This window comes from Pseudomonas syringae CC1557, from assembly GCF_000452705.1.
Taxonomy (GTDB): Bacteria; Pseudomonadota; Gammaproteobacteria; order Pseudomonadales; family Pseudomonadaceae; genus Aquipseudomonas; species Aquipseudomonas syringae_F.
The window spans coordinates 4,635,019-4,692,689 of the sequence record NZ_CP007014.1; the positions used below are offsets into that span (position 1 = coordinate 4,635,019).

The 57,671-nt window shown below is 56.0% G+C and carries 50 protein-coding genes, 1 tRNA gene and 3 pseudogenes (2 of these 54 only partly in view); 37 read left to right on the forward strand and 17 right to left on the reverse strand.

All coding sequences use genetic code 11. From position 1 onward, the window contains the following. The 13 genes from rfbD to N018_RS20575 form a co-directional block, all read left to right on the forward strand. Positions 1-205: the final stretch of a dTDP-4-dehydrorhamnose reductase gene (gene rfbD, locus N018_RS20515; protein WP_024645461.1), read on the forward strand. It extends 701 nt beyond the left edge of the window; only the last 205 of its 906 coding nucleotides appear in the window; its start codon lies beyond the left edge, outside the window; its stop codon occupies positions 203-205. Further along, complete coding sequence (rfbA, locus tag N018_RS20520; RefSeq protein ID WP_024645462.1) at positions 202-1,092, forward strand: glucose-1-phosphate thymidylyltransferase RfbA; 891 nt, start codon at positions 202-204, stop codon at positions 1,090-1,092. The genes rfbD and rfbA overlap by 4 nt, the downstream gene beginning before the upstream one ends. Before the next feature lie 42 nt (positions 1,093-1,134). Further along, a complete protein-coding gene (locus N018_RS20525; protein WP_025390601.1) occupies positions 1,135-2,064 on the forward strand; it encodes a glycosyltransferase family 2 protein in 930 nt (309 codons plus the stop codon). Positions 2,065-2,721: 657 nt separating this feature from the next. Beyond that, positions 2,722-3,267 (forward strand): dTDP-4-dehydrorhamnose 3,5-epimerase, encoded by a 546-nt coding sequence (gene rfbC / locus N018_RS20530; protein ID WP_025390602.1) that lies wholly within the window; start codon positions 2,722-2,724, stop codon positions 3,265-3,267. Beyond that, positions 3,267-4,094, forward strand: coding sequence for an ABC transporter permease (locus N018_RS20535; protein WP_025390603.1), 828 nt, complete (start codon positions 3,267-3,269; stop codon positions 4,092-4,094). Before rfbC ends, N018_RS20535 begins: the two co-directional genes overlap by 1 nt. Further along, positions 4,084-5,448 (forward strand): ABC transporter ATP-binding protein, encoded by a 1,365-nt coding sequence (locus tag N018_RS20540; RefSeq protein WP_025390604.1) that lies wholly within the window; start codon positions 4,084-4,086, stop codon positions 5,446-5,448. The genes N018_RS20535 and N018_RS20540 overlap by 11 nt, the downstream gene beginning before the upstream one ends. Continuing rightward, positions 5,441-10,018, forward strand: coding sequence for a glycosyltransferase (locus N018_RS20545; RefSeq protein ID WP_024645467.1), 4,578 nt, complete (start codon positions 5,441-5,443; stop codon positions 10,016-10,018). Before N018_RS20540 ends, N018_RS20545 begins: the two co-directional genes overlap by 8 nt. A 63-nt stretch (positions 10,019-10,081) precedes the next feature. Further along, a complete protein-coding gene (locus N018_RS20550) occupies positions 10,082-11,959 on the forward strand; it encodes a glycosyltransferase family 39 protein (protein WP_025390605.1) in 1,878 nt (625 codons plus the stop codon). A gap of 14 nt (positions 11,960-11,973) precedes the next feature. After that, positions 11,974-13,077 carry a DegT/DnrJ/EryC1/StrS family aminotransferase gene (locus N018_RS20555; protein ID WP_025390606.1) on the forward strand — a complete coding sequence of 368 codons (1,104 nt, stop codon included), beginning with the start codon at positions 11,974-11,976 and terminating at the stop codon, positions 13,075-13,077. Then, positions 13,074-14,024: a glycosyltransferase family 2 protein gene (locus tag N018_RS20560; RefSeq protein ID WP_025390607.1), complete on the forward strand. Its 951-nt coding sequence runs from the start codon at positions 13,074-13,076 to the stop codon at positions 14,022-14,024. Before N018_RS20555 ends, N018_RS20560 begins: the two co-directional genes overlap by 4 nt. Beyond that, positions 14,011-14,961, forward strand: a complete 951-nt coding sequence (locus tag N018_RS20565; protein WP_025390608.1) for a WxcM-like domain-containing protein — start codon at positions 14,011-14,013, stop codon at positions 14,959-14,961. The genes N018_RS20560 and N018_RS20565 overlap by 14 nt, the downstream gene beginning before the upstream one ends. Before the next feature lie 7 nt (positions 14,962-14,968). Continuing rightward, positions 14,969-15,370, forward strand: a complete 402-nt coding sequence (locus tag N018_RS20570; RefSeq protein WP_024645472.1) for a GtrA family protein — start codon at positions 14,969-14,971, stop codon at positions 15,368-15,370. Between the two features lie 410 nt (positions 15,371-15,780). Further along, on the forward strand, positions 15,781-16,056 hold the full coding sequence (locus N018_RS20575; RefSeq protein WP_024645473.1) for a hypothetical protein: 276 nt from the start codon (positions 15,781-15,783) through the stop codon (positions 16,054-16,056). A gap of 456 nt (positions 16,057-16,512) precedes the next feature. Here N018_RS20575 and tnpC read toward each other — a convergent pair whose 3' ends face one another. The 3 genes from tnpC to tnpA are packed head-to-tail and all read right to left on the reverse strand — an operon-like array spanning position 16,513 to position 18,739. Then, positions 16,513-18,039, reverse strand: coding sequence for an IS66 family transposase (tnpC, locus tag N018_RS20585; RefSeq protein ID WP_025390609.1), 1,527 nt, complete (start codon positions 18,037-18,039; stop codon positions 16,513-16,515). Positions 18,040-18,089: 50 nt separating this feature from the next. Beyond that, positions 18,090-18,425 carry an IS66 family insertion sequence element accessory protein TnpB gene (gene tnpB, locus N018_RS20590; protein ID WP_025390610.1) on the reverse strand — a complete coding sequence of 112 codons (336 nt, stop codon included), beginning with the start codon at positions 18,423-18,425 and terminating at the stop codon, positions 18,090-18,092. Next, positions 18,422-18,739, reverse strand: coding sequence for an IS66-like element accessory protein TnpA (gene tnpA / locus N018_RS20595; protein ID WP_025390611.1), 318 nt, complete (start codon positions 18,737-18,739; stop codon positions 18,422-18,424). The genes tnpB (N018_RS20590) and tnpA overlap by 4 nt, the downstream gene beginning before the upstream one ends. A gap of 421 nt (positions 18,740-19,160) precedes the next feature. Between tnpA and N018_RS20600 the strand changes: the two genes are divergently transcribed. The 4 genes and pseudogenes from N018_RS20600 to N018_RS20620 form a co-directional block, all read left to right on the forward strand. Next, complete coding sequence (locus N018_RS20600; RefSeq protein WP_025390612.1) at positions 19,161-20,600, forward strand: hypothetical protein; 1,440 nt, start codon at positions 19,161-19,163, stop codon at positions 20,598-20,600. Between the two features lie 152 nt (positions 20,601-20,752). Next, positions 20,753-20,977, forward strand: a pseudogene (locus tag N018_RS26830) (IS5/IS1182 family transposase); the annotation flags it as partial. 69 nt (positions 20,978-21,046) lie between these two features. Continuing rightward, entirely contained in the window at positions 21,047-21,430 is a 384-nt protein-coding gene (gene tnpB, locus N018_RS20610; protein WP_229631161.1) for an IS66 family insertion sequence element accessory protein TnpB, read from the forward strand. A 218-nt stretch (positions 21,431-21,648) separates the two neighbouring features. Next, positions 21,649-22,111: pseudogene (locus tag N018_RS20620) on the forward strand (IS66 family transposase); the annotation flags it as partial. Positions 22,112-22,248: 137 nt separating this feature from the next. Here the strand turns inward: N018_RS20620 and N018_RS20625 are convergent. Then, the gene (locus tag N018_RS20625) at positions 22,249-23,262 is read right to left on the reverse strand and encodes a glycosyltransferase family 2 protein (RefSeq protein ID WP_080274952.1); all 1,014 of its coding nucleotides are present in this window, start codon (positions 23,260-23,262) and stop codon (positions 22,249-22,251) included. 176 nt (positions 23,263-23,438) lie between these two features. Further along, entirely contained in the window at positions 23,439-25,583 is a 2,145-nt protein-coding gene (locus N018_RS20630) for a methyl-accepting chemotaxis protein (RefSeq protein WP_438826895.1), read from the reverse strand. Between the two features lie 252 nt (positions 25,584-25,835). Here N018_RS20630 and N018_RS20635 point away from each other — a divergent pair, with 252 nt between their 5' ends. After that, positions 25,836-26,957 carry a J domain-containing protein gene (locus N018_RS20635; protein WP_025390617.1) on the forward strand — a complete coding sequence of 374 codons (1,122 nt, stop codon included), beginning with the start codon at positions 25,836-25,838 and terminating at the stop codon, positions 26,955-26,957. 117 nt (positions 26,958-27,074) lie between these two features. After that, positions 27,075-27,151: transfer RNA gene (locus N018_RS20640), tRNA-Met, on the forward strand. A 373-nt stretch (positions 27,152-27,524) separates the two neighbouring features. Here N018_RS20640 and N018_RS27580 read toward each other — a convergent pair. Beyond that, the gene (locus tag N018_RS27580) at positions 27,525-27,668 is read right to left on the reverse strand and encodes a hypothetical protein (protein WP_154219965.1); all 144 of its coding nucleotides are present in this window, start codon (positions 27,666-27,668) and stop codon (positions 27,525-27,527) included. Between the two features lie 204 nt (positions 27,669-27,872). Between N018_RS27580 and N018_RS20645 the strand changes: the two genes are divergently transcribed. The 4 genes from N018_RS20645 to N018_RS20660 all read left to right on the forward strand — a co-directional run bounded on the left by N018_RS20645 (position 27,873) and on the right by N018_RS20660 (position 31,304). Then, positions 27,873-29,429, forward strand: coding sequence for a T6SS phospholipase effector Tle1-like catalytic domain-containing protein (locus N018_RS20645; RefSeq protein WP_025390618.1), 1,557 nt, complete (start codon positions 27,873-27,875; stop codon positions 29,427-29,429). A gap of 2 nt (positions 29,430-29,431) precedes the next feature. Next, positions 29,432-30,085 (forward strand): DUF2931 family protein, encoded by a 654-nt coding sequence (locus N018_RS20650; RefSeq protein WP_024645485.1) that lies wholly within the window; start codon positions 29,432-29,434, stop codon positions 30,083-30,085. Positions 30,086-30,377: 292 nt separating this feature from the next. After that, positions 30,378-30,758, forward strand: a complete 381-nt coding sequence (locus N018_RS20655; protein ID WP_154219966.1) for a hypothetical protein — start codon at positions 30,378-30,380, stop codon at positions 30,756-30,758. Positions 30,759-31,040: 282 nt separating this feature from the next. Continuing rightward, on the forward strand, positions 31,041-31,304 hold the full coding sequence (locus tag N018_RS20660; RefSeq protein WP_024645487.1) for a hypothetical protein: 264 nt from the start codon (positions 31,041-31,043) through the stop codon (positions 31,302-31,304). A gap of 121 nt (positions 31,305-31,425) precedes the next feature. Here N018_RS20660 and N018_RS28700 read toward each other — a convergent pair whose 3' ends face one another. Both N018_RS28700 and N018_RS28705 read right to left on the reverse strand, forming a co-directional pair. Next, the gene (locus N018_RS28700) at positions 31,426-32,277 is read right to left on the reverse strand and encodes a methyl-accepting chemotaxis protein (RefSeq protein ID WP_418903488.1); all 852 of its coding nucleotides are present in this window, start codon (positions 32,275-32,277) and stop codon (positions 31,426-31,428) included. A gap of 54 nt (positions 32,278-32,331) precedes the next feature. Beyond that, positions 32,332-33,306: pseudogene (locus N018_RS28705) on the reverse strand (cache domain-containing protein); the annotation flags it as partial. 367 nt (positions 33,307-33,673) lie between these two features. Between N018_RS28705 and N018_RS20670 the strand changes: the two are divergent. Further along, positions 33,674-35,287, forward strand: a complete 1,614-nt coding sequence (locus N018_RS20670) for a methyl-accepting chemotaxis protein (RefSeq protein WP_418903455.1) — start codon at positions 33,674-33,676, stop codon at positions 35,285-35,287. Beyond that, the gene (locus tag N018_RS28710) at positions 35,179-35,559 is read left to right on the forward strand and encodes a methyl-accepting chemotaxis protein (protein WP_418903489.1); all 381 of its coding nucleotides are present in this window, start codon (positions 35,179-35,181) and stop codon (positions 35,557-35,559) included. Before N018_RS20670 ends, N018_RS28710 begins: the two co-directional genes overlap by 109 nt. A gap of 258 nt (positions 35,560-35,817) precedes the next feature. Here N018_RS28710 and N018_RS20680 read toward each other — a convergent pair whose 3' ends face one another. Next, positions 35,818-36,582 carry an SDR family NAD(P)-dependent oxidoreductase gene (locus N018_RS20680; RefSeq protein WP_024645489.1) on the reverse strand — a complete coding sequence of 255 codons (765 nt, stop codon included), beginning with the start codon at positions 36,580-36,582 and terminating at the stop codon, positions 35,818-35,820. Between the two features lie 470 nt (positions 36,583-37,052). Between N018_RS20680 and N018_RS20685 the strand changes: the two genes are divergently transcribed. The 10 genes from N018_RS20685 (at position 37,053) to N018_RS20730 (ending at position 46,511) form a co-directional block, all read left to right on the forward strand. After that, complete coding sequence (locus N018_RS20685; RefSeq protein WP_025390621.1) at positions 37,053-38,321, forward strand: OprD family porin; 1,269 nt, start codon at positions 37,053-37,055, stop codon at positions 38,319-38,321. Positions 38,322-38,499: 178 nt separating this feature from the next. Then, positions 38,500-39,327, forward strand: a complete 828-nt coding sequence (locus N018_RS20690; RefSeq protein WP_025390622.1) for an NAD-dependent epimerase/dehydratase family protein — start codon at positions 38,500-38,502, stop codon at positions 39,325-39,327. Between the two features lie 42 nt (positions 39,328-39,369). Continuing rightward, on the forward strand, positions 39,370-40,254 hold the full coding sequence (locus N018_RS20695; RefSeq protein WP_025390623.1) for a glucurono-1,5-lactonase: 885 nt from the start codon (positions 39,370-39,372) through the stop codon (positions 40,252-40,254). Positions 40,255-40,310: 56 nt separating this feature from the next. Beyond that, entirely contained in the window at positions 40,311-41,336 is a 1,026-nt protein-coding gene (locus N018_RS20700; RefSeq protein ID WP_025390624.1) for a TRAP transporter substrate-binding protein, read from the forward strand. 63 nt (positions 41,337-41,399) lie between these two features. After that, positions 41,400-41,927, forward strand: coding sequence for a TRAP transporter small permease (locus tag N018_RS20705; RefSeq protein ID WP_025390625.1), 528 nt, complete (start codon positions 41,400-41,402; stop codon positions 41,925-41,927). Then, positions 41,928-43,208, forward strand: a complete 1,281-nt coding sequence (locus N018_RS20710; protein WP_025390626.1) for a TRAP transporter large permease — start codon at positions 41,928-41,930, stop codon at positions 43,206-43,208. 84 nt (positions 43,209-43,292) lie between these two features. Continuing rightward, positions 43,293-44,261: an EamA family transporter gene (locus N018_RS20715; RefSeq protein WP_025390627.1), complete on the forward strand. Its 969-nt coding sequence runs from the start codon at positions 43,293-43,295 to the stop codon at positions 44,259-44,261. Then, positions 44,236-45,144, forward strand: coding sequence for an aldose 1-epimerase (locus N018_RS20720; RefSeq protein WP_025390628.1), 909 nt, complete (start codon positions 44,236-44,238; stop codon positions 45,142-45,144). Before N018_RS20715 ends, N018_RS20720 begins: the two co-directional genes overlap by 26 nt. Positions 45,145-45,336: 192 nt before the next feature. After that, positions 45,337-45,849, forward strand: a complete 513-nt coding sequence (locus N018_RS20725; RefSeq protein WP_024644876.1) for a sigma-70 family RNA polymerase sigma factor — start codon at positions 45,337-45,339, stop codon at positions 45,847-45,849. Continuing rightward, on the forward strand, positions 45,849-46,511 hold the full coding sequence (locus tag N018_RS20730) for a ChrR family anti-sigma-E factor (RefSeq protein WP_025390629.1): 663 nt from the start codon (positions 45,849-45,851) through the stop codon (positions 46,509-46,511). The genes N018_RS20725 and N018_RS20730 overlap by 1 nt, the downstream gene beginning before the upstream one ends. A gap of 22 nt (positions 46,512-46,533) precedes the next feature. Here the strand turns inward: N018_RS20730 and aroA are convergent, their stop codons facing one another. The 3 genes from aroA to N018_RS20745 all read right to left on the reverse strand — a co-directional run bounded on the left by aroA (position 46,534) and on the right by N018_RS20745 (position 49,377). After that, positions 46,534-47,790 (reverse strand): 3-phosphoshikimate 1-carboxyvinyltransferase, encoded by a 1,257-nt coding sequence (gene aroA, locus N018_RS20735; protein WP_024644874.1) that lies wholly within the window; start codon positions 47,788-47,790, stop codon positions 46,534-46,536. A gap of 96 nt (positions 47,791-47,886) precedes the next feature. Next, positions 47,887-48,369, reverse strand: coding sequence for a PAS domain-containing protein (locus N018_RS20740; RefSeq protein WP_025390630.1), 483 nt, complete (start codon positions 48,367-48,369; stop codon positions 47,887-47,889). Positions 48,370-48,372: 3 nt separating this feature from the next. Next, positions 48,373-49,377, reverse strand: coding sequence for a response regulator (locus N018_RS20745; protein WP_025390631.1), 1,005 nt, complete (start codon positions 49,375-49,377; stop codon positions 48,373-48,375). A 274-nt stretch (positions 49,378-49,651) separates the two neighbouring features. Here N018_RS20745 and N018_RS20750 point away from each other — a divergent pair, with 274 nt between their 5' ends. Together N018_RS20750 and N018_RS20755 are read left to right on the forward strand one after the other, a co-directional pair. Further along, the gene (locus N018_RS20750) at positions 49,652-50,101 is read left to right on the forward strand and encodes a DUF2384 domain-containing protein (protein WP_024644871.1); all 450 of its coding nucleotides are present in this window, start codon (positions 49,652-49,654) and stop codon (positions 50,099-50,101) included. Beyond that, positions 50,098-50,559: an RES family NAD+ phosphorylase gene (locus tag N018_RS20755; RefSeq protein ID WP_025390632.1), complete on the forward strand. Its 462-nt coding sequence runs from the start codon at positions 50,098-50,100 to the stop codon at positions 50,557-50,559. The genes N018_RS20750 and N018_RS20755 overlap by 4 nt, the downstream gene beginning before the upstream one ends. An 8-nt stretch (positions 50,560-50,567) precedes the next feature. Here the strand turns inward: N018_RS20755 and N018_RS20760 are convergent, their stop codons facing one another. The 5 genes in view from N018_RS20760 to N018_RS20780 are tightly spaced (at most 18 nt apart) and all read right to left on the reverse strand, a layout consistent with a single transcriptional unit that may run on beyond the window. After that, positions 50,568-51,713, reverse strand: a complete 1,146-nt coding sequence (locus N018_RS20760; protein WP_025390633.1) for an alginate O-acetyltransferase AlgX-related protein — start codon at positions 51,711-51,713, stop codon at positions 50,568-50,570. 11 nt (positions 51,714-51,724) lie between these two features. Continuing rightward, positions 51,725-53,140, reverse strand: a complete 1,416-nt coding sequence (locus tag N018_RS20765; protein WP_025390634.1) for an MBOAT family O-acyltransferase — start codon at positions 53,138-53,140, stop codon at positions 51,725-51,727. An 18-nt stretch (positions 53,141-53,158) separates the two neighbouring features. After that, positions 53,159-53,833, reverse strand: a complete 675-nt coding sequence (locus N018_RS20770; RefSeq protein WP_024644867.1) for an alginate O-acetyltransferase AlgF — start codon at positions 53,831-53,833, stop codon at positions 53,159-53,161. Further along, positions 53,830-54,495, reverse strand: a complete 666-nt coding sequence (locus N018_RS20775; RefSeq protein ID WP_024644866.1) for an SGNH/GDSL hydrolase family protein — start codon at positions 54,493-54,495, stop codon at positions 53,830-53,832. Before N018_RS20775 ends, N018_RS20770 begins: the two co-directional genes overlap by 4 nt. A 15-nt stretch (positions 54,496-54,510) precedes the next feature. Continuing rightward, positions 54,511-57,671, reverse strand: the 3' portion of a protein-coding gene (locus N018_RS20780; RefSeq protein ID WP_025390635.1) for a cellulose biosynthesis protein BcsC. 715 nt of this gene lie beyond the right edge of the window; only the last 3,161 of its 3,876 coding nucleotides appear in the window; its start codon lies beyond the right edge, outside the window; the stop codon is at positions 54,511-54,513.

Consider the following 57,671-nt stretch of genomic DNA (forward strand, 5'->3'; position numbering starts at 1 on the left):
TGTAATTGATTTCGCGCGCGACCACGGGGAACCCTTGGCGGTAGAAACGATCAACCCCATCGGCACGATCGAATACCCGACGCCAGCGCAACGCCCTCTGAATTCGCGTTTGAACACAGAAAAGCTGCGCCACAATTTTTCTCTGCACCTGCCTGACTGGCAAAGTGGTGTAGCCCGAATGCTCATGGAAACTCTGAATAAATGACCACCATTAATCGTAAAGGCATCATCCTGGCCGGCGGCTCGGGCACTCGCTTGCATCCGCTCACCCTTGGCGTATCCAAGCAGATGCTGCCGATCTACGACAAGCCGATGATTTTCTACCCTCTGTCAGTGCTGATGCTGGCAGGCATGCGTGAAGTGCTGATCATTTCAACACCAGAAGACTTGCCAAGCTTCCGCAAACTGCTGGGCGACGGCAGCCAATACGGCATTCAGCTCACCTATGCCGAGCAACCTACTCCTGATGGCCTGGCACAAGCCTTCATCATCGGAGAAGAATTCATCGGCAAGGACCCTTGCTGCCTGATCCTGGGCGACAACATTTTTTACGGCCAACACTTCTCCGACAACCTGCGCTCTGCCAGCCAGCAGACTAACGGTGCAACTGTTTTCGGCTATCACGTTTCCGACCCGGAGCGCTTTGGTGTTGTCGAGTTCGACGATACAGGTCGTGCCTTGAGCATCGAAGAGAAGCCTGCGGCTCCGAAGTCCAGCTATGCAGTCACTGGCCTGTACTTCTACGACAATCAGGTTGTTGAAATCGCGAAGAACATCAAGCCGTCCGAGCGCGGCGAGCTGGAAATCACCGATGTAAACCGTGCCTACCTTGAGCAGAAGAGTCTGACCGTAGAAATTCTCGGTCGTGGCTTTGCCTGGCTTGACACGGGGACTCACGAATCGCTGCTGGAAGCGAGCCATTTTGTGCACACCATCGAGCAGCGCCAAGGCTGGAAAGTAGCGTGCCTGGAAGAGATTGCCTACACCAACGGCTGGATCACTGCAGCTCAGTTGGGTGAGCAGGCTCAGAAACTGAAGAAGACTGGTTATGGCCAGTATTTGCAGAAGCTGCTTGATCTGGGCTCGTTTTAAGACTGTAAACTTCATCCCCCATACCGCAAGGCTGTGAACAGCATGGCATCTGTTTTCCCCAGGGTAGCCGTGCTACTGGCAGCCTATAACGGTATGGCGTGGATAGAGGCGCAACTTGAGTCCCTACTGAAGCAGACAAATGTCTGCGTCAGCGTATTCATCAGTGTCGATACTTCCTCGGACGGCACTGAAGCGTGGTGTGCTGACTATGCGCAACGCCATGCGAATATCTACCTGCTACCGCCCGCCGGACGATTCGGTGGAGCGTCACGCAACTTTTTTCGCCTGATCAGGGATGTCGACTTCTCGTCGTTTGATTACGTAGCGTTCTCCGATCAGGACGATATTTGGTACCAGGACAAGCTTGAGCGTGCTGTATCGACCCTGACGTCGGGTAAGCATGACGCCTACTCAAGCAATGTCATCGCATTCTGGCCCCATGGACAGCGAGTATTACTGGACAAGGCCCAGCCTCAGGTTCGATGGGACCATATGTTCGAAGCGGCCGGCCCCGGTTGTACCTATGTATTGAAACGCCCGCTTGCGGACGCTTTCAAGGCATCGCTCACTTCACATTGGGAATCAGCGCAGGCTGTCAGCCTGCATGACTGGTACTGCTACGCATTTGCTCGCAGTCACGGCTACCGATGGTTTATCGATCCGGCTCCCGGCATGGACTACCGTCAACATGCCAATAATCAGGTCGGCGCCAATACCGGACTTGCATCACTCATCACGCGCCTGAAAATGATTACCGACGGCTGGTGGGCGGGACAGGTGCTGCTGATTAGCCAGTTGACCGGAAGCGATGAGGTTCTGTTTACGAGAAAGACGACCGGTACACGATGGTTATTTCTCCGACTCGCTTTCAAGGCCGGACAATGTCGCAGAAGGCCCCGCGACAAGATTTTCTTCATCATCGCCTGCCTGGCAGCGCTGCTGAACAAACCTGAACGGCGAAATAATCACTAGCTCCACACGGTGCTCATTCAGAGCGATCCACCTTCGTCGCCCCACGACGACCTATCGCAACCCCTTGAAAATAAAAGATTTAAATGGATAAACGTGACTGCAATCATCCGCAGCATAGATATCGGCGCCGCACAGCAATCGCCTAATTTCACGGGGCACTGAATGTTCTACGGCAGCGGCATATGTTAATGTGCAAGCCTTTGTTTTCGGTATTCAGACGCTCAACCAGGCAGGTAGCAGGGCAAACGGAACCAGAGCTGAAAGGGTGGGTCACTTGTACCGCCCAGCAAGGATGACAGGACTAGCGTTGCCCTTGAGGCGATGAGTGCGAATGGCCGATACGCTTTATTTTGTGAACCGTCCTGCAATGAAAATTTCGCGTGACTCCTCGTTGCAACCTACATCGGAAAAATTACAAATAGACGATGCATGCCCCGCGCCTCGCAGCAACAAAGGCTTACCTCCTTATCCAGCGCAGCTACTCTCCGCCCAGGTGGGCAGCCCATGGCTCACCTCGATGCCAGTGAGCTCAGATATCGCAGAACGCTTTTCACCAGCGTTACCCAATTCCATGGCGCAAGCGTCTTCCAATAGACGCCTGTCCCAGCCAGGGCCGCATCAGCAGGCCCCGATGAGCATTTCGGAGATACGTTACCTATGAATGCAACACGCCTCGCCATTCCAGACGTCATCGTATTTGAGCCTAAAATCTTTGGCGACGATCGCGGTTTTTTCTTTGAAAGCTTTAATCAGAAGGCATTCGAAGAGGCTGTTGGCCGGCCAGTCAAATTCGTTCAGGACAACCACTCCCGTTCGGCCAAAGGCGTGCTTCGCGGTTTGCATTATCAAATTCAACAGCCGCAGGGCAAGCTTGTCAGGGTAACTGCGGGTGAAGTGTTCGATGTGGCAGTTGACCTGCGCAAAAGCTCACCGACCTTCGGCAAATGGGTGGGCCTGCATCTCACCGCCGAAAACAAAAAACAGCTCTGGATACCTGAAGGCTTTGCCCATGGTTTCGTCGTTTTGTCCGAAAGCGCGGAATTCCTCTACAAGACTACAGATTACTGGGCACCGGAACACGAGCGCAGCCTCGCGTGGAATGACACGACAGTTGGCGTTGAATGGCCGTTTAGCGATGCGCCATCACTTTCCGCCAAAGATCAGAAAGCCGTCGCGTTCGAAGACGCTGAGGTGTTCGCTTAATGAACCCTCATAAAACCCCTTCAGCGGGGCCTATACGCCTGGTTGCCAGCCTTTGGACGAACCGGTCATTGATCTCACAAATGACCAAGCGAGAAGTTATTGGCCGTTATCGCGGCTCAGTGATGGGCCTGGCCTGGTCATTCTTCAATCCGGTCTTGATGCTGGCTGTTTACACCTTCGTCTTTTCCGAAATTTTCAGCGCGCGCTGGGTTGGCGTGGACACTGGCAAAGGCGGCTTTGCGATTCTGCTTTTCGTCGGGATGATTGTGCATGGTTTGTTTGCAGAGTGCGCCAACAGAGCCCCCTCGCTGGTGATGAGCAACAGTAATTACGTCAAGAAAGTAGTGTTTCCGCTGGAGATTCTGCCGGTGATCACACTGGGCTCAGCGCTTTTTCACAGCTGCATAAGCTTGATAGTGCTCGTGATCGCACAACTGCTGATCTCGCACACACTTTTCTGGACAGCCCTGCTGTTCCCGCTGATTCTCGTGCCACTCATTCTAGGCACCTTGGGTATCAGCTGGTTTCTCGCGTCGCTGGGGGTGTACTTGCGCGATGTCGGCCACGTGATTACGGTTCTGACAACTGTCCTGCTGTTCCTCTCGCCGGTTCTTTACCCTGTGGCGGCACTCCCCGAAGTGTATCGTCCTTGGCTGCAGATGAACCCGCTCACCTACATTATCGAAGAGAGCCGCAGCGTGCTGCTGTTCGGCAACCTCCCTCATTGGGGCAGTCTGGGTATCGCCATTGCTATCGGCGCAGTGATCGCCGCCATGGGGTTCTGGTTCTTCCAAAAGACACGTAAAGGATTCGCTGATGTCATCTGATCAACCGGTTATCAGCGTACAAAACGTCTCGAAGTGTTTTTACACCTACGACAAGCCCCATGACCGCCTGAAGCAGGCACTGGTGCCGAGACTCCAGCGCTGGTCGGGTCAACCTGCGACGACTTACGGCAAGGAATTCTGGGCGCTGCGCGATATCAGCTTTGATGTCGGCAAAGGCGAAACGGTCGGTGTTGTCGGTCGAAACGGCTCTGGCAAGTCCACCTTGCTGCAGATCATTTGCGGTACGTTAAGCCCCACCATCGGCGAGATTCATACCCGTGGCCGGGTCGCGGCATTGCTGGAGCTGGGTTCGGGCTTCAATCCGGAGTTCACCGGTCGTGAAAACGTTTACCTGAACGCAGCAGTTCTTGGCTTGACTCGCGACGAAGTGGACGAGCGCTTTGATGCAATCGCCGGCTTCGCTGACATTGGTGAATTCCTTGACCAGCCGGTCAAATCATACTCAAGCGGCATGGCAGTACGCCTGGCATTTGCGGTTCAGGCGCAGGTCGAACCGGAAATCCTTGTTGTGGACGAGGCACTCTCCGTCGGTGATGCACGGTTTCAAGCGAAATGCTTCGAGCGTCTGAGGCAGCTCAAGGAAAACGGCACCAGCATCCTGCTCGTCACGCATTCCAGCGAACAGGTCGTTACTCACTGCAATCGCGCGATTTTGCTTGAAAAGAGCAGGATCGAAATGATTGGCGAATCGCGCCCGGTCATCAATCGTTATACCGACCTTCTGTTCGGGCGTGACAAGAGCCCTATCACCGACAAGAGCCTTGACTTGGCCGAAGCGGAGCGAGTTGAAGCAGCGCCAGTTGAAACCGACAAGATAGCGCTAAGGTTCGATGAGGACGTGTACGCCAGCAGACCTGGCTACAACCCTCATGAATACCGATGGGGAGATGGGGCGGCAACGCTTCTCGACTTCCATATGAATGCATCGGGACGAGAATTTCCCAACAGTGTCGAGTCAGGTGAAGACATCGTTCTTGACCTGGCGCTGCAATTCAACCGTACGGTGGTCAATCCGATTATCGGTTTTACGATCAAGACCAAAGAGGGTGTGACCGTATACGGCACTAACTCTTATATGCAGGATTGCGACGGCACGGCCTTGATAGGCAGCGCTGGCAGACAGGCAAAAGCACGTGTGAAATTCAGAAACGCACTGGCGACCGGTGATTACTTCATTTCCATAGGTATTGCCTCCCGGCAAAGCGAAGAAATCGTGCCCCACGACAGACGCTATGACTCGATACATTTTATTGTAGAACCTACTCCGAAGCTCTTAGGCCTGATAGACCTTTGCGCCTCCATGGAAATTGAACCGGTAATTGTCGATGTTTGAACTTGATAGATATGGCTACCTCCTGGATTCAGACACCGCGGTATGGGTGCGCACTGATTATCAAGGTATTGCCTACAGCGACGGCGACAGCTCGGAAAACGAGCTGGCGAAGATAGTTTGTGAAGCGAGCGATGTGTCGGTGTTGTCGAGCGAGCTTCCGCACTACTGCACGGACTGGCCAAAGCTTTATCACCTGAGTTCTACTCGCGGAAACATCTTTCGGCCGTTCGACCATCTTCTGAAAGATAAATCAGTTCTAGAAATCGGTGCGGGTTGCGGTGCGATCAGCCGCTACCTCGGCGAGGTCGGTGCCAACGTACTCGCGCTGGAAGGCAGCCCCCGCCGCGCTGCAATTGCAGCGAGCAGAACACGTGACTTGGATAACGTCACAGTGCTTGCTGAACGGTTCGACGACTTCAAGGTTGATCAGACATTCGACGTAGTGACACTCATCGGTGTACTAGAATACGCCAGCATGTTCAGCAATGACGAAAATCCTGCGCTAGGGATGCTGGAGCGGGTTCGAAAGCTGCTCAAGCCTGACGGACATCTGTTTATTGCCATCGAGAACCAACTCGGCCTCAAATATTTTGCTGGCGCGCCGGAAGATCACGTTGGTGTAGCGATGTATGGCATTGAAGGGCGGTACGCCGACCGCCAGCCGAAAACATTTGGCCGTAAAGGACTAGACGAATTGATAGCCCGTGCAGGGTTTGCATCATCAAGCTTTTTATCACCTTATCCCGACTACAAGATTCCAAATTCTCTAATAACTGAGAACGGTTTCAAAACCGATAAATTCGACGCAGCGGCATTGGCCTGCCAGAACACCAGGAAAGATCCACAGTTACCATCGACTACTACGTTTAACCTTGAAAGAGCCTGGCCTGTAGTCATCGAGAATCACTTGGGCATGGACCTCGCCAACTCTTTTCTGGTTGTTGCATCGTGCCAGCAGTATGAGGCAGTTCCTGCCGACGTCCTGGCCTACCACTACAGTACAGGTCGCAATGCCGAATACTGCAAGGCATCGGTTTTCATCGATAAGCCGGAAGGAATCGAGGTTCAATATCAGCGCTTGGCCGGTATCGAATCAGAGGAGAGCCCGGGAGATCCCTTCAGGTTCATACTTCCTGCGGCTCACGGCTACGCAAAAGGCGATTTGCTCAGCTTGCAATTCCTTGATGCCTCAACCACGCAAAACTGGACGGTTGAGACCTTCACTCCATTCTTAAAGACATATCTGGATAGCCTCAGCTATCTCTTGGCTGCCGAAGGGCATGCAAGCGCGCTTGATAATATCGACGTCTGCCTGCCAGGTCATTACATCGACGCAGTTTCCCAGAACATCATTATCGATGGCGAAGGTAAACCGCACCTTATAGATATCGAATGGGAGATGAAGGAAGGCGTCGAGCTGGGGCACCTGCTGATGCGCGGCCTCCTGCTGCTGATCGCCTCTACAATTCCTTTCTACCCAAGCACCACCATGATCAGCCGACGCGATTTTATTCTCCAGTTGATAGGCCATGCAGGCCTTGACATTACTGAAGAAGAGCTGAATCGCTATGCCGTTCTGGAAGCCATGTTTCAAGAACGGGTGACCGGTCGTGAGGCTGCGAGCTTTCTAAACTGGTCACCAGAAGCAACCATTCAGAAAATGGGTTCCCTGAAAGACAAAACGCCTAAATTAGCGACACTCTACATGGGCGATGCGGATGGAAATTTCAAAGAAGAGCGGACGATAAGTCAGTTTGTACATGATGGACGCCAGACGCTAGTGTTCACAGTCCCTGCGACGTACCGATGCGCCACGTTGCGATTTGACCCCACGAACATCCGTCAGTCATTTTCGATTGACGCAATTACCATCTTTGAAGCGAATGTGAAGGTGTGGTCCTGGAGCGATAGCGCACAGGCACCTCTTAACGCTGCTGGCACTACCGCCTTTGTTAATGATGTCAATGACAGCACGATGTTCATGGCGTTGGATGATGATCCCCACATTGTACTTCCGGTTGATCTCAATTCGCTATTAGCAGGGAAGTCGTTCAAAATACAGATCGCGTTTACTTTATTCACGGAAGGCCAGGTCGCTGAACGACTCCTTCAACAGGAAGAGGAGCTCAAGCTAGCGCTTGAGTCTATATCGGATTTGAATCTTAAAGATCGCTCAGCTCTAGAGGCTGTTGAAGTAGCTAACCTCGCAGCGGAGGAAAGTCATCGCCTGGCGTTGGAAGATATTGAAGCTGAAAATCTGGCCGTGCAGGAAAAGCATCGACTTGCCCTGGAAAAGCTGGAAGCCGAACACTTGGCGTCTCAGGAAAGCTATTTGCTCGCCCTGAAAGAACGTGAAGCTGCAAATCTGGCCGCCCAAGAGAGTCACCGCATAGCGACTGAAAACCTTGAGGCCGCCAACCTCCAGGTTCAGGCCGATCACCTTCGGGTATTAGCAGATATCGATGCCGCTACAGTCGACGCTCTAGAAAAACACCGTGCTAAATTGGCAGAGTATGAGATTGCTATCCTGGCTGCACAGGAAAATCACCGCCAAGCATTGATCGACAAAGATACGCATGTTCACAACCTTAATCTGCACATTATGGCAATGCAGTCATCGCAAAGCTGGAAATTAACGGCCCCTCTAAGAAAAATAGCCAGATCACTTTTCCGGGCCAAACGTGTCGCCTCCTCGCTTCCATTGATTATTCAACGCGGGGGAGGTCTTTCCAGCACCGCCAAAAAAGCTTATCAAGTCTGGCGGCTTAGGGGCCTGACTGGCGTTATTGCACAAGCCCGTTGGGTACGAGGTGAAGCGCAACATGCTTTCGTTGGAAGCGAGCTTCGCGAAGTTCCGGATCGACATGATTATTCTCGCTGGGTACAGTACTACGACACTCTGGGCGACGCAGAGATCAGTCGTATCAATGAGCACATGAATCGCTGGGTTGAATACCCGCTCATTTCTATCATCATGCCGGTCTATAATCCGCCACTGGACCTTTTGCGTGAAGCAGTAGACAGCGTACGTGCGCAGCTCTACACCAATTGGGAACTATGTCTCGCTGACGATGCATCGACGAACCCTGCCGTCATCGAATACCTGAAATCTCTCAAGGCACAAGACAAACGCATCAAAGTCGTCTTCCGCGGCAGCAATGGTCATATATCTCAGGCCAGTAACTCTGCGCTGGAAGTAGCCAAAGGCGTGTTCGTTGCCCTTATGGATAATGACGATTTGCTACCTGCTCACGCGCTTTACTGGGTTGCCCGCACAATCCGTGAAAACCCGGAAGTGGGTGTGATCTACTCTGATGAGGACAAGATCGATACCGATGGCAATCGTAGCGCGCCTTATTTCAAGTCGGACTGGAACGAGTTTCTGTTTCGCTCACAAAATATGATCTGTCACCTTGGCGCCTATCGTCGTGACCTCGTCAATGAGGTTGGGCAATTCCGTACAGGATTTGAGGGTGCTCAGGATTACGACCTGGCCCTGCGATGCGTAGAAAAACTCAGAAGTGATCAGATCATCCACATCCCACGTGTGCTTTATCACTGGCGTATACATGCTGGCAGTACGGCAATGGCAGGCGACGAAAAACCTTATGCTGCATTGGCGGGTGTCAAAGCACTTGATGAACACCTGCAGCGTAAAGGCGGGGTTGGTACGACAGAGTTGTTACCCACCGGTCAGTATCGTGTGCACTACAACCTGCCGGAAACACTGCCGCTGGTTACGCTTGTCATCCCGACGCGGAATGCTCACGCATTAGTGAAGCAGTGTATTGACAGCATCCAGAATCTAACTACGTACAAGAATTATGAAATCATTCTGATAGACAACGGTTCGGATGATCCTGAATCGTTGGAATACTTCGCGAAAATTGATCAGGAAGACAATATTCGCGTGCTGCGTGACGATGGTCCGTTCAACTATTCTGCGCTTAACAACGGCGCTGTACGTATTGCCAATGGTGAGTTGATCGGTCTTATCAACAACGACATTGAAGTTATCACGCCGGAGTGGCTTGGCGAGATGGTCTCGATTGCGTTGCAGCCCAAGGTAGGAGCGGTAGGCGCAAGACTGTGGTATCCCGATAACAGGCTGCAACATGGCGGCGTTGTAGTAGGGATAGGTGGTGTTGCAGGCCATGCGCATAAATACCTTCCAAAAGGTGCTCACGGCTATTTCTGCAGAGCAGAGTTGATTCAGGAATTCTCGGCAGTGACGGCCGCGTGCCTAATCATCAAAAAATCGATTTTTGACGAAGTCGGCGGTTTGAACGAAGCCGATTTGAAGATTGCTTTCAATGACGTGGATTTTTGTCTGAGGGTGCAGGAGGCAGGCTATCTTAACGTCTGGACGCCGTTCTCCGAACTGTACCACCACGAATCAGCTACGCGCGGCCTGGAAGACACCCCTCAAAAGCAGGAGCGATTCGGACAAGAGATCCGCTACATCAAAAATCGCTGGCCAAATATTATGGTCGACTACGCCTACAGCCCTAACTTGACGCTGGATCACGAAGACTTCAGCCTCGCCTGGCCTCCGAGGATCAAAAATTGATTCTGGAACTCTATAAGCCTACATGCAGCGTAGCGCAAACACTTGTTGTATCGAGGGTTGCTCGTGTTTGAATCCAACCACCCAGACAATCTGTCAGGCTGGTCCAGCACCCGTTATCAACGGGTGCTGGCCGTCACCTACTTTCTTCTACTCGCTGTCTGGTCAGCAGGGATTGCGTTTAATGGAGCACCTGACGAGTCAACGCATTTCTTTTTGCTGGAATACCTGAAAACGTTCCACTCGCTGCCGAGCGCTACGGAGCCGGCTCAAGCGCTCACTGGGTCTATCTCGGGATATACCTGGCAACCTGGAGAGTTCTGGTACCACGGCCTCCCCTTCCCTCATGTCATAGGCGCACTGGTCACTTCCTACGGACTGGGCTGGATGGTACCTAGCGAACTGGGCTACCTCGCTGCAAGATGCTTTAACTGGATACTGGGCGCCGTGTTTATCTGCGCCTTGTTCCGTATCGCACATCGCGCAGGGATGCCGAAAAAATCTGCCGCTCTTGCTGCGCTTGTGATCGCACTGATTCCGCAAGTCTCTTTTGTTTTCTCATATTTCAACAGTGACGCATTCGGGCTGATGAGTGTGTCGCTGATGATCAGTGCGCTTCTAGGCTTTTTGAAAGCACCCAACAAGCTGGCCGCGATGTGCCTGGGCGGTGCGATCGGCCTGATGTTCCTGGCAAAACTATATTTGCTGCCCGCCTTGGTCTTCGTCGTGGTCATGCTTGCCGCACATCATTTTTGGGGGGGCAAAAGTCTGAAGCGACATATCCCGACGATGGTAATCGTTGCGGCTATCGTTTCTGTACCCATGCTGGTTGTCACCTTTATGAAATATGGTGAGATCTCAGGGATATCTGGACAGATTGACTTCGTTGCCTTGCACAAAAACAACCCTGCCGCGGGTTTCGGAACCTGTTACATCGGGTGTTCCGGGCATCTATTCAATATGAGAAATGTCCTTCCGTGGCTCAGCCTTACGCTAACGAGCTATTTTTCAACTACCGGCTGGATGAACATATTTCTGCCTTCGACCTATTATATGGGCGCGGCAGTGTTGTTCTTTTTACTTGTGACAGCAGCCATTTTCCAGACAGCGCGCGTTTATTCACGCGATAATACGCGGTTATTTCTGCTGAATTATCTGCTGCCACTGGTTATGATTCTGGGCCTGTTTCCTTCGATAACCCTGCTCAGCCTACTCGCGTCACAGAACTCTTTGCCTCAACCGCAGGGTCGGTACCTGTTCGTCACGATTCCGTTTCTGGCATTACTCATAGCATTTGCCAGTATGAGCCACGCTCGCGCCAAAAACGCTGCGTCATCTGCAAGAGATGTCAGGTCAAACCGGTTTCACCTGAAATGGCTGGTTGTGGTGGCTGCATGGATGGCATGGACGAACATGGTTGCCTGGAATGAAAACACCCTGAGCCCCAAGAATATCCAGAAATCGGCCATCGGCAAGGCAGTGACAGAAGCAGTTCTGGCGAGCGGTTCAGGTAGAAGTTCGAGTAATGACACCCTAAGTGCCGCGCAACTGACAGAGCGTTTGTCCGTTACCAATGGCGAGTTTTTCATCAAGATTCCTTTCGGACAACCTGGCGCGGCGGGCACCATCGACGAAGTTAGAAAAACGTCTGACGGCTGGTCGCTGAGAGGCTGGAGTGTGCCTTCGACAACCGAAGGTTCGCCAGAATACGTCATCGCTGTAGAGGCGGGGAAAGTTATCAGCGCAATCAGAATAGACGTCAAACGACCAGACGTCGCTAGCGCACTGGCTGACCCGACTGCCCTTCGCAGCGGCTACGAAGGCGTTATTCCTGCGGTTTCGCCTCCCGACAAGTGCGACCTAAAACTTTATACTGTCACCTCGACCTTCAAAATTTTTACAATGCCTGATGTATGCGCATCCATCAGCCGTTCGTCTCACTGATCATGGAAACCCCAATGGAAAATATTCCGCTTTTCTCAGCCATCAAAGCTAACGCTGGACTTGATTTCGCTACGCCGTTAAGGGCAGTTCTGGACAGCCACTGGTACGTTTTGGGTAACGAAGTAAAGCTGTTCGAGGAAGAGTTCGCTGCGTATGTCGGCGTACAACATTGTATAAGCGTGGCGAACGGCTCCGACGCATTGGAACTTGCCCTCAAGGGGCTGGGCGTTGTCGGGGGTGACCGTGTCGTCGCCGTGGCAAACGCCGGCTTCTACGGCAGCACAGCTATTCACGCAGTTGGCGCGACGCCTGTGTATGCGGATGTCGATCCAGCGACATTGACACTCTGCAAAAATTCTCTGGAAGCAGTGATAGCCAAGGAAAAGCCAGCAGCCATCATCGTCACACACCTGTACGGTCAATTGGCGAATATCGAAGAGATCGTTCAGATCGCCTCTGCTGCTGGTGTTCCGGTGCTTGAGGACTGCGCGCAGTCCCATGGAGCTCGACGCAATGGCAAGCAAGCAGGCAGCTTTGGCACCATCGCCTGCTTCAGCTTCTACCCGACTAAAAACCTGGGCGCTCTAGGTGACGGCGGCGCAGTGGTTACCGGTGATGACGCCCTGGCTGCACGTATCCGCCAGCTTCGTCAATACGGCTGGGACCAGAAATACCGCGTTGCAATCCCGGGTGGCCGCAACAGCCGGCTCGACGAGATGCAAGCGGCAATTTTGCGTATCAAGTTGCCGCATCTGGACACCTGGAACGAACAGCGCCGCTCCATCGCCAAGCGCTATAACGAAGCGTTCGCGGGGCTGGATATCGAGCTTCCCTCCTCGGTGTCGGAAGATTATGTCGCCCATCTTTATGTTATTCGCGCGAAAGATCGGGCTGCACTTGCTGCTGCGCTCAAAGAGAAGTCGGTCAGCACGGATATTCACTACCCGATCGCCGACCACAAGCAACCAGCGTACTCAGCCTCGCCGTCCGTGGCGCTGGACGTGACCGAGCGTACATGTGATACCGTCATCTCCCTGCCCTGCTTCCCCGGCCTAAGTGACGAAGAAGTTGACCGCGTCATTGATGCTGTGACCGCATACTTTTCCAAGGAGATATGACTTTGCTGACGTTGGTCATTCCCGTATATCGCAACGAGAGTAATCTCCCGGATTTGCTCGTTGCCGTAACGGCGCTGGATAAGCAACTCGGACACGAGCTTGAAGTCGTGTTCGTTGTGGACGGCAGCCCCGATCGCTGTTACGAAATACTCAGGGAGCAACTGCCGTCGCAATCGTTCAAGTCGAAGCTGATTCTGCTATCCAGAAACTTCGGTTCTTTCATGGCTATCCGGACTGGACTGCAGCATGGAACCGGCGACCGTTTTGCGGTAATGGCTGCCGATCTTCAGGAGCCACCGGAACTGGTTCTGGAAATGAACACGGTCCTGATGCGCGGCGATATCGATGTAGTAGTCGGTGTGCGTGAAGGCCGTCAGGACCCGTGGGCGACGCGGACTGCTTCAAAGATTTTCTGGGGTTTCTACCGTCGCTATGTCATTCCCGAAATACCACCAGGCGGTGTCGATATGTTCGCCTGCAACAAAGCCTTTCGGGATACTTTGCTCACCCTTGAGGAGCGTCACAGTTCTCTCATCGCGCAGATATTCTGGATGGGCTATCGCCGCGAAGTAGTCACCTATACCCGGCAGGAGCGGGTTCACGGTACTTCAGCGTGGACCCTGCGTAAAAAGGTCAATTACCTCATGGATAGCGTGTTTTCCTTCACGGACATGCCCATACGGATATTGACCAGAGTCGGCGCATTCGGCTCTACACTGGCTGCGCTGTTTGGTGTGTTTACACTGATTGCCAAGCTCGAAGGCAGAATCGAAGTACCTGGCTACGCAATGATCATGCTGGCCATCACTTTTCTTGGCTGCCTGAACTTGCTGGGATTAGGCATCGTCGGTTCCTATGCGTGGCGCACTTACGAAAACACAAAGAATAGACCCTTGGCAATCCCGATGCGGATCGAGGGATTTGGAGAAACAGATGAGCAGCGGTAAGGATTTCTTTGTTCACAGCCACGCGCTGTGCGAGTCCGAGAATATCGGAAAAGATTCGCGAGTTTGGGCATTCGCGCATATCCTGCCAGGCGCACGCCTGGGCGGTGAGTGCAACGTCTGCGACCACGTATTCATCGAGAACGACGTTATCATCGGCGATAGGGTGACATTGAAGTGCGGCGTGCAGGTCTGGGATGGCATTACCATCGAGGACGATGTCTTCATCGGCCCCAACGCCACCTTTACCAATGATTTGTTCCCGCGCAGTAAGGTCTATCCGCAGACCTTTGCTCGAACCATCATCAGAAAAGGCGCATCACTGGGCGCTAACTGCACGATTCTGCCGGGTATTACCATCGGCATCAACGCCATGGTAGGCGCAGGTGCTGTCGTAACCCGTTCTGTACCGCCTAACGCGATAGTGGTGGGCAACCCGGCCAAGATCATTGGTTACGTGGATGCTAAGCCTGTCAACGCCAGCAGCGAAACACGTCCAGAAAAGGCTGCACCTGGCGTAACCGCTACGTCGGTTAAGAACGTTACTCTGCACACCATGAATGAAGTGGCCGACATTCGCGGTAGCTTATCGGCAGGCGAATTCGAGCGCTCGGTGCCCTTCAAGAGCGAACGTTATTTCCTTGTTTATGACGTTCCAACTGCCGAGACCCGAGGCGAGCACGCACACCGTATCTGCCACCAATTCCTTGTTGCAGTAAAAGGCTCGGTTCATGTTGTAGCGGACGACGGTATCAATCGTGAAGAGTTTATTCTCGACAAACCGAACCAAGGTATCCACCTGCCACCGATGACCTGGGGCATCCAGTATCGCTATTCTCAGGATGCCGTGCTGTTGGTATTTGCCTCGCATTACTATGATGCAGGGGACTACATTCGTAATTACGAAGAGTTTAAATCCCTGATCGCGAACGCTGAATAACGGCTCAATGATGAATCAGGCTGTCTCAAAATTCTTGAAGCAAGACTTTGCCAGATTCCTGATGTCGGGCGGTTTCAATACCGCCTTGACCTACGGCATCTACCTGGTCCTATTGATGTTTCTGTCTTATAAAGTCAGCTACACAATATCTTATTTGACGGGCATTCTATTGGCTTATGTTCTGAATCGGTTTTTTGTATTCAAGAGCCACCAGGGTATGCGCTCGGTTGTTCTGCTACCGCTGATTTATGCAATTCAGTACGGCTTGAGCCTGGTCATACTCTGGTGCTGGGTTGAGAAACTGCAGTTCGACGAGCGATTAGCACCGCTGTGTGCGATATTCCTGACACTACCTGTCACATTTATTCTTTCAAAATTTGCTTTTTCGGCGAAATCTACCGCGCGTTGAAGTCACAGTGGGTTCAGTGCAGGTTTAATCATCGGGCAGGTCAGCCAACCTTGGCCAATCAGCGCACAATACTCAGGCAACTGACTCAGGCAACTGGACCGGTAATACACGAGCAGACTGATTAATCAGTATCGTATTAGCACCTGATAGAATTTAAACCAATGTATTTTAAGTAACGGAGGCTTACTATACTATGGCCAAACACCTGCCACCTTCAGATCGCCGTAAGCGTCCGGCCAAGTCATCTTCCGAACCTCCACGGCGCTCTCGCATTCAAGCTAATCAAGTGATAAACACCATATATATATCCAATGCCACGGCAAGCAATAGGCGATCAGATGGCGCGATTTTCGATTTATAGCGGATTGATTTTGGTTGGCTACTCGTCGCTGGAGAGTGGAGATCCTCCCATGGGCGTTGCTTTCGGCCAGTTCGAGCCAACCACTGGGTATCCTGCTATTAAAAACGAGTGCCGCACAAATCACTTCGACCAGTCCGGTTTGGCCCTTTCAGTAAAAACCGAAGCAGGCTTGGTTATTCCATCTATGGGAGTCGCCATTCTGGATTACGCTGAAGAGCTTCTACCCGACTGCATCGAGATAAGTATCCTCGGCATTCCCACTGCTTTTTATGAAGAGTTTTTTCCTGCCCATGTGATCAAGTACACGCACCAATTCGCTAGGTGAGCCGCTCTATGGCGAGCAAGATGGGCCGTCTTTAGCAGGGAGGTGTGATCCTTGAGTTATCGGAGACCGCAAAAGCTACTGACTGGAGCAATTGGCAGAGCCTCAAGAGCAGGGGCAGGAACTCAGCATTGGTTGCCTCAGACCAGGCTCGCCCGTATCTGAGAGTAAGGTGTATGGTGGTCACTGGGTCTCCATTCTGAGCAGACTCGAGCGAGTAGCGTTCACCATCCGAAAATGCACCTTGGGCACATCCAGGGAACACCAACTCCAGAAATGTGATTACGGCCTCAGGGCATCCAATATCTAGCACGTCCTCGACGTTGGACAGATCGTTTTCACTGAGGTCAGTAGGCTTCAAAATAATAATGTCAAAGCTCATTGCTGCGGGCTCCCATCTTGTAATCCATTTGGCATCGGCATTCCCTTTTATATGTCCGGCTATCACGCCTCGCGTAATTAAACCGGCGACCATTTATGCGGCAGCAATTGATCGATTTCACTCGCCCGCTGCGTCGGCAGGCGCGTGAGAACGTCTTTCAGATATGCATACGGATCATGACCATTGACCCGCGCAGACTGGATCAAGCTCATGATCGCCGCCGCCCGTTTGCCGCTGCGCAGCGACCCAGCAAACAACCAGTTCGACCGCCCAAGCGCCCACGGCCGGATCAAGTTCTCGATTTGGTTGTTGTCGATGGGCACAGCACCATCTTCCAGGTAGCGCGTCAGTGCTACCCAGCGTTTAAGGCTGTAATCCAGGGCCTTGGCCGTAGCTGAGCCCTCGGGCACAAGTTCGCGTTGGGCCAGCATCCACTCATGCAGTTTTTCAGCGATGGGCACCGCCGTTTCCTGGCGTAATCGCCAACGGTCTTCGTCGCTCATTTCCTTGGCGTGTCGCTCGACTTCGTACAGCCCGCCAATCGAGTGAAGCGCCTGCTCCGCCAACTGGCTTTTATTCGCGACGTGCAGGTCGAAGAACTTGCGGCGCGCGTGGGCCATGCAGCCGATTTCGGTGATGCCCAGCTCGAAGCTTGCCTTGTAGCCGGCGAAGTCGTCACAGACCAGCTTGCCGTTCCACGTGCCCAGGAAGTTACGCGCATGTTCGCCGGCACGGCTGGGGCTGAAGTCGTAGACCACGGCCTTGAGTGCCGAGAATGGCGTGCTGCTGTAGGCCCAGACGTAAGCGCGGTGGGTTTTCTTCTCTCCTGGAGCCAGCATTTGTACCGGCGTTTCATCGGCGTGGACTACGCGCTGGGCCAGCACTGCTTCGCGCAGCGCATCGACCAGCGGCTGAAGCTGCACGCCGGTTTGCCCCACCCACTGCGCCAGTGTCGAGCGCGGGATGGCCAGGCCCGCACGGCCGAAGATCTTTTCCTGTCGATAGAGCGGCAGGTGGTCGGCGACTTTGGCTACCATCACGTGCGCCAGCAAGCCGGCAGTTGGGATGCCCTTATCGATCACCTGCGATGACACTGGCGCCTGGATCAGTGTTTCGCACTGCCGGCAGGCCCATTTCCCACGAACGTGCTGTTCGACGGTGAACACGCCCGGCGTGTAGTCGAGCTTCTCGCTGACGTCTTCACCGATACGCTGAAGCTGGCAGCCGCAAGCGCACAGGGTGTTGTCCGGCTCATGATGGATCACAGTGCGCGGGAACTGCGACGGCAACGGCGTACGCTTGGGTTGCTGGCGTGGTTCTGCCTGCACAGGTGCGGGATGAAGTGCTTTTAACTCGGCCTCGATGGCTTCGAGGTCGATATTGAGTAGGTCATCCAGCAAGCTGCCTTGCGCCGGGCTGATCTGCTCGCTGCGTTTGGCGAACTTGTGCCGCTTGAGAATGGCGATTTCGTGAGTGAGCTGCTCTATGATCGTCTCATCACGATGGATCTTTCTGCCCATGGTGTCGACCTTGGACATCAACTGCGCAGCCAGCGCGCGCAGTTGTTCAGGGGGCATTTGGTCGAGATCGGGCAAGGAAGTCATGCCGTGGATTTTACCAAAGCAGTCCTCCGGTCACAGCTAAAAACCAGGTATTAGAGCAATGTAATTGCGCCGCCTGCACCTACTCGCTGCCAAGGCAATCCAAGTACCAGCGCCTGGAGTTGTTCGGGGTCGAGTTCGACCTCCGCGCCACGATGGATGCCCGGCCAATGAAACTTGCCCTGATTCAAGCGTCGCGCCGCTAGCCAAATACCAACGCCGTCATGCACCAGCACCTTCATGCGGTTGGCCCGGCGGTTGGCAAAGAGGTAGGCGCAGTGCGGCTTAGCCGCACCGAACACGGCAACCACCCGGGCCAGTGCAGTGTCAGTGCCGGCCCGCATGTCCATGGGCTGGGTGGCGAGCCAGATGGAGTCGATACGAATCATTGGGCCAGACCACGAATAAAACACGCGCAGCCGTGCGGATCTGAGGCTGGCCATTTTACGGTGACGGATTTATCGCCCAGAGCCAGTGAGATGATCACCGTATCTTCTGTTGCGCGCTTGGGTACAGCTTGTACGGGGATGAAGGCCGGCAGAGTTGCGGGTGATTGATCCCGGTAAATCGGTAGCCACTTGCGGATCACGTTGGCGTTGATGCCGTGATGGATGGCTACGCTGGAAATCGTCGCTCCAGGTTGCAGGCATTCTTGGACGACCTGGGCTTTGAATAGTTTGGGGTAAGAGCTGCGTTGGCGCATGGAAATCCTGGCGATAAGGGTGATCGCGTCCGCTTAAAAATACGCGGACACCATCGCCCTAAATACTGGAGTTCGGTAGGTGTGTTCGCCATCCGCTTACAGATCGCCATCTACCAGTCCGTTTTAAACATTAGAGGAGTCTATGGATTCAAGACGAGATACACTTCTCTACAGCGTTCCGTTCAACCAGACATCATATTTATTATTGTAAGCATTGTACATTTTTTACCAGAGATATCTGCTTGATCAGTCTCTGCAGTCAAATCGCCCGTCCGCCAAGTTTTATGAGCCAAGAGGGAACATAACGTTTGTAGACCCCTAGCCTTTAGCGCATACTAAAAATCTCCGGCAGCGCCAGGTTTTTTGTAGTCATCTGATCGCACCATCGCAAGAAAGCCTTATAAAATAATATCGGGGCCATATGAATCAGCTGATTTACAGTCAATCGTTATTACAGAATTTTCAAGAAAAATTGTTTGCTAGGCGTCAAGAAATTGCCGCATTTATGACGACCACCTTGATTTTTATGATCCTTCATAAAATCATGAACGTGGCGGCATTCCCTTGGGACTCTGGTCACTATTGGAATTTGAGCAGAGCAGCATATCTATTAAATTTTCCTAATACCATCCGGGGATATTTCTACCCAGCCTTGCTAGCGCCAGTTAGATATCTCTCGGATGCATTCATCATACTTGGATACATCCCATTTAGAATCACTTCATCTTTGGTATATGCTTATTTCTTTACCATTCTTCTGCCAGTGTTTTATTTGAAAGTATTTGGGGGACAGATTTCATTTCTGCGCCGAATGATCATCCCAATTCTCGTAGCAATTCTATTCCCTGGCGTAATCGTCTACACCTTGAGCGATCTACCGGCATTGGCACTGATGGTCGGCTCATCGTTCTGCATGCTTTGCTCAGTAGGCACAACTCCTCGCTTCAAACGATTCGCGTTATTGGCACTGTCAGGAGTTCTTGCATACGGGGCCTATAACACGCGGACTATTTATCTGTTCCCTGCTGCATTATTGGCACTAGGCACAGTATTCATTATTTATTACAAGCACCCGGTACTTAATAAAATCTCTGCCATCTTGGTTTTCTTATCAGGCGCGGCGATTGCAGCCATACCACAGGCATGCATCAACTTAAAACACCACGACATTTTATCCCCATTAGTTATAACATCGACAACACAATCATTGTTTGTCAGCCAATTACTTTGGGGCATTACGCTGCAGCGTTACGAAACGTCAGTGGATCCAGCATCGCCTGGCCCAGCCGTCTTTTATATGGACAGCGCTGGTGAGCGTTTCTTTGATGACAACAAGATTGGTAATAAACCGTTTGAACTGAGTACCTATTTCACGCTACTCCTGGAAAACCCGCTGGACTTTTTGGGGATTTACGGTCGACACTTCATTAATGGTCTCGATTTACGCGACGGCGAAGTTTATACCATAGGGCAGTCTAGAGATAGAAATACCCTTGCCCTCTTCAACTTCCTCACTATCTTTTCTGGACTGTTGATCATCAGCATTTCTGTCTCAGCGCAACGAGCAAAGATTGGAAAAAAATTAAAAACTGCCTTTTGGGCGTTGATCTGTTTACTACCAGCAATTGCCATAGTTCCATCGGCAGTGGAAACTCGATTCTTCCTTGCACTGCACCTTGCCATCTATTGTGCAATTGCGTTTACCAGCGACCTTGGCTCAATAAGGAATTCACTGCGCCAGCATTGGCTCTTAATCGGTGCGGCACTAGGAGTATCGGCAATTCTGTTTTTCTCTGTTACCACTACGACAATGACAGATCCGAAATACTTTTACTCCGATCTCTATAGAGGCAGATGGTAAAACCGGACCAACATCGGAGCCCATGTTTCCGGTGCAAGACACAACCGGTTCATGTGCAGGCGGTTCGAAATGATACATAGCGTCTTTAAGGAAACTCTGAAGAGGACTTCCAGATTTGGCAGGATGTCTGATCTTAACCGCCGAGACTCCTGATGAAACAGATGACTTTCGCCCACGCCAAGTACGCCGGCAAACGCAGACAAACCCGAAAGGAGTGCTTCCTGATCGAGATGGATCAGGCTGCACCTTAAAAGGGATTGATCAATCTGATCGAGCCTCATGACCCCAAGGGCGAAGGGGGGCCGTCCCGCTATCTGTTAATGGCGATGCTGCGCATTCATCTTATGCAAAACTGGTTAGGCTACAGCGATCTTGCATAAGCGACTCATGAACCACACATTCCAAACCAGCCATTGAAGCTTGATGCTGTGCTCCCGGTTCTTTTCATGAGTCAGCAGCTCATGATGCGACCCCACGCCAAAGTCGAAAAAGTGTACCTCTACCCCAAACCGGTGGACTTTCGAAAATCTATTGACGGTCTGGCTGCACTGGTCGAGCCGTACATCAAAGTTGCCGTGTTCGACCCCGTGCTTTTTGTTTTTCTGAATCGCCACGGTAACCTGGTGAAAATCCTTTATTGGGAGCGCAACGGCTTCTGCCTTTGGCTCAAGCGCTTGGAGTCCGAGCGCTTCAAAGCATCTCCCGATGAGACGGATGAGGCCATAGTGCTGGTGGTTCAGGAGCTGAACTGGTTGCTCTACGGTTTTGATCTCTGGCGCAACCGTCCCTATCAGGTTTTAACTCCAAGATTCGTCGCCTTACGGGTATAATCCTGGCATGATTTCCATGCCAGAAGATCTTCCTGATGACCCCGTATTACTCAAGCAACTGCTCGTGCAGTTAATAATTGAGCGCACGGCTGATAAGGGTCACATCGTCGATCTTAAAGAATAGATCAAGTTACTGCGCGACCGTATTGGCGATGCTGCTGACCACCAAATATGTCGATGGTTTGCCTCTGCATCGTTTCGAAACGGTGCTGAGTCGACATGGCATCGAGCGTGAACTAAGGGATGTCAGCGATGAGCAGCGTTACATCGGCCGTCAGGAAAAAAGCCTGCCTGAACTGGCGAAGCTAAAAGCATGGCTGGAAAAAGCGCAGCCGCAGGTCACGTCGCAAAGTGCCTTGGGCAAAGCGTTGAGTTACCTGGCCAACAACTGGAACCGGCTGGAGCGTTATATCGAAGCTGTTTTTTTATCCATCGACAACAACGCTGCCGAACGGGCAATCAGACCATTCGCCATCGGACGAAAAGCCTGGCTGCTCAGCGACACACCCAAAGGCGCCACAGCAAGTGCCCAGATCTACAGCCTGGTCGAGACCGCCAAAGTCAACGGACAAGAGCCTTATACGTGGCTACGCCACGTACTTGAGCGTTTGCCACATCAGAATCGGTAGAAGATTACAAGCCCTACTGCAGTGCAACTGCTCGTCAGAGATGCGTCGGTAAACAATTTTCTCATTTTTCGCCGAGGGGGGGTTGGGGTGCACTTTTCGTACAGAACTTAGTAATCCGAAAAACGCCATACAATGTACGGCCAGGATTAACGCCCCATGAAGCTTGAGTCCAAGCTCGTTGTCCGGCGCTCAGACACGCCCCAGACACACGGCCAGAATCAGACTTAAATTGCCTTGAACTGTTTGCCTATAGATACCTGACTTGCGAAGAGTCGACAGTCTTTTAAACCCGACCTGTCGACGGCCATTATCAAAATCCGTCAACACAGCCCGATTTTCCACAGTGAGCGAAAACTCCATTTCCTTTAGAATCGCAACGTTGGCGTCGTTCCATTCTACAAATCGTCCTGAAAGCATTTTGCGAAAACGCATCAGCCTGTCACGGGTGCTGGCATTAGCCCCGATCAAATTACCGCTGTGTTGACGATAGTAAAGGCAGGGGTCAGCATCATAAAAAACCTGACCACCACACCCAGTCACCAACAGATAGGCCAGCCAGTCATGGGCGATCAGCGGAGAGTGCTCAGGCAATCGGACCAATAATCCACGAGCCGCCTGATTGATCAACATGGTATTGGCGCCGGCAAGGCTCTGAACCAATGCGTTTTTGAAGGACGGTGGTTTACTGAACAGTGGGGAGACTCCGATCACCTTCAGATCAACATCAACCAGTCGGGTCCTGGAGCAATAGAGCGCTGGCGTATCGGAGTCTACGGATTTAAGACGAGCAACACTTCTCGCCAGCTTGTCGCTGAACCAGACGTCATCCTGATCGCTGAACGCGAAATAATCGGCTTCTATCTCAGGACGCTGAATCAAAGAAATGAAGTTCTCTGCGAAACCCTTGCAGGGCCCGCTGAACACAACCAACCGCTCGCATCCCCAACGCGCCTGGTAGTCGGACAAGATACCTAGAGTCTCATCAGTCGACGCATCGTCGGAGACGTAGAGCACCCAGTTGGAAAAGGTTTGAGCGGAAAATGAGTCAAGCTGCTCACGGAGATACGCAGCCCCGTTGTAAGTACACATCAGAATAGCGACGCGTGGACGCCCCGAAAAAAGTTCGTCAGCTTCAACTGGGCTTAGACCTGGCAGCTGGCTAGCACCGTCTGCCTTGGGTTTTTCGGTAAGCTGCGTTCTCAAGAAACCATTCGCCTGCAAAAACCGGGCATTTTACGCCTTGTATCGACTTCCGTCAGTCACCAAATGATTTGATACGTATCCGTTCATCAAATCGCTTAGGTCACGACCACTAAAAAAAGAAACCGGCGCGGGTTCAGCCTTGCCGGTTTTTTTGCCTGATGCATTAAACTGTTCAATCACCCCAACCGAAACCGCGCCGTATTGTCATTCAACGCCCGGCTCCCCTGGCTCAGCGTATCCGCCGCCTGATTGACCGCGCGCGCGCCTTCCAGCAAGCGGCCTGCTGCCTGGTCGACCTGCTGGATGTTGCTGCTGACTTCATCGGCAGTCGAGGCTTGCTCTTCCACGGCTGTGGATATCTGCGCCAACGTATCGGCGACGCCTTGTACCGCCGTGGCGATTTCTCCCAGACGCACGCCCAGGCCGGTTACCGATTGCGCGTCGTTGACCGCCTGACCGCACGCGGCCTCCATAAGGTTCACGGCCTGGGTCACGGTGGAGCGCAAGCTGTCGACTGTACCGGCGATCTGCGCGGTGGATGCCTGGGTGCGTTGTGACAGGCTTCGCACTTCATCGGCCACCACGGCAAACCCACGGCCCTGCTCGCCCGCACGCGCCGCTTCGATGGCCGCGTTAAGCGCCAGCAGGTTGGTCTGTTCGGCGATGCCGCGAATGGCATCCACCACTGACTGGATCTGCTGGCCCTGCTCGCTGACTCGCCCCAATGCGGCGGCAGTCTCGGTCAGGCGCTGGTTGAGCTGCTGAATACTGTCGGTGGTGCGCTGACTGTCCTGGCTGCTTTGTTCAGCGATAAGGCGAGTGTGACGGGCGCTTTCCGATGCCTGCTCGCAGCTTCTCGCCACGCCTTGAGACGTCGCCGCCAGTTCAGTGGCTGCCGTTGCAATCTGGCTGATCTGTTGTTGCTGCTCTTCGACCTCGTTGAGTGTTCCACTGGATTGAGCCGTCAGTGTATGCACGGCATCGCCCACCCGGAGCGTCTCCTGATTGACGCCCAACAGACTGGTGCGCAATTGCACGACCGCAACGTTCAAGGCCTTGCTGATACCCGCAAGCTCGTCACGTCCCTGCACCGAGACTTCCACGCACAGATTGCCGTCACGCAGCGACTCAGCCAGGGTGGTGATACCGCGAGCGCTGTTACGAATAGAGGATTGCAGGCAGGCAAACAGGTAGATCGCCATGGTTACCAGAATGCAGAAGATCACTGCCAGCGGGATGAACTCCATGTTGGAGGAATGGTGGTAGTAATCAAGCCGGCTATTGAGTGATTCGAGCGAATACCTGCGCAAGTCGGCCGTGCTGCTGGTCAGCGTATCGATGCTCTTCTCGAACTCTTCCGGTTTGAGCTTGATACTGCCGCCAAACACACCGTCATCAATAACTTTCAGTTCGGTTTCCAGCACTTGTTTAACGCCTGCGTACTTGTCCGCCCAAGGCTGAAGCTGATCAGGCAGCTTGGACAGCAGCAGGTTGGCCGCTTTGTTCATCTGCTCTCTGGAGTCGTCGATACGGCCGCGCAGATCGCGCATTTGCAGACGGCTTTGCAGACTGAACTGGCCGGAAGCCACTGACGTCTGGCCAACGCTGGACAGGCGGCCGATACGTTCGATCAGGTCCGGCACTTGCTGCGTGGAGAGCTGCATCAGCATGTAGGTTTCAAGCCACGGATCGAGGATCAGGCCGCTGTCCATCGCGATCTGCTCACGCAGGGCCTGCACCAGATTCAGCACTGTCGTGAACCGATCATAGCCATCCGGCCACCAACCCACGGTGCGCAACGATGCGGTGTCCAGACCGGTCACTGCCGCCTGCAGTGCGTTGTAGCGGGCCATCGTGTCCGCCGGAGCGCTTTCCTGAACCAGCGCTGCGTTCACCCCTTGCAGTGCTTTGGTGATGCGCGGGATGCCAGCATCAACACTAGTCATCGCCTCCCTGGCTGCAGGTGTCGGCTCACGAAGGATATCGGCCGCTTTCCAGCGCGCCGCATGGTCGCGCTGGGCAGACAGCTCGACGTTCAGGTCATCAAGCGCCAACAGTTGCCGTACGCCCGACTGCTCACCCGAAATCACGTCCAGCTTGTTGCGATAGTCCTTGGTAATGAACCAGGCACTGCCCGCCAGTGGCAGGATAAACAACAGGAACAAGACCTGAAACTTGCGAGCAAAACCAAAGCGCCCCATCAGACGCATGCCCGGCGACAAAAAACTGTTCATGTCCTGCAACTCCCCGTGAACACCGGCCGGATCTGAACAAACAGAGGCGATGCTTTTTTTTGAAAAACACTGACAGCAAAATGCCATGTTCTGGTTTCAATGGCGATACATGGCGCCAAAGATTGGGTCGAAAAACGCGGTTGCCCATGCGTTTTCTTGACAAATAGCGTGACCGTTGACGTTTCAGCCTCAACCAAGCAAGAAGCGGACCGCTGCATCAGACGAGAAACGCTTTAAAAAGCAGCAAATTATTCACCCCGAGCGAATCCCGAGAAAAGTAAACTTCGGAGGAGCTGCCGATTACTTCACGGCGATCTCGCCCACACAGGAGGTCTTTTCATGACTACCTCACTTGCTTCGCCGCGTATCGTTGCGCAACCCTCCAAGCCTCAGCTGAGCACTGGCCAGAAAAAATTCAACACGCTGATGGAGAAGCTCGAAACCAGACGCAAGCTTTTGCAGCAATGGCTCACGGTTTCAACAACCTGTGAAGAGCTGTGGATCGAGGAGCTGGTGCCGATGCTCAAGGAACAGGCCGAGAACGATATAAACCGCCTGCGCCTGCTTGATCAAGCCAGTGACCAGTTCCGGTTAAGCAAGAAAGACCGCGCCACATTGCTGGAGATCATCTGTGGGATGACGATGTCGCTCATGGGTAGGGAGCATGATGAAGAACTGAAGCACCTTTATCTCAAATATACCGGCAACGATTACGATGAGGATCGACGCCAAGAAGACGAAAGGTTCAAAACGTCGCTGGAGGAAGAGCTGGGCGTGGAGCTGGGAGACGATGTCGACCTGCAATCCATTGACGACGTGACCCGCCATATTGAAGAGCAGTTGAGAGAACGGTCCGAACAGGCACAACATTCACAGAAGCCGAAGAAACCGACTGCCAGCGAAATACGTCGTGAACAGGAACAGGCAGAAGGCAGTCAGTCGTTACGCGAAATCTACCGCAAGCTGGTCAGTGCATTGCACCCGGACCGGGAGCAGGACGGCGATGAGCGTGAGCGGAAAACAGCGCTCATGCAGCAGGTAAACGAAGCGTATGAAAGCGACAACCTGCTGGCGCTGCTACAGATGCAAATGGAGATCGAACAGATCGACCAGACACACATCGACAGCATCTCCGATAAACGCCTCAAGCACTTCAACCGGATACTGAGCGAACAGCTCAGAGAGCTGGAAGACGAGATCCATGATCGCAAGATGATGATCCGGGAGCGCTTCCTGATGGATCCCTACGAAGACATCAGACCCAAGACCGCCAACACCAAATGTGTGAAGCAGATCAAGGTCATCCGCGGACACCTCGATGAGGCACAGGATGAACTGCAGGCACTCACTGACCCGAAAAGCCTTAAGGCCTGGCTCAGGGAGCAACGAGAGATGGCCGATATGCTGGACATGATAGATGAGTTCGATGACCTGGAAATGCTAGACACCCTGTTCCGATAAAGGCCCGGAAAACGAGGCGCTGACGAGGACTGCCACCTAACCGGTTGATCGCACGCAATTATTTTTCACAGCAACGCTTGACACATATCCGTTTAGCGCGAATAATGCGCGCCACTTGGCTACATAGCTCAGTTGGTTAGAGCATAGCATTCATAATGCTGGGGTCCGGGGTTCAAGTCCCTGTGTAGCCACCAAGTACCGGTTTAGAGACTTCACTTGAAGTTTTTAAACCAAACAAGAAGCCCGCCTCGTGCGGGCTTTCTTGTTTCTGGCTATCTCTCCTTGTATCCCTCTATGCACTCAAGCGTAGCGCAGATAATTGCAAATCTTGCGGCAGAGCTCGGCTTGGACTTATCTGCGCCATATCCCCCGATGCCAGGATATCCGGCACGCAGAACGGCGCTGAAATTCACCCCAGCCCACTCTGAGCGGATAGGAAAAAGCAGACGGCTCATGTGAATTTGCCGCCTACCAACGCTCCCGATTGAATCACGTAGTAACCACTCAGGTAACCACCAAAAGACACTACACACTCTGCCTGGTTACCATCCATCAAACGGATCTCCATCACGGAGTCGCCATACACCCGCCAGCCTTGATAATTTTTAACAGGCTGATTGGCTGACCAATATCAGGTTTTGGCAGGTCGCTGGCATCCACGGTTTTTGGCCGTTCGAGCGTAATGCGATTGCTCGCCGCATCTCTGCCCATAACTCAGCTCCGGCTAGGCGCCACCATTCGTTCCTCGCTGGGACCGATGATCCTCGCTGCTCGAAAATGCCAACCGAACCAGATAATGGGTCATTAAACTCGGAGCATTCCTACATCCCCGGGCGTCCAGCACTGATAGCATCGCGTTGCCCCAGCCACTGTGCTGGGATTTTTACGGATGAATAAGGATTCAGGTATCAAGGAATGACTGGCTACGTACCCAAACCGGCAATACCCAACCAATCACAAGACGACCGTAATCCTGGTGTCACGCCGGTCGATCTTCACGCCCAGCGCTGGGCCGAATACGAAAAGCATTGTAAAGAGCCTGTGTCCCCACCAGACAAAGTGAAGGTTGGTCTGCGTATTGGCGTCTTCTTCGACGGCACTGGCAACAACTCTGGCAACACAGCAGCGGGCTTGCTCTGTGGCGCTCAGCACCCCATTGCACCAGCAGATATCGACAAAAGTTGTGCGCCATTCATGGCCGACCCAGATAGTAGTTACGGCAATGATGCGAGCAATGTGGCCAAGCTATTTGATCGTTACTATGAATCCCAAGGGGCGGAAGGTGAAGGCGCTCAGAAGAGCATTTGGCTGAAGATCTACGTCGAGGGTATCGGCACCAAGACTAATGAAAAAGATAGCCTGGTCGGATCGGGTACCGGTCGCGGAGGGACGGGCGTCGCTGACCGGGTTCAGCAGTCATTCAGTATGATAAAGCAGCGTATCAGTGACGCCCTTCAAGACATCCCTGAATGCGAAATCACCACGCTAACCTTCGACACTTTTGGTTTTAGTCGGGGCGCAGCTGCGGCGCGGCACTTTGCGAATGAGGTCGTTCGTTGCAAGCAAGGGCCATTGGGAGATGTTTTGCGTAGCAACCCTAAGGGGTTTAGCTCGAGTTTTACTGGCCAATACAATAGTGAAATCATCATGGGCTTTATTGGCCTGTTCGATACCGTGCCATCCATCGCTGGATTTGCCAACATGGGCAACGTGAAAAGCGCCATTGCTCCCGGTATAAAGCTTTACCTCGACCGCAAGTATTTCACTGATGTTGTCCATTTGGTTGCTCGTGATGAATGTCGAGCAAACTTTGCCCTGAGTCGAGTCAAGCCTGCTCATCCAGAAATTACCCTCCCCGGAGTACATTCGGATATTGGTGGTGGCTACCTTGAAGAGTCATTGGAGTGTGTACTGGTTAGTCCGATGCAAGCGCTTGATATCTCGTTCAACAGTGACGTCACTACCACGTCGATCTACCGAGACGCGGCACGAGCAAAAAGCCAATGGATAGCTAGAGGCTGGCCTTCAGAACTTCTCGAGATTGTTACACCCACTGCGTTTCCTCTACCGAAAGCGCATGACGAGCGGCTCAGTCCAGGCCAAAAGCGCGTATATGCAGGACTACAACTCAAGCGAACGATAAGCGGCAAATTGTCGAGAGTTTACCTACGAGTCATGTATGAACTGGCCAAAGAAAAAGGTGTGCATTTCAACGACATCGACGAGCATGATCCTGCCTACCTGATTCCAACTGATCTCCAAGCCATCTGTGATCGGTTTGTTAAGGGATGCTACAGTACAACGCCTGCTGAGGAGCAGTTGCTCAAATTGAAGTACATCCATACCTCGGCTAATTGGAATCACCCGCTTGGCAAAAGAGATGGCAGCGGGCTGAAGGTCGTTTACATCAATGCTCCCACAGCAGATGCCATGCGCGTGCAACATCCCCACTCACCTGACTGGACGCTTTAGTAATGAAAGTACTTATGGTCCTACTAAGCGCCCTGCTGACCACAGGCTGTCAGGCTGCAGACCCGTTATTCGGAAAAACCGACCCGAAAAGTCAAAGGTGGGAACTTGGATTTATTGCGCCTAGCTACATGCAGGGAGAGGTTGAGTACAGCACCGTAGTTGATACGGAGGGAAAGATATTCAACCGAACCGGCGGCGGTGCTATTGGTAGCGGAGATCCAGGAATGGGAAGCGAAGCTGCGAGAGGTTGGAGTGCTATAGGCGGCAGTGGCAAGCCGGTCGTGGGGGCTGATCTGCCAAAACGCATTTTCGTTCGCTGGCAATCAGTAGTGGAACCACAAACCTACAGGGCATGGGTCGATATTCCAGACGAGGCGCGACAGCTCATGCGCGCCTCTACAGAGAGACGTTGCTCGGAAACACCGGAGCAGTCCGCTCGCTTTATGGCATCGATGTATTTGGGCCTGACTCCAGGTGGGGGCGTCCAAGTCTGGGTACGAGACGAGTGCCGCCGCCCAATAAAAGTCGCCCGTTCTCAAGGCGAAGTTGAGCCTCTGGGACCGCATCTTGGAAAATCAGACGGGCACTACTACCCACAGTCAGAGAAATCGAAGCGCTACATCGAGAAATATGGAATTCCCTACGGTAGCTGGTGAACACTTTTCCCTGGTCACTGGCTCATCAACACCTCTGCACTTCTGAATCTATCCCTTGCGTTAGCTGAAGATGCCGATTTGCCTTTAGACACGAGGCAGAAGGCGGTTGATGTGTTCAAAGGGACGGATGAGCAAATGGAGATACTTCGGGAGCTTTCCGAGATCATGGAGACGAACGGTGCAAGATAAAATCTCTTTGACACTGCTACTGCGGGACATGGATGCGCGCGAGGCTAAAATTGCGGACCTTTAGACAATCTTTTCCCGGCAGTAGGACGACAGAGCGGTCCACGTGGCCAATACTCATCCCATGAACGACATCACTCGCGAAGAATTCAATGCAAAGCTTGAGACCATCGAAACGAAGATGGATGCTTGGGTAGACGCTGTGTCAACGAAAATTGATGCTTTCGTAGCTGTACAGGCGGAACGCGATAAAAGGATGGAAGCCACCCTCAATCAAATATCCACCAATCACGGTGAGATACAGTCCAGCATTGGCTCGATGAAGACGACGATGATTGTAACCGCCGTCTCAACCGTGCTGGCAATCGTCATTGGCATAGCCGGATTTAATGTGATGCTCACATCGAACATGGTCGCCTCCTTCCAGATGGGACGAAGTGAACAGGCATACCAGAAAAACGCTGAACAACCGCCTCCATCCACATAACTTCAGCCTCAGCAGAAATAAATCAGCCCGGCCCAGCGCCGGGCGTTTTCGTTCTGCGCTCGTCTTCTCATGTCACAAATCCATAAACAAGCAGATCTGGACATTCCTCGCTGGTACCACCCGCATGGCTGCATTGTTTTTCAGCCATCGCTTTCTGGCTAACAAAGACTCTTGGCTACCCCTCCCAAATTTTGACGAGCGGCCTTTCCACCTTGCATGCCTCAGCTATGCTCGAAAATGATGGCTCACGAAGGGCCAGCATTTCTCATAAAGGAGCAACGCATGCGCAAACTCGTACTTTCGATGACGGCCGCCCTCTTCCTGACGGGCACCCTGGTTCCCGCCGCGTTCGCAGAGAGCGAGCTGGAGAAAGGCATCCGGCACGATAATCGTGAGTTGGACAAAGGTGTTGATCACGACGCCAAGGAAGTGGACAAGGGTGTTAAGCACGACGCAAATGAGGTCGACAAAGGCGCGAAGCATGACGACAAAGAGCGTCACAAAGAGGATAAGCACATTGATAAAGAGGTCAAAAAGGATCTCTGACAGAAAGCCTGCCGTCGAGCAGGCTTTTTTATGATGCAGGAGATTCAATCGATTACAGGGCACTGCCGTTAAGCACCGGATCACATTTCAATTGATCCGGTCTCTGTCACTGGATGTACGGTCAAATCTTGAAGCTCTCCACCAGTTGCTTCAAACGCCCGGCCTGTTGTGAAAGCGCAGCGCAGTCCTTGAGTGTTTCATTCAGGTTGGCCACGCCTTGCTGATTAAGCGTGTTGATCTGGTTGATGTCGATGTTGAGCGTTTCGACAACAGCCGTCTGCTCTTCGGTAGCGGCGGCGACAGATTGGTTCATGCCATCGATTTCACCAATGCGGCGCGTTACGTCGCGCAAACGGCTGCCTGCCTGATTGGCAACTTCGACACTTTCCTGACTGGAGGCCTGGCTTTGGTTCATGTTGAGCACAGCGTGTTGAGAGCCTGTCTGCAGGCCTCCGATCATCTGGTAAATCTCATCGGCCGACACTTGAGTACGGTGAGCCAGGTTGCGTACTTCGTCGGCCACCACGGCAAAACCACGCCCGGCTTCACCAGCACGTGCCGCCTCGATGGCTGCGTTGAGCGCCAACAGGTTGGTCTGCTGGGAAATGCTTTTGATAACATCCAGAATATGTCCGATGTTATCGGTGCTGGCATTGAGCTGTTCGACTTGCGTGCATGAATCACTGATCTTGGCCGAGAGTTCACTCATGGCGCGAATGGTTTTTTCGACCACGACCTGACCGTCTTCTGCCTGAGTTCGGGCTTCGCTGGCCTGGATCGAGGCATCGGACGCATTGCGCGCTATCTCCTGCGTCGCAGCCCCCAGTTCGTTGATGGCTGCCGCCACGCTGTTGGTGCGTGCGCTCTGCTCATCGAAGCCGACGATCGAGGAATTGGAGGAGTTCACGACACGCTGCGACAGGTCATGCACCTGCAACGTGGCAGATGAAACCTCGGCGATGGACGCGTGCACGCGCTCTACGAATTGATTGAACGAGCCACCCAGTTCAGCGAACTCGTCCTTGCCCTGAATGCTCAGACGACGAGTCAGGTCACCTTCGCCCTGAGCGATGTCCTGCATTGCCCGGCCCATGTCGGTCAGCGGCCGCATCAACGCGCGAATCAGCAAGCTCAACAGCAAGGCAATCACTGCCACTGCGATCAGCACGGCCACGATCGCCGAGCTGCGGAACTGGCTCAAGGGCGCATAAGCCTTGTCTTTGTCGATCGACAAACCAATGTGCCAGTCAGCCGAGGGCAGCCCGGTGATCGGAGTGAACGACAGTAGCCGTTGCTGACCATTGAGCGTGACTTCACGCAGACGCGAGTCCAGGCTGAGGGTCTGCCCAGGATAGATATCCTTCAGGTTTTTCATGACTTGATCCTTGTCAGGGCTGACGATGATCTGCCCGTCGCCACTGACCAGGAAGGCGTAGCCAAGCCCGCCGAACTCGACCGAGTTGATGATCTTGACCAATGTGTCGAGACTCAGGTCACCGCCTACCACACCGGACACCTGGCCGTTGGTCTTGACCGGGCTGGCGATGGTCACCACCAGGCCGCCGACGGACGCCAGATAAGGCGCACTCAGAATGGTTTTGCCGGCGTCGACCGTCGATTTGTACCAGGGGCGCTGACGCGGGTCATAGCCTGCTGGCATAGCCACGTCTGGCCGCTGGGTGAACGCGCCTTTGCTGTCGCCGACGTAGGTGAACTGGAAGGTAGAAACCAGCGAGGATTGCGACACCAGGCCGCCAAGGTCTGAGTTGACACCCTGATAAGCCACATCCTGAGTCAGGTTTTCCAGCACCAGAATGCGCCCGCTCAGCCAGTTCTGCACGCTGCTCGCCGTCAACTGGCCCGCTTGCGCGACAGAAGACTCCAGGTTCTGGGTGATGGTCGTGCGTTGCAGATAATCGTTATAGAGCGTGAACAGAGCAAACGCCAACACCACAACACCGGACGCAGCCAGAAGAATTTTATGCCGAAACTTCAAGGTCATTACGAAACATCTCAATAGGAATGGGAAACCAAATGCCAAAGCAACTTGCACAACAAGAACGCCATTCCTTATCAGCAACGACCCTACAGTGAGATCAGGTTTTCATTGCATCGTATCGACGGCAATCCGGCGTGATTTCGAATGAAACAACGCCCTGTTAAATGCTCATGGCCGCTTCTTTATAGCCGTGGCCAGCGGGGAACGCCAGACTGGCTGAAGCGTTTCAGCTTTTTCACAAAATTCTCGCTTTTTTATTTCAGCTTGGTGAGTGGCAGCCGATAGCGTCTGTACCCCTTGCCCTGACAATGGCGTTAACGCCATGCCTGTCAATTGCTTTACCTATTAAATGGCTGTCCCGGAGAATGTTATGAATAGCTGGTTTGCAAACATCAGCGTCAATATGAAGCTGGCCATCGGCTTTGGTCTGGTACTGGTATTCACCGCCATTCTTGCGCTTACTGGCTGGACCAGCATGAGCGGGCTGATCAAACGCAGCAACTGGATGAGCGACATTACCTCGCTCAATGCACAGTTGACCAAATTGCGGGTGACGCGCCTGCAATACATGGTCGCGGATGGCGACGAGAAGGTCGCAGAGACCGTGCAGGTCTCGCTGGATGGTTTCAAGAACTATCAGCAAAAGCTTCTCAGCTCGTTCAAGAGCCCCGAGAACGTGAAAATGCTTGAGCAACTGGCTGCAGTGATCGCTGACTATCAGCAATCATTGAACAACATGCGCAGCGGCTACAAGGCCAGCACGCTTGCGCGTGACGAGCTGACCACACATGCAGTGAAAAGCCTGGCGGTGTTTGACCAGCTTCAAACTGAAGTGAAGAACATGGACCCTGCCGATGCCAATCGATTCGATCAGTATCAGATCGTTACCGATGCCAAGGATGACTTGAGGCTTGCGCGCTACGAAGTCCGTGGCTACACCACCAATGTCACGCCGGAAACAGAGCAGGCAGCCGTCTCGAAACTGGATGCGGCCGTCAAGGATCTGGACAAGCTCAAGGCAACTTTCAGCGGCATTCAGGCTGATCAGCTGAAGCAGCTGGAAACCTCGCTGCAGGCATACCGTGCAACCCTGCAGAACTTCAAGGTAGCCAACGCCAACATTGCCCAAGCACGTATGGAAATGACCACCCAAGGGCAGGACATCGTCAAGATCAGCGAGGCCATGTATCAACTGCAACTGGATCGTCGCGATCAGGAAAGCGCACAGGCCCGTACCACACAAATCATCTGTACGCTGCTGGCCATGATCCTCGGCGTTATCGCAGCAGTGATCATCACCCGGCAGATCACCCGTCCGCTGAAAGAAACCATGGCCGTGGTCGACCGTATCGCATCCGGTGATCTGACCCAGACCACGGCGGTAACACGTAGCGACGAGCTGGGCGTGCTGCAGCAAGGCATTCAGCGCATGGGCAGCACGTTGCGTGAATTGATCGGCGGGATTCGCGACAGCGTCGTGCAAATCGCCAGCGCCGCCGAAGAGTTGTCGGCCGTTACCGAGCAGACCAGCGCAGGCGTCAACAGCCAGAAGGTGGAGACCGATCAGGTGGCCACGGCCATGCACGAGATGTCGGCCACTGTGGCAGAAGTCGCGCGCAACGCCGAGCAAGCCTCGCACGCTGCGTCCAACGCTGATCGCGAAGCACGCGATGGCGACAAGGTAGTGGGAGAGGCTATCGCCCAGATCGAGCGCCTGGCCACAGAAGTGGGTCGTTCGGCCGACGCGATGAATCACCTGGAGCAGGAAAGCGACAAGATCGGCAAGGTTATGGACGTGATCAAGGCGGTGGCCGAGCAGCGCGGGCCGGTGAAGCGGGACGTGGTTTTGCCGTGGTTGCCGATGAAGTCCGCGGCCTGGCTCAGCGTACGCAGCAGTCGACCGTCGAGATCGAAACCCTGGTTGCGGCCCTGCAAAGCGGAACCCGCCAAGTGTCCAGCATCATGCTCAACAGCCGCGAGCTGACGGTCAGCAGCGTGCAACTGAGCCGCAAGGCTGGTACATCGCTGGGCAGCATTACCCAGACCGTTTCCAGTATTCAGGCCATGAATCAGCAGATCGCTGCGGCTGCCGAGCAGCAGAGTGCGGTCGCCGAAGAAATCAGTCGCAGCATCGTCAACGTGCGCGATGTGTCCGAGCAAACCGCGTCAGCCAGCGAAGAAACAGCCGCCTCCAGCGTCGAACTGGCACGCCTCGGTGGTCATTTGCAGACACTGGTCAGCCGCTTCAGGATCTGATCGTCAGTCATCACCTTCAAGCCCGGTTTTTACCGGGCTTGATCGTTTCAGAGTCCCACAAAACCAGTTGATACAGGCTTGCCCCGGCGATAGCCAAGCGTAACAGGGCGTTCGACATAGTCAGCAACGGCAATCTCATCGAACTTGAGCTTACCTGCCAACAGAAAATGACCGGAACATCTCGTTCTTGAGCATCACGCAAGCTGCGATAAACCCGGGACAGCCTCTGCGCAGGCATCAGCGTCCCCGCCATGACAATCAAGCCTGCGGCGGCTGCCCATTGGATGCAGACAACCCGCCATCCACCGGCAGATTCACACCCGTCACGAAGCGCGCATCGTCACTGGCCAAAAAGGCGATGACGTCGCCCACATCTTCGGCTTCGCCCGGACGTCCCAGCGGGATGCGCTCCTTGAACTTGGCCATCAGCGCGTCATCACCCAGCATGTCTTCGGTAAGCTCGCTGCGGGTCAGTGACGGACAGACGGCATTGATACGGACGCCGTCCACGCCATGGTCCATGGCCAGCGCGCGGGTGAAGTTGGTGATTGCGCCCTTGGCCGCGTTGTAAAAGCTCATACCCCAGTCCCCGCCCAGGCCGGACACCGACGACACATTGATGATATTGCCCTTGCTGGCGATCAGCGCCGGCATGGCCGTGCGGGTGCAATAGAATACGCCGTCCAGGTCCACTGACATCAGCGCCTTCCAGTCGTCCACGCCCAGCTCGGTGACTTTGCCAGACGTCGCGACACCGGCGTTGTTGACCAACACATCAAGGCGGCCAAAGCGTTCGGCCACTTCCTTGAACAGCGCTTCCACATCAGTCAGATCGGCGACGTCGGTGGCCCTGATCAAGTGTTCTTCGCCCTCCAGCTGTGCGGCCACTTTGGCAAGTTTCTCGCGATTGCGGCCAACCAATACCACGCTCGCGCCTTCTTGAGCGAAACGCTTGGCGGTTGCTTCGCCGATCCCGGAACCTGCGCCTGTGACGACAACGACTTTTTGGGTAAACCGATTCATGTAGCAGCTCCAATCAAACAATGGGGTTACCGGGTGGACTGCCGGGGCGTCCACAGCGTTCACTCGCATTTATTTACCCCCGGTTTTGAAGCGCAAAAACCAGGTGAATCGGTAAAGCTCCACTAACCCTCGTTGACAAAGAACGGCCAGGCTGTAAATAATCACGGCGGTTGTACGACAACCTATAACGCCAACAATAAAAACAACATCGGGGTACGTTCACATGAAGACTTGCGCCTGCTCGCTTGCTCTATCGTTTATTGAAGCTTCGCCCTCGCTGCCTGCCTTGCAGCACTCGACACCCTTCCTGATTCATAGCATTCGCTGACATTCGGCGAGCGGTACTCGGCCGTCTGTCGGTCGAGGCCCTGCCTGTCGACGGGCATCACGCAATCCTCGAAGGTGTCGGCTGCTGCGCGTGCACGGCCAGAAAAGGGGACAGTTTCAATAAACAAGGGAGCACAACAATAATGAAATCTCAAATTACCCGTTCACGCATGCTGCTGGGTGTTGGCGGCATGACGCTGGTTTTCCCGATGCTTGGTATGGCCGAAGGCTTCGTGGACGACACCAAGGCCACGCTCACCCTGCGTAACGCGTACTTCAACCGCAACTTTACCAACCCGGCGTTCCCGAACAGCGCGGCGCCGCAGAACAAGGCCGAAGAGTGGACGCAAAGCTTCATTCTGGATGCCAAGTCCGGATTCACTCAGGGCGTGGTGGGTTTCGGGGTCGATGTGCTGGGCCTGTACTCGGTCAAGCTCGATGGCGGCAAAGGTACCGGCGGCACGCAGTTGCTGCCCATCCATGACGACGGGCGTCCGGCCGATGATTTCGGGCGTCTGGGCGTGGCAGGCAAGGCGCGGATTTCCAAAACCGAGCTGAAAGTCGGCGAATGGATGCCGGTGCTGCCGATCCTGAGATCCGATGACGGTCGCTCGCTGCCGCAGACCTTCCGCGGTGGTCAGGTGACGTCTAAAGAGATCGACGGCCTGACGCTGTACGGCGGGCAGTTCCGTGGCAACAGCCCGCGCAACGATGCCAGCATGGAAGACATGTCGCTGAACGGACGAGGGGCGTTTACGTCGGACCGCTTCAATTTCGGCGGTGGTGAATACGTGTTCAATGAAAAGCGCACTCAGGTGGGCGTCTGGTACTCGGAGTTGCAGGATATCTACCAGCAGCAGTTCTTCAATTTGCTGCACAGCCAGCCGATAGGCGACTGGACGCTGGGCGCCAACCTCGGTTTCTTTACCGGCAAGGAAGACGGCAACAAACTCGCGGGCGATCTGGACAACAAGACCGCCTATGCACTGCTCTCGGCCCGTTATGGCGGCAGTACGTTCTATGTCGGGCTGCAGAAGCTGACTGGCGATACGGCGTGGATGCGCGTCAACGGCACCAGCGGCGGTACGCTGGCCAACGACAGTTACAACTCCAGCTACGACAACGCCAAAGAGAAGTCCTGGCAGCTGCGCCACGACTACAACTTCGCGGTGCTTGGAGTACCCGGTCTGACCCTGATGAACCGCTATATCAGCGGCGATAACGTGCACACCGGCACCATCACAGACGGCAAGGAATGGGGGCGCGAATCCGAACTGGCCTACACCGTGCAGAGTGGCGCATTCAAGAACCTGAACGTCAAATGGCGTAACTCAACGCTGCGTCGCGATTTCAGTGCGAACGAGTTCGATGAGAATCGCGTATTCGTCAGCTATCCGATTTCTCTGCTCTGAAACCCTGTGGCGAAGTCTGGCGATCAACGCAGACTTTGCCTTTGTAACCGGCTGTGTCACGCGATCTATAAAGGCCCGATTTATACCTTGGCCGCGTTGACAATCAGCGCATGCGGTGTCGATAATTCGGCAAGTCATACGACAACAGATGACAAAAATAACAATCAGGACTTTTCTCATGGCATCGGCTCATACCACCCAAACTCCGTTCAATCGCCTCCTGCTGACAGGTGCGGCAGGTGGCCTGGGCAAAGTATTGCGCGAGACCCTGCGCCCTTACGCGAAGGTCCTGCGACTTTCCGACATCGCCGAGATGGCGCCTGCCATCGACGACAGTGAAGAAGTTCAGGTCTGCGATCTGGCCGACAAGCATGCGGTACACCGCCTGATAGAAGGCGTGGACGCGATTCTGCATTTCGGTGGGGTGTCGGTCGAGCGCCCGTTCGAGGAAATCCTCGGAGCCAATATCTGCGGCGTGTTCCACATCTATGAGGCGGCTCGTCGGCATGGCGTGAAACGCGTGGTCTTCGCCAGCTCCAATCATGTGATCGGTTTCTACAAGCAGAACGAAACCATCGACGCGCACTCCCCCCGCCGCCCGGACAGTTACTACGGCCTGTCCAAGTCCTACGGCGAAGACATGGCAAGCTTCTACTTTGATCGCTACGGCATCGAAACCGTCAGCATCCGTATTGGCTCGTCCTTCCCTGAACCTCAGAACCGCCGAATGATGAGCACCTGGCTGAGCTTTGGCGATCTGACCCAACTCATCGAGCGCTCCCTGTATGCGCCGGATGTGGGCCATACCGTGGTTTACGGCGTGTCGGACAACAAGACGGTGTGGTGGGACAACCGCTTCGCCAGCAAACTGGACTACGTGCCCAAAGACAGCTCGGAACAGTTCCGTGCCAAGGTCGACGCGCAGCCGCTACCGGCAGCCGACGATCCGGCGATGGTCTATCAGGGTGGTGCCTTCGTGGCCTCGGGGCCGTTTGGCGACCAATAAACATCGCTGCTTCCTTTCAGAAATCCGGAGACACGAATCGTCATGGATGCCGAACTGATCGTCGATGCACAAAATGCCACGGGGGAAAGCCCGGTCTGGAGCGTTCGCGACCAGGCACTGTATTGGGTGGATATCCCGGCAGGCCGCCTGTATCGCTGGACGTGCGCCGATAACACAACGCGCAGCTGGAAAGCGCCACAGATGCTCGCCTGCATTGCCGCCGACCGCCGCGGCGGCTGGATAGCCGGGATGGAAAGCGGGATATTTCATCTGCAACCCTGCGAAGACGGCAATCTGATCAGCACGCTGTTGGTCTGCGTTGAGCACGCCCGCACAGGTATGCGCTTCAACGATGGTCGGTGCGACCGGCAAGGCCGTTTCTGGGCCGGCACCATGTTGATGGACATGGCGGCAGGTGCGGTGGTTGGTGCGATGTACCGCTACAGCGCTGGCCAGAAGACCCTGGATCCGCTGCTCCAGGACTTGATTGTCCCCAACGGTCTGGCTTTCAGCCCAGATGGCAACACGATGTACCTGTCTGACTCACACCCCAACGTGCAAAAAATATGGGCCTTCGATTACGACACTGGCAGCGGCACGCCACACAGCCGTCGTTTGTTCGTGGACATGAACCATCACCTGGGCCGCCCCGACGGCGCGGCAATCGACGCCGACGGCTGTTACTGGATCTGCGGCAACGACGCCGGCCTGATCCATCGCTTCACGCCCAAGGGCAAACTCGACCGTTCACTGGCCGTGCCAGTGAAAAAACCTGCCATGTGTGCGTTTGGCGGCCCGAACCTGGACACCCTGTTCGTGACCTCCATTCGCCCCGGCGGCGACCTCAGCGACCAGCCACTCGCCGGTGGTGTATTCGCGTTGCAACCTGGCGTCAAAGGGCTGGAGGAAGCCACGTTCAAAGGCTGATTGCGCCTTCCGAAAATCCCATCGCTCGACCAAAAATAACAACATCGGAGATATCCATGGATTTCAAACGCAAGCTCCTCATCGCAGCACTTCCGCTGGCCTTCTGCATGTCGGGCATGGCCCAGGCAGAGGTCAAGATCAAGTTCGCCGAGGTCCACCCGGTAGGCTACGCGCCAGTTGTGGCCGAACAGAACATGGGCAAGAAACTCGAAGAGCAATCCAAAGGCGAGATCAGCTTCAAGATGTACGCGGGCGGCGTACTCGGCTCCGAGAAGGAGGTCGTCGAGCAAGTCCAGAGTGGCGCCGTGCAGATGACCCGCGTCAGCCTCGGCATCGTTGGCCCGGTCGTGCCAGACGTCAACGTCTTCAATCTGCCGTTCGTGTTCCGTGATCAGGCGCACATGCGCACGATCATCGACGGCGAGATCGGTCAGGAAATTCTCGACAAGATCACTAATTCGCAATTCAACATGGTCGCCCTGGCCTGGATGGATGGCGGCACCCGCAACCTGTACACGAAGAAACCGGTACGCCAGATTTCCGACCTCAAAGGCATGAAGATCCGCGTTCAGGGCAACCCGGTGTTCATCGAAACTATCAATGACATGGGCGGCAACGGCATCGCCATGGCCACTGGCGAGATATTCAGTGCCCTGCAGACCGGGGTGATTGACGGTGCCGAAAACAACCCGCCCACTTATTTCCAGCACAACCATTACCAGAACGCGAAGTTCTTCACCATTACCGAACACTTGATCCTGCCCGAGCCGATCGTGATGTCGAAAACCACGTGGGACAAGCTCAACCCAGACCAACAGGTACTGGTGAAGAAGCTCGCGCGTGAAGCGCAGATGGAAGAGCGCGTGTTGTGGGACAAGTCGTCAGCCGACGCCGAGACCAAACTCAAGGCCGCAGGCGTGGAGTTCATTACCCTGACGCCGGAGCAGAAGAAAGCCTTCTATGACGCGACCCAGCCGGTACGCGACAAATTCGGCGCCCCCTACAAGGATCTGATCAGCCGCATCGAAGCGGTCCAGACCAATCCGGCCCTGGCTGCGAATAACGCCCAAACGGCCCAATAAGCCTGTCCGATCAAGCTGCGGGAACGAGCACGCGCTCGTTCGCCGCCGCTGTGGTGAGCCTCTATGAAAAGTAATCTGTTGCGCATCAACGACACGATCTATCGCGTCTGTATCGGCATTGCGGGTCTGTCGGTACTGATCATGACACTGATCATTCCCTGGGGCATCTTTGCCCGCTACATCCTCGGCAGTGGTTCCAGTTGGCCGGAACCCACCGCCATTCTGCTGATGGTGGTGTTCACCTTCTTCGGCGCAGCAGCCAGCTACCGTGCCGGCGCGCACATGGCCGTCTCGATGGCCGTGGACCGCATGCCACAGCAGGTACGCCGCATTGCTGCCGTGGTGGTGCAGGTTTTGATGGCGATCGTGGCCCTGTTCATGATCTTCAAGGGTTTCAAGTTGTGCGCCACCACCTGGAATCAGTTCGTCGGCGAGCTGCCGTTTCTGCGCGTGGGCATCTCTTACCTGCCGATTCCCATCGGCGGCATCGTGACCCTGATTTTCGTGCTGGAACGGCTGTTTCTGGGTGACCAGAGTCATCGCGCAGTGATGCGCTTCGACGTCATTGAAGAAAGCGAAGGTGCCGCATAAATGGACGCTTTTATACTGTTGGGCAGCTTCATCGCACTGATCCTGATCGGCATGCCGGTGGCTTACGCGCTGGGCCTTTCAGCCTTGATCGGCGCCTGGTGGATCGATATTCCAGCCGATGCGCTGATGATCCAGATTGCTGGCGGCGTGAATAAATTCTCGTTGCTGGCGATTCCGTTCTTTGTACTCGCCGGGGCGATCATGGCCGAAGGCGGAATGTCCCGGCGGCTGGTTGCATTTGCCGCAGTGCTGGTGGGCTTCGTGCGCGGCGGGCTGTCACTGGTCAATATCGTGGCCTCGACGTTCTTTGGCGCGATCTCGGGCTCGTCAGTGGCCGATACCGCGTCGGTCGGCTCGGTGCTGATCCCGGAAATGGAGCGTAATGGCTACCCTCGCGACTTCTCGACGGCGGTCACCGTCAGTGGCTCGGTTCAAGCGTTGTTGACGCCGCCCAGCCACAACTCGGTGTTGTACTCGCTGGCAGCAGGCGGCACGGTATCGATCGCTTCGCTGTTCATGGCGGGTATCCTGCCGGGCCTGCTGCTCAGCGCCGTGATGATGGGCCTGTGCATGATCTTCGCGCGCAAGCGTAACTACCCCAAGGGCGAAGTAGTGCCGTTGCGTCAGGCGCTGAAAATTGCCGGTGAAGCACTTTGGGGCATGATGGCTATGGTCATCATCCTCGGCGGTATCCTGTCGGGTATCTTCACCGCCACCGAGTCGGCCGCAATTGCCGTACTGTGGGCGTTCTTCGTCACCATGTTCATCTACCGCGACTACAAATGGCGCGACCTGCCCAAGCTGATGCACCGGGCGGCACGCACCATTTCCATCGTGATGATCCTGATCGGTTTCGCCGCCAGCTTCGGTTACATCCTGACGCTGATGGAAATCCCGATGAAGATCACGACAGCGTTCCTGACCCTGTCGGATAACCGTTACGTGATCCTGATGTGCATCAACGTCATGTTGCTGCTGCTGGGCACTGTGATGGACATGGCGCCGCTGATTCTGATCCTGACCCCGATTCTGCTGCCGGTCATCGTCGGTGTCGGTATCGACCCGGTGCATTTCGGCATGATCATGCTGGTCAATCTGGGGATCGGACTGATCACACCGCCGGTGGGCGCGGTGCTGTTCGTGGGTGCTGCAGTGGGTAAGGTCACCATCGAAGCCACAGTGAAAGCGCTGGTGCCCTTCTACATTGCCCTGTTCCTGGTGCTGATGCTGGTGACCTACGTTCCGGCCATCTCGCTGTGGCTGCCGAGCGTCGTGCTCTGAAGCCTGTCGCTGCCATACCTCCGGAGCCCTGCAAAGGGCTCCGGTGCGCAACGTCTGTTGTCCAGCCAAGGAGGCTGGTTGCGTATGCCCACCCCTGCCCTGTTTCCCCGTCACATTGCCGTGCTGATCCTCGCGCTGCTGGCCTGCTCGTTTGCCGGCAATCATATTGCAGCGCGTATCGCTTTCGACCACGACACCGGCCTGCTGCTGGCCATCCTTTGTCGCTCTGGCGTGACATTGCTGGTCCTGACCAGCCTGGTGCTGTGGCAACGTGAAAAAATTAGCCTGCCGGCCAGCACCTGGCGCTGGCAACTGCTGCTCGGGTTGCTGATCGCAACCCAGAGTTTTTGTATCTACTCGGCGGTGGCGCGCATTCCGGTGGCCCTGGCGCTGCTGGTGGTCAATGTCTCGCCGATTCTGCTGGCGTTGCTGAGCTGGGCACTGGGCGGTACCAGGCCTACGCGGCGTGCAGCAGGCCTGATGGGGCTGATTCTGTTTGGCTTGACGCTGGCGCTGGACGTGCCACAGCGCTTGTCAAACCCGGGCAGCAGCGAGCCGCAATGGCTGGAGGGCATCGCTTACGCGTCTACCGCCGCGGTGGTGTTCGCGTTTGCGCTGTGGATTACCGATAACAAACTGTCGAGCATGCGCGGCAGCGTACGCAGCATGCTGACCATGGCCGTGGTGTTTGTGGTCGCCGCCGTTGCAGGCAGCAGCGGCGTGTTGCCCGGCGGCGTGGATCTGCCGACGAGTCAGGTCGGCTGGACCGCACTGACCAGTCTGGTGCTGCTTTACGGGCTGGGCTTTTCGCTGCTGTTCATCTGCATGGCGCGTCTGGACATCAGCCGCAATGCCCCGGTGATGAACATCGAACCGGTGGCGAGCCTGTTGTTTGGCTGGCTGATTCTGGACCAGTTGCTCAGCGGCGGCCAGGTCATCGGCGGGCTGATCGTCGTCAGTGGCATTGTCCTGCTCACCTGGCGCCGCGCCACCCCGCCGCCTCAAACCTCCACCAAGGTGTTGCATCATGCCCGTGAACATTCTGACCCTTGAAGATGGCGTGACCCGCCTCAGCGTGGCCCCTGAAATCGGCGGCAGTGTCGTCAACTGGAGCGTATTGGCAAGCGGCCAGCCCTTGCTGCGTTCAAGCAACGACGATGCACTGGCGGCCTGCACGCCGCGTCGACTGGCCTGCTACCCGCTGGCGCCCTGGTCGAACCGGATTGGCAACGGCGGGTTCGACACGCCAGACGGCTGGCTGGCGTTGACACCCAACAGCGCCAACGACCCGCTGCCGATTCATGGCAGTGCCTGGCAGCAAGCCTGGACGGTCGTCGAGCAGACGCCACGGCAAGTCTGCCTGCAACTCGACAGTCTGATCCCCTTTGCCTATCGCGCTGAACTGCGCTACACCCTGCACGACGGCCAACTGAGCATCGAACTGACCACTACTCACTTGGACAATCGCGCCGCCTGGCATGGGCTGGGCTTGCACCCTTATTTGCCTCGCACAGCCCATACGCGCCTACAGACCAACGCCGCACAGGTCTGGCTGTGCGACGAAAGCGGATTGCCCACCGCCTTGCAGGACCTTCCCCCCGAATGGGACTTCCAGCACAGCCGCGCCTTGCCCGACACGCGCCTCGACAATGGCTTCACCGGCTGGGATGGCCGCAGCATCATCAGCCAACCGGACCTGGGCTATGAACTGCATTGCCAGGCCACCGACAGCGACTACTTTCTGGTCTTTTGCCCGCCGGGGCTGGATTTCTTCTGTTTCGAGCCGGTCAGCCACCCGGTCAACGCCCATCACTTGCCAGGCCATCCGGGATTGAAGCTGCTGCGGCATGGAGAGTCGATGCGGCTGGGGGTCAGTCTGACCTACAAGGCTTCCAGCACAGTGCAATGTGAAACATCACGGAAAAATGACTGTTGATCCACTCATCGCATCCTGTGATCCATCCCCTCTCCATCTTCGTAACATCTATGACCCGCGAACCAATACCAGACAATGGTGATCAGAAGGTGGATCATGAGTATTACTGCCAGTCTCAGGACCTTCTGTCACTTGTCCAACCCGCACAGCGATTCGCCGATAACCCGACTTTGGATCGAAGAAGTCGCCGCCGTGGCCCGCAAGAGGGACCGCGACAGCTTCATGCGCATCTACGATCACTTCGCTCCGCGTTTGCTGCGTTATTTGACGGGGTTGAATGTGCCCGAAGGGCAGGCTGAAGAGCTGGTGCAGGAGGTGCTGCTGAAACTGTGGCACAAGGCCGAGTCATTCGACCCGAGCAAAGCCAGCCTGGGGACCTGGCTGTTCCGTATAGCGCGCAATATGTACATCGACAGCGTGCGCAAGGATCGTGGCTGGGTGCAGGTACAAAATTCGCTAGAGCAACTCGAGCGTCTGGAGGCCCCGGTCGACAGAACGCTCGATTACAGCCAGCGACAAGAACATCAATTGAACGCTGCCATCCAGAACCTGCCCACCGATCAGGCCAAAGTGTTGCGAATGTCTTATTTCGAAGCGCTCAGCCACCGGGAAATTTCCGAACGCTTGAATATGCCGCTGGGCACGGTGAAGTCGTGCTTGCGTCTGGCCTTTCAAAAGCTGCGTTCAGGGATGGAGGAGTCATGATGGGCCCATTGCATCATCCGGATGACGCGACGCTGATCAGCTATGCATCAGGGGCGCTGTCGCAGGTCATCTCTCTGGTCACCGCCGCGCATCTGGAGCGCTGCGCCGAATGCAGAGCGCGGCTCAGGCAGGCAGAGCAGATCGGCGGCGCATTGATGCAGCGCAACACCAGTACGGTGGTACCGCTCAAAGGTCGCTCGGCGATGCTGGCGCGTCTGGATGAACAGGTCATGAACGCTGAACCGTCAATGCATTCAATGCCTGCGGCCAACCAGGACCCGGACCTGCTGCCGACCTGCATGCAGGCGCATTTTGGCCGCCACCTGAGCGAGTTGAAATGGAAGACCCTGATCCCCGGCGTGCAGCGCGTACGCGCCAAAGGCATCGAGCACGGTAACCTCATTTTGCTGAAAATCGCACCGGGCGTCAGCATGCCGGTTCACAGCCATGAAAGCGGCGAAATGACCATGGTTCTCAAGGGTGCTTATCACGACGTGCAGGGAGAATTCGGACTGGGAGATGTGGCCGATCTGGACAGCCATATCCAGCACCAGCCGATTGCCTACCCGGACCGGGAATGCATCTGCGTGCTGGCCGCCGAATCAAAGCTGCGCTTTCATGGGCTGCTGGCGAGGATGATGCAGCCGTTTTTCGGGATTTGAAAAACGGCCACTGCCACGGCTTTCAGCGCTGAATACTGACACCCAGCGAAGCCAGTGCATCCCAGTAACCGGGATAGGTCTTGCCGACGCAATCGGGGTCCTGGATGCGGATGCCTTTGATCTTCAGGCCCGCCAGCGCAAAGCACATGGCGATACGGTGGTCGGCGTGGGTGTCGATCAACGCATCGACCGTGGTGCCTGCGAGCGCCGGGTTGGCATTGACCACCAGGTCATCGCCCTCCTCGACTGCCAGACCGGGTGCGATAGCGCACAGGCCTTGAGACAGGGCCGAAATCCGGTCGCACTCCTTGACCCGCAGATTGGCGATCCCGACAAAGCGTACTGGCTGGCGATTGAACGCAGCGAGCACCGCCAGCGTCGGAATCGCATCCTGCATTTGCGAGCCGTCGATGACGGCAGGCATGTTCGGGAAGCTATCGATGATCTGGCTGGCCAGGGCATCCGGCTGGGTGAAGGCGTCACTCGCCACGCCGAGGTCGATAGTGCCCCCGGTCAAAGCCTGTGCGGCCCACAGATAAGTCGCTGCCGAAGCGTCAGGCTCGATGTGGAAATCGGTCGCGCGATAGCCGGTGGCCGATACTTTCCAGGCTGAGTCACCGATAGCCTGAACCTCTGCGCCGAAGGCCTGCATGGCTGCGAGGGTCAGGTCGACGTAACCGCGTGCGCCGATTTCGCTGCCGGTCAGGGCCACTTCGACAGGCCCCTTGCCGCAGGCTCCGGCCATCAGCAGCGCCGACACGTACTGACTGGACAGGTTGCCGTCGATCTCGATGCGGCCTGCCTCCAGACCACCCTTGCCCTTGATCGCCACCGGCGGGCAACCCGTCGGCGCACTGACGTCCACACCCATGCGCTGCAAGGCATCGACCAGCGGGCCGATCGGGCGCTTGCGCATGTACTCGTCGCCATCGACTACGAAGTTGCCTTCGAAATTGGCCAGCGCGGCCGTCAGAAAACGCGTCGCGGTCCCGGCATTCCCCAGGAACAGCGCTTGCTGTGGCGCCTGCCAGTGACCGCTGCTGGTCACAACGAAGGTGCTGTCATCCGGCTCATCGACCTGCACGCCCATCAGACGCAGGGCTTCGGACATCACGCGGGTGTCGTCGCTCTTCAGCGCGCCGGTCAGGCGACTGGTGCCTTTGGCCAGACCCGCCAGCAGCAAAGCACGGTTGGTGATCGACTTGGAGCCCGGCGGGCTGACGCGCCCGACCAGCGGGCGCTCGACAGGCAAAACAGTGAGGGTGGCTTGAGATCGCATGATGTCCCTGAGCGTCAGCGGAAAAATCGCGATCCTAGCACGAGGACGATCAAGCCCGCAGGGCGGTTTTGCCGGATGGCCATGACTCCAGGCCGATCACTTTTGCGCGGTGCCGGACAGTTTCTGCAGCTTGTCGTTGGCCGTCAGCAATTGATTGCGGTTGGCCGCCACATCGGTCACGTCGTAAATCACCAGGCACACATGGCTGATCGCGCCCGTGGTGGAACGCAGCGGGAACAGTGTGGTGTTCTGGTACATGAACTCCTCCTGCCCGGTGATCGGCTGGTAATTCTTGAAGCGCACCAGGTACGGCCGCTGCTCCCAAATGGTGAACGCGGGCGTGCCGAGGGTCACGACGTTATCGATTTTCTTGCTGAACCACTTCGCGTTGACCTCGGGAAAAATCTCGAAAAAGGTCTTGTCGATGGCCACGTAGGGCACCACACCAGAGCGATTTTCCATGAAGGTGTTCCAGACCGTTACCCGATAATTCAGGTCCAGCACCACAATGCCTACGTCAATGTTCTGCGTGACGGCAAGCAACCAATGAAGCTCGTTGATTTCGATAGCGTTGCTCATGGGTCAGCTCATCATGTAGGCGAGTTTTTTGGTAAGCAGCTCGACCGAATCTTCGGTGAACAGCATCAGCAGATCGAAATGCAGATTGTGGCCTTCCACGCTGTAACTGATTTCGACCGCCAGGGTCTTTTTCCAGCGTTGCTGATTGATGCGGATCAGCTCATCGATTCCGCCCTGAGCGCCCAGCAACTGCGGGTGGCCTTGCGAAAATGCGATGTCGATCTGCTCGGCAATACCGCTCAGGCAGGCACCGATCAGGATGGTAGACAGGTCGAGCAGCATCTCCATGTCGGAACTGTCGGAGTGATCGCCGCCCATCAGTTGCGAGATGCCGGAAATATCCGAATCATGAAAAATCAGCAGCGCTTCACCAGAAATACCGCCACCGATGTAGCCCTGACACACTGCCGTCAAACGCTGATCACTGTGCGCATCGGCCAGTGCCATGTGCAATTCGCCGACTTCGAGCATGTTCACGTTGGGTACCGGCAGCTGTACGAACACCCCCAACACCTTGGCCAGCAATGCTGCCGCACGGCCCATGGCAACGTTGATGGTCTCGCGGAAGGCATCCTGAAAGCTGATCACCCCGCCGGTGTTGTTCAGCGCGGGCAACGCAACCGGCGCAGCCGCAGGCTTGCCCAGCAGGCCGAGCCGCTCCAGCGTGCTTTTGAGCTCGTCCGGGTCGGCAGGTTTTTTCAGGAACGCCAGCGCCCCCAGCTCCATGACCCGGCGCACCGCTTCGTCCTGCACGTCGCCGGACACGACAATCACCTTGGCGTCCAGGTTCTCGGCGCGAATCGCCGCGAGCGTCTGGTAGCCGTCCATCACTGGCATGGTCAGGTCGAGCAGCACGACCTGTCCCTGCCCTTTGCGTATGGCCTCCATACCTTCCTGGCCTTGGGTAGCCAGGGTGACCGACACATCCCAGTCTTCGGGCAAGGCACGCAACAGCTGCTTGCGCGCCATATTCGAGTCGTCACATATCAACAGCGCAAGCGTGGACATCGTGTGGTTCTCACTGCAGAAAAATCAGGCCGATGGTGGCGGACAACACATATACGTTCGACTGCACGCTCGACTGGCCTGAGCCTATAACGCTCGATCGGTAACATTCAAACTAAACCTATAGCCTAAATCGGCGATCTTTGAAGTTTCTGTAATTTAAGTCGATATCTGTTGCTGCAGATCACTACCGCTGCCGATCAAACAGGCCTACTATCAAGTGATAGCTTTAATAGCAATCACTCGATAGATTTACCGTTCAATAGCGAGGAGCCTCATGTCTTTGCCCATCAGCGACTACCATCCAGCCCTGCCCCGGCAAGACGATTTCTGGCAGCACCTGGGCATCCCGGCACGTGGCACCCGCCTGCACACCGCATTGCACAGCGGTTTGCCCTATGAAGTATTCGAGCGCCTGGCGAACTACACCGACCTGAACCGCTCGACGCTCGCCGAACATCTGGGCATCGCCCCGGCAACCTTGCAGCGGCGTCTCAAGGTGCGGCGTTTCAATGCCGAAGAAAGTGATCGCCTGTTTCGTCTGGCAGCTGTCTACAAGGCAGCACTGGATCTGTTCGAAGATGACACCGAAGCCACGCGCCAATGGCTGGCGAATCCTGTCCACGGGCTGGGCAATCGCAAGCCGCTGGAGATGCTTGCCACCTCGGCTGAAGCCCAGGCAGTGCTCGACCTGATCGGTCGGCTGGAGCATGGAGTGGTGGCGTGATTGCAGTCTATCGTCTGGTAAAGCGCAAATGGCTGGCGCAAGCGTTCGACGGCGAAGGCGCCAAACTCTATGGCGGACGCTGGAACAGCAAGGGCACTGCTTGTATCTATTGCGCCGGCAGCGAATCGCTGGCGTTGTTGGAAATACTGGTGCACCTTAACAACGCCAGTGTAGCCCGCCATTACACGATGCTTGAACTGCAGATCGCCGAAGAGCTGATCCTCAATGCGCGCCCCGATACTCTGCCACACGACTGGCGCGAAGAACCTGCACCACACGCCACCGCCTCGTTCGGCGACGCTTGGCTGGCATCGGGTCAAAGTCTGGCACTGGCCGTACCCAGCGTCATAATTCCGCGCGAATGCAACTACCTCCTCAATGTCCAGCATCCTGAATTCAGGACCGTTGTAGCAGCGGCAAGAGCGCTGGAGTTTGATGTAGACCCGCGCTTGAAGTGAGCTGGCTATCAGCGCTCCGGCCACGAACTGATCACTGTGTAAGGCGTCTGCAGGTCCCTCTCGGGGATTTCCCAGATCAGCAGTTTCGGCGGTGTCTGGCGGAATGCCGGGCTGTCGAAATAGGCGTTCGCAGCGCCTGAGAACTCGCCGCCGTCCTTGGCGAAGTTGCCGATCGGGGCGCCCAGTTCCTTTTGCAGAAAGCCCACAAAACCCGAATTGCGCGAGAACGAGGTGCCGATGAGGGCGACATTCGGCAGGCTACTGTCGCCAAACAGGTCATCAAGGTTATCGCCGCCCGCCGCCGCTTGGTCGGCAAGCTCGCTGATCTGCGTCGCAGCCACGTCTTGCGCGGGGGGCTGCAACGCCAGCGGCAACCAGTCGAGCCCGGCCAGACGCACCAGATCGCCTGGGCGCTCGGTCATCGGCGCAGTGCTGACCTGAAACTGCCGCTGCGGAGTTGCCTTGATGCCAGCCTGCTGAACGTGCACCGCAATTGCCTTGGCAGCTGTATTGGCACCCGCTTCGCTCCAGTGCGTGTCGGTGCGCAGGTACGCTGTTTCACCCAGCGATTGCAGGGGTGCACTCAGGTCGAGTGTGTCGACGCCGGCCGCGTTCAGGTCAGTGGTCCAACTTGCAACCCGGGCCTGTAGCACGTCAGGCCGGTAGAGCCCGCAGCGTTGAGTGGCGGCAATACGGCTCTTGTCCGGTACGATGGCGACCAGCAGGTCAATGCCGCGCTTTTTCAGGCTGCGCTGCACGTCGATCACCGCTTGGGCCTTGCGTTGCGCATTGGCCTGGGCATTACGATTGAGCTTGAATTCGTCGGTCAGGAACAGCCAGCCCGGGCAGCCCTCACGGACACGCGGGCCGGTGTCATGGAACAGCAGCCAACTCGCGCCACGCTCGATGTTGGCGGCTTTCTGTGCCAGAAATGTTCCGGACAGCTGTTTGGCCAGCTTGTGAGTAACTTCACCGTGCAGGGCGGCATCGAGGGTAAGCGGTTTCGGCAGCAGCTCGACCTTGCCGCCAAGCAGCAGCATGCAGGAAGACAGCAAGCCGACGCCGAGGAACACTGCCAGCGTAATACCCGCCACATTGCCGGCACGCATGGCCAGTTGGCCGGGGGGCGGCGGTACGGCCGACGGACTGGTCATGGGCACCGCCCTCAAAACTGAAAGTACAGAAACGGAACCGTCTCGCGGCTGGCAATCAGCGCGAACGACAATAGAAATCCGGCAACCGGCCATAGCGCCGCTCCCCAGACAAACACCAGGTGTTTACCAAAGCGCTGTTCGCAGCGCACCTGCGCTAACGGCGCGAGCACACAGGCCACACCCAGCAATGCCGCCATGCCGTGCGCCGGACGCAAGGTCACGGCCAGCGTATCGCCAAGGCCCAGACCGTGCAGGCCGAACTGCCCGGCATACATCGTCATCGCAGTGGCGAAGTCCGGAGCGCGGAACAGTGTCCAGGCCAGGCAGACGAACAGCAGCGTCAGCAGATGCGCCAGCGGCTTGGGAATGGCGGGCAGGCTTGAGCGCGACCAGGCGCGATCAACGCACAACGCCACGCCATGCGCTGCCCCCCACAGCAGGTAATTCCAGCTGTCGCCGCCGTGCCACAGACCGGCAATCGCCATGGTCAGGAACAGGTTGCGATAGGTGTTCCAGACGCCGTGACGATTACCGCCCAGCGCGATGTACAAGTAATCGCGCAGCCAGCTGGACAGTGACAAATGCCAGCGTCGCCAGAAGTCCTGAATGCTGTTGGCCAAATACGGGCGGTTGAAGTTTTCCGGGAAGTGAAAGCCCAGCATCAGCCCCAGACCGATGGCCATGGCGCTGTACCCGGCGAAATCGAAAAACAGTTGCAGCGAGTACGCCAGACAGCCGACCCAGGCATCCACCAGCGACGGGTTCTGCACATGAAACGCTACGTCGACCAGGGGTGACAACGTATCGGCCACCAATACTTTCATGCTCATGCCAATCATGAACCGCCGTGCGCCCAAGGCGAAGTTCTGGCGGTTGAAATGACGCTGCACCAGCTCGCGGCGCACCCAGTCATAGCGAATGATCGGGCCGGCAATCGAATGGCCGAACATTGAGATGTACGTGGCGTAATTGATGAAACTGCGCTCGACCGGCACGGTATGCCGGTGAACATCCACCAGATAGGAAATTGCCTGCAACACAATGAACGAAAGCCCGGCTGGCAGCGCCACCCGCTGCCATTCCAGAGGCATTGCTCCGTAATACGTGATCAGCTCACTCCAGGTGCCAGCCACGATATTGGCGTATTTGTACCAGCACAGCACAACGACGTTGACGACGATCAACGCTGCCAATAGGCGAATTCGCCCCTTTGAGCCTTCCCGTGCCCGATCTATCAGCAAGCCGCCGACCCAGGCCACCAGCGTCAGGACCATGTGTAGCGACAGGAACAACGGGCTCAGCCAGCCGTAGAACAGCCAACTGCCAATCAACAGCGTGACGTTACGCCAGGCCGCAGGGCTCAATGCGTAGGCCAGCAAAAAAGCGGGCAGGAACACCATCAGAAACTCGAGCGAGGCGAATACCATAACGACGACAGAGCCTGATCAGTTGGACAATGAGTCCGTGGCCGACAACAGGCGCGGACCTGTGGCGGACGGTACCAGCAATACGCTGTAGCGCTCGCCGGCCTTGAGTTCGCCCAGATCCAGTGGCGCGCCGACAGTGGCGTTGGCGCAGACCAGTTGCACGGACAGGCTCACCGGATTGATCGAGCGACGCTGCAGCGTGCCGGTCGGGACCGCCTTGAACAGGTCGCCGCTGCGACCGGCCGGGCGCAGGCTTGCCTCGCTGCAGCCGGCATCAAGGCTGAAGAACGCCAGTGAAGCCTTCAAACCATTGAAGTCATCCGGCTGCTCACGAACGGTGACAGGCGTGAGGCTGCCATCGGCCTGCGCAGTGACCACGACCGTGGCGAACTCGCCGGGCTCGACACTGATGTCCAGTGGCAGCTTTTTATCACCGCTGATCAGCGTGCCTTTTACCGGGCTGCTGGCCTGCACCGGGAAGAACAGAGAGACAGGCTTCGTCATGTCCAGTTGCAACGGCGTCTGACCTTCGCGGGCTATCACCTGCAGCGGCGCAGTGGCAGCATTGATGAAGCGAATGAACGCCGAATCCTGCGCAGGCCCGGTGGGATACAGGGCGATATCGGCTGCACAAGCGTCAAAACCGATCAACAGGGCCGCAACGCTGCCAGCCATCAGGCGCACGGTAATCATTGTTTGGCCCCTGCTGCGCTGACGCTGGTGACCGGTAATCCGGCCAGTGCATCGCCAATTGCAGTTCCCCAGGACTTATAACCGGCGACCGTGAAATGCTGGCCGTCAGTGGTGATCCATTGCCCAGGGCTGGAAAAACTCAGCGAATCGATATAGGTGCACGGTGCCACGTTGCTGGCCAGAAACTGCGACATCAACTGGGTGCGTGCATCGTTCTTCTGATACATGCCACCGACCTTGCCCCACGCCGGGCCGACCCAGGCGCACTTGGTGCCGGTAGCAGCGATGGCCTTGGTCAGGCTGGTCACGCTCTGCCACGCCCAGGCCTTGGGAAATGAAGGCTTGTCGTAGGACGCCATGGTGTCGCCGATCACGATGACAACCAGATCAGGTTTGTCAGCGGCGATCAGCTCGGCAATCGGTGTGGTGGTTGCGTCGCGGCCCTTGATGACAATCTTGCCGTTGCCTGTTTGCTCGGCGCCACAATCGACCTTCTTGCTGATCAGCCAGTCACCGGCACTGGCCCCGCAGGCACCAATCGAATGCACGATGGCGCCTTGCCTGGTCAGGTTGTCATGCAGCGGCTCCATCAGATGGTCGGCCAGACTCATGTGGCTTTCTCCCAGGACCAGAAGGGTCATACCGGCAAGAACGGAAGGCATCGAATTCTCCAGAAATCAGTTGGAATAAGGTGAACGGTAAGGGCTGACCGGCAGTTCCATGGGGCCGGTCATGTCCTCGAACATGTAGCGCAGGTAAAGAGCGCCGCCTAACTGGCGATAGTCCCGAGCGTTGTCCAGGCCCAGGTTGGCCCCGAGAAACAGCCTGGAATTGAGCTTGTACTCACCCGCCGCGCTCAGGTTGTAGCCAAGCCCTGTTTTGCTCTGCCCTGCGTAGCGCTGGCCGGAAGCGGCTTGCAGGTTGCTGTCGTCGGGGAAGAACTCGGCGCCGTCCTGCTTGAAGTGCTGGACTCCGACCGAACTCTTGATCTGATAGCTGAAGCGCTCGGTGCGCTGCGACCACATCACCGGCAGGCCAATGGCAAAGAAGCTTTGCGGGCTGAAATAGCCACCGTGGCCGTAGGTGAAGTAACTCTGGTCGTTGGCGTAGCTCATGCCCATCACGCTGAGGCCGGCGGTCAGCTTGCTGTCCTCGGTATTGCGCAGGTACCAGTAAACGCCTCCGCCCACTTCGCCGCGGGTGTTGGATTTTACGTTGGTGCCAACCAGCTTGTGCCAGGAGCCGTAGCCATAGCCGCCGATAGTCTGATCGTCGTAGCTGATCTGACCACGCCCACCGTTGGCCGTGACGCCGCCCCAAGAGAGGCCGCTGCGCTCGTCAGTGGAACCGGCAAAGGAGGTCACGCTGTCAGTGACCGGGCGCCGCGACACGTTGAGGCCGTAACGCAGATCAGGGTTGTCACCCAGCGGTCGGTCGACGCTCGCGCCCCCCACGACCGTGCTGTATTTGAAGCCCATCGGCGTCGTACCGATGTCAGCCTTGAGGCCTTCCTCGGGACGTTCGAACGCCACTGCCAGACCGACACCCTTATCGCTTTGCGAACCCGCAGCACCGTTGGTGCCGCCGCCGAAGCGGGAACCCGAACCGGACTTTACGCTGCCGGCATTCAACGACACCGGCGTGACGCGCACGGCAATCCGGTTGTCACCGGCCGGAACATTGATCTCCAGCGGGGTCTCGACCACGGTGAGTTTGCTCAGGCCGGATTCGCTGTTGTTGCTGCGCACGGTCAACCCTTGGGTGACGAAGCCGCTGCGCCGCTCCAGAATGCGATTAAGCGCCTGCTGCGCGCTGCTGGCCTGATCGCGATCGACGGTTGCCAGAAACGGATTATCACGCACGCTCTGTGTAGGCCTGACCGGCAGCGGTTGTGGTGAGACCACCTGACCGAGATAAGCCGTGTCGCGTGGCGCGACGGTTTCGGCCGTCGCACCACCGCCGAGTGTCACCTGGGCAGGGGCTGGAATCGCCGACACGGCAGACAGGCTGCGGGAGCCCGAGGCCGCGAACGGGTTGGCTGCCGCGTTGGTGGATGGGCCAGCCTGCGCCAGCGCGCGCTGCTTTTCACTCTGTTCTATGGCCACGGCTTTGCGCAGCAACTCAGTGGCGGCTGCGGTCTGCCCCATGCTCTGATAGATTCGCGCAGCTTCGGTCAGGGTCTGCGGGTCGTTACGTTCCAGCGTACGAAGCTGGCCCAGCGCCTTTTCGGCGAATGAATAATCATGGGCCTTTACCGCTGCATCGGCCGCGCCCAGCAGCACTTGCGGATCATTGGGCTGGCGCTGCAATAACGGTTTGTACAGTTCGAACGCTCTGACATGTTCCCCCTTGGCGGTGTACATCCGGGCGAAGGCAGACACTGCCTGAATGTCGTCCGGACGCTGTGCCAACGCGGGGGCAAGCGTGTTGTAGGCGCCTGCCAGGTCGCCACCTTCACGCAGCAGATCGGCCTGGCGAATGCGGTATCGATAAAGCACGTCATCGAAACGCTTGCGGGTAGATGCGCCCATCGGCTGGCCCTGCACATTGCGCAGGATCGCATTGACCTGCACGTCATCACCCGCGGCCAGCAGCAGACCGGCGTATTGCAGCATCAGGTCTGCCGACGGCGCAGGCGCCTGGGCAATGGCGGCGCGAGCCATATCGCGGCCACGCTCCGGTTCGCCCGCATCAATGTAAGCGCTGGCCAGCGTGAGTTGACGCTCCGGACTGTTACTGGCAACCGGTTGCAGACGATCAAGCAGTGCCAGCGCTTCCTGACGCTGCCCGCGGCGGGCGATACCGATGGCCAGATTGATCTGCACCGTCATGGTGATATCGTCGGCCAGCGCTCTCATGTCCGGGGTTCGCTGATCAACAGGGATGCGCGCAAAAGTTGCTTGTGCGTCCTGCCAACGGCCCATTTCCACTGAAAGCAATGCGCTGGTGTAAAGCGCATCGATATTGTTGGGCTGGGCCTTGAGCAATTCGTCGATCAGCGCGCGGGCCTTCGGCGCCTCATCGGTCTTGACGTACAGGCGCGCCAGGTCGAAGCGGGTCCAGACATTGTCCGGATCATTCTTCACGGCCTCTTTCAAGGCAGCCTGGGCAGCGCGGAGATCACCGCGCTGCTCGGCCAGCCGCGCCACTTGGGTGGAACGCAGCGCCTTGAAGCGGTCGCTGTTGCCCAGTGCTGCCTGTTCGGCAGGCGACAAGGTGTCGAGCATACGCAACGCTTCATCAGCCTGACCGCTCTGCGCCAACACGTTGATGAGGCCGCGCACGGCTTGCGGGTTACCGCGACGGGTGGCCAGCACCTGACGGTAGCCGGCCAGTGCTGCGTCGAGTTGACCGGCCTGGGCCTGCAGATCGGCCTGGGTCAAACGCACATCGACGCTGTCGGGGTTCTGCCGCTGGACCTGAGACAGCAATTCCTGAGCCTTGCCGGTTTGCCCCCTGGCCTGAAGATCGCGAGCCTGTTGCAACGAGGCCCACAGCTGCACGCTCTCCAACGCGCTTTTCCAACGTGCACCGCCTGGCTGGCGAGTGGCGCGGGTCAGCAGTTGCTCGGCTTCCGACAGTCGATTCTGTTGTTGACGCACCACGCCCAGGCCGCCCAATGCATCGGCATCGTCAGACTTGATTTTCAGTCGCGCGACAAACGCTTCCTCCGCTGCCGCATGATCATTCTTCTCCAGCGCTCTAAGCCCGCGCGCCACCAGCGGATCCTGCTGCCAGCCGGAGGCTGGGCTGTCCGCTGTCTGCTTGCGCCCCTTGTTCATCTGATCCCGAATTTCCTGATCATCGGGATGGACCTTTAGAAACGCGTCGAACAGCG

Coding starts and splice junctions, on each gene's coding strand:
- rfbA (WP_024645462.1), top strand. CDS start 202: ATGACCACCATTAATCGTAAAGGCATCATCCTGGCCGGCGGCTCGGGC.
- N018_RS20525 (WP_025390601.1), top strand. CDS start 1,135: ATGGCATCTGTTTTCCCCAGGGTAGCCGTGCTACTGGCAGCCTATAAC.
- rfbC (WP_025390602.1), top strand. CDS start 2,722: ATGAATGCAACACGCCTCGCCATTCCAGACGTCATCGTATTTGAGCCT.
- N018_RS20535 (WP_025390603.1), top strand. CDS start 3,267: ATGAACCCTCATAAAACCCCTTCAGCGGGGCCTATACGCCTGGTTGCC.
- N018_RS20540 (WP_025390604.1), top strand. CDS start 4,084: ATGTCATCTGATCAACCGGTTATCAGCGTACAAAACGTCTCGAAGTGT.
- N018_RS20545 (WP_024645467.1), top strand. CDS start 5,441: ATGTTTGAACTTGATAGATATGGCTACCTCCTGGATTCAGACACCGCG.
- N018_RS20555 (WP_025390606.1), top strand. CDS start 11,974: ATGGAAAATATTCCGCTTTTCTCAGCCATCAAAGCTAACGCTGGACTT.
- N018_RS20560 (WP_025390607.1), top strand. CDS start 13,074: ATGACTTTGCTGACGTTGGTCATTCCCGTATATCGCAACGAGAGTAAT.
- N018_RS20565 (WP_025390608.1), top strand. CDS start 14,011: ATGAGCAGCGGTAAGGATTTCTTTGTTCACAGCCACGCGCTGTGCGAG.
- N018_RS20570 (WP_024645472.1), top strand. CDS start 14,969: ATGATGAATCAGGCTGTCTCAAAATTCTTGAAGCAAGACTTTGCCAGA.
- N018_RS20575 (WP_024645473.1), top strand. CDS start 15,781: ATGGGCGTTGCTTTCGGCCAGTTCGAGCCAACCACTGGGTATCCTGCT.
- tnpC (WP_025390609.1), bottom strand. CDS start 18,039: ATGACTTCCTTGCCCGATCTCGACCAAATGCCCCCTGAACAACTGCGC.
- tnpB (WP_025390610.1), bottom strand. CDS start 18,425: ATGATTCGTATCGACTCCATCTGGCTCGCCACCCAGCCCATGGACATG.
- tnpA (WP_025390611.1), bottom strand. CDS start 18,739: ATGCGCCAACGCAGCTCTTACCCCAAACTATTCAAAGCCCAGGTCGTC.
- N018_RS20600 (WP_025390612.1), top strand. CDS start 19,161: ATGAATCAGCTGATTTACAGTCAATCGTTATTACAGAATTTTCAAGAA.
- tnpB (WP_229631161.1), top strand. CDS start 21,047: ATGAGTCAGCAGCTCATGATGCGACCCCACGCCAAAGTCGAAAAAGTG.
- N018_RS20630 (WP_438826895.1), bottom strand. CDS start 25,583: ATGGCATTTTGCTGTCAGTGTTTTTCAAAAAAAAGCATCGCCTCTGTT.
- N018_RS20635 (WP_025390617.1), top strand. CDS start 25,836: ATGACTACCTCACTTGCTTCGCCGCGTATCGTTGCGCAACCCTCCAAG.
- N018_RS27580 (WP_154219965.1), bottom strand. CDS start 27,668: ATGGGCAGAGATGCGGCGAGCAATCGCATTACGCTCGAACGGCCAAAA.
- N018_RS20645 (WP_025390618.1), top strand. CDS start 27,873: ATGACTGGCTACGTACCCAAACCGGCAATACCCAACCAATCACAAGAC.
- N018_RS20650 (WP_024645485.1), top strand. CDS start 29,432: ATGAAAGTACTTATGGTCCTACTAAGCGCCCTGCTGACCACAGGCTGT.
- N018_RS20660 (WP_024645487.1), top strand. CDS start 31,041: ATGCGCAAACTCGTACTTTCGATGACGGCCGCCCTCTTCCTGACGGGC.
- N018_RS20670 (WP_418903455.1), top strand. CDS start 33,674: ATGAATAGCTGGTTTGCAAACATCAGCGTCAATATGAAGCTGGCCATC.
- N018_RS20680 (WP_024645489.1), bottom strand. CDS start 36,582: ATGAATCGGTTTACCCAAAAAGTCGTTGTCGTCACAGGCGCAGGTTCC.
- N018_RS20685 (WP_025390621.1), top strand. CDS start 37,053: ATGAAATCTCAAATTACCCGTTCACGCATGCTGCTGGGTGTTGGCGGC.
- N018_RS20690 (WP_025390622.1), top strand. CDS start 38,500: ATGGCATCGGCTCATACCACCCAAACTCCGTTCAATCGCCTCCTGCTG.
- N018_RS20695 (WP_025390623.1), top strand. CDS start 39,370: ATGGATGCCGAACTGATCGTCGATGCACAAAATGCCACGGGGGAAAGC.
- N018_RS20700 (WP_025390624.1), top strand. CDS start 40,311: ATGGATTTCAAACGCAAGCTCCTCATCGCAGCACTTCCGCTGGCCTTC.
- N018_RS20705 (WP_025390625.1), top strand. CDS start 41,400: ATGAAAAGTAATCTGTTGCGCATCAACGACACGATCTATCGCGTCTGT.
- N018_RS20710 (WP_025390626.1), top strand. CDS start 41,928: ATGGACGCTTTTATACTGTTGGGCAGCTTCATCGCACTGATCCTGATC.
- N018_RS20715 (WP_025390627.1), top strand. CDS start 43,293: ATGCCCACCCCTGCCCTGTTTCCCCGTCACATTGCCGTGCTGATCCTC.
- N018_RS20720 (WP_025390628.1), top strand. CDS start 44,236: ATGCCCGTGAACATTCTGACCCTTGAAGATGGCGTGACCCGCCTCAGC.
- N018_RS20730 (WP_025390629.1), top strand. CDS start 45,849: ATGGGCCCATTGCATCATCCGGATGACGCGACGCTGATCAGCTATGCA.
- aroA (WP_024644874.1), bottom strand. CDS start 47,790: ATGCGATCTCAAGCCACCCTCACTGTTTTGCCTGTCGAGCGCCCGCTG.
- N018_RS20740 (WP_025390630.1), bottom strand. CDS start 48,369: ATGAGCAACGCTATCGAAATCAACGAGCTTCATTGGTTGCTTGCCGTC.
- N018_RS20745 (WP_025390631.1), bottom strand. CDS start 49,377: ATGTCCACGCTTGCGCTGTTGATATGTGACGACTCGAATATGGCGCGC.
- N018_RS20750 (WP_024644871.1), top strand. CDS start 49,652: ATGTCTTTGCCCATCAGCGACTACCATCCAGCCCTGCCCCGGCAAGAC.
- N018_RS20760 (WP_025390633.1), bottom strand. CDS start 51,713: ATGACCAGTCCGTCGGCCGTACCGCCGCCCCCCGGCCAACTGGCCATG.
- N018_RS20765 (WP_025390634.1), bottom strand. CDS start 53,140: ATGGTATTCGCCTCGCTCGAGTTTCTGATGGTGTTCCTGCCCGCTTTT.
- N018_RS20770 (WP_024644867.1), bottom strand. CDS start 53,833: ATGATTACCGTGCGCCTGATGGCTGGCAGCGTTGCGGCCCTGTTGATC.
- N018_RS20775 (WP_024644866.1), bottom strand. CDS start 54,495: ATGCCTTCCGTTCTTGCCGGTATGACCCTTCTGGTCCTGGGAGAAAGC.